General features: G+C 59.1%; 38 protein-coding genes. 28 read left to right on the top strand and 10 right to left on the bottom strand.

Annotated elements, in window-relative coordinates; genetic code table 11:
* Positions 1 to 250: 250 nt before the first annotated feature.
* Positions 251 to 1,102 carry a D-hexose-6-phosphate mutarotase gene (locus tag HMPREF2914_RS00875; protein ID WP_003112064.1) on the top strand — a complete coding sequence of 284 codons (852 nt, stop codon included), beginning with the start codon at positions 251 to 253 and terminating at the stop codon, positions 1,100 to 1,102.
* An 8-nt stretch (positions 1,103 to 1,110) separates the two neighbouring features.
* Here the strand turns inward: HMPREF2914_RS00875 and HMPREF2914_RS00880 are convergent, their stop codons facing one another.
* Positions 1,111 to 1,968 carry a MurR/RpiR family transcriptional regulator gene (locus HMPREF2914_RS00880; protein ID WP_003091466.1) on the bottom strand — a complete coding sequence of 286 codons (858 nt, stop codon included), beginning with the start codon at positions 1,966 to 1,968 and terminating at the stop codon, positions 1,111 to 1,113.
* 186 nt (positions 1,969 to 2,154) lie between these two features.
* Here HMPREF2914_RS00880 and zwf point away from each other — a divergent pair, with 186 nt between their 5' ends.
* From zwf to HMPREF2914_RS00895, 3 genes are read left to right on the top strand one after another with little or no spacing between them, the layout of a single operon-like run.
* Positions 2,155 to 3,624: a glucose-6-phosphate dehydrogenase gene (zwf, locus tag HMPREF2914_RS00885; protein ID WP_003091465.1), complete on the top strand. Its 1,470-nt coding sequence runs from the start codon at positions 2,155 to 2,157 to the stop codon at positions 3,622 to 3,624.
* On the top strand, positions 3,611 to 4,327 hold the full coding sequence (pgl, locus tag HMPREF2914_RS00890; protein ID WP_003130495.1) for a 6-phosphogluconolactonase: 717 nt from the start codon (positions 3,611 to 3,613) through the stop codon (positions 4,325 to 4,327). The genes zwf and pgl overlap by 14 nt, the downstream gene beginning before the upstream one ends.
* A 17-nt stretch (positions 4,328 to 4,344) precedes the next feature.
* Positions 4,345 to 5,007: a bifunctional 4-hydroxy-2-oxoglutarate aldolase/2-dehydro-3-deoxy-phosphogluconate aldolase gene (locus HMPREF2914_RS00895; protein ID WP_003138452.1), complete on the top strand. Its 663-nt coding sequence runs from the start codon at positions 4,345 to 4,347 to the stop codon at positions 5,005 to 5,007.
* Between the two features lie 89 nt (positions 5,008 to 5,096).
* Here HMPREF2914_RS00895 and HMPREF2914_RS00900 read toward each other — a convergent pair whose 3' ends face one another.
* Positions 5,097 to 5,534, bottom strand: a complete 438-nt coding sequence (locus HMPREF2914_RS00900; RefSeq protein WP_003107683.1) for an NUDIX hydrolase — start codon at positions 5,532 to 5,534, stop codon at positions 5,097 to 5,099.
* 147 nt (positions 5,535 to 5,681) lie between these two features.
* On the opposite strand from HMPREF2914_RS00900, the gene rluB reads away from it, so the two are divergent.
* Both rluB and HMPREF2914_RS00910 read left to right on the top strand, forming a co-directional pair.
* Positions 5,682 to 6,842, top strand: coding sequence for a 23S rRNA pseudouridine(2605) synthase RluB (gene rluB / locus HMPREF2914_RS00905; protein WP_003113439.1), 1,161 nt, complete (start codon positions 5,682 to 5,684; stop codon positions 6,840 to 6,842).
* Positions 6,843 to 6,934: 92 nt separating this feature from the next.
* The gene (locus HMPREF2914_RS00910; RefSeq protein WP_016263244.1) at positions 6,935 to 7,312 is read left to right on the top strand and encodes a hypothetical protein; all 378 of its coding nucleotides are present in this window, start codon (positions 6,935 to 6,937) and stop codon (positions 7,310 to 7,312) included.
* Between the two features lie 103 nt (positions 7,313 to 7,415).
* Here the strand turns inward: HMPREF2914_RS00910 and HMPREF2914_RS00915 are convergent, their stop codons facing one another.
* The 8 genes from HMPREF2914_RS00915 to HMPREF2914_RS00950 form a co-directional block, all read right to left on the bottom strand.
* Positions 7,416 to 8,339: a GGDEF domain-containing protein gene (locus HMPREF2914_RS00915; RefSeq protein WP_003105929.1), complete on the bottom strand. Its 924-nt coding sequence runs from the start codon at positions 8,337 to 8,339 to the stop codon at positions 7,416 to 7,418.
* Positions 8,340 to 8,567: 228 nt separating this feature from the next.
* A complete protein-coding gene (gltS, locus tag HMPREF2914_RS00920; protein WP_003163320.1) occupies positions 8,568 to 9,782 on the bottom strand; it encodes a sodium/glutamate symporter in 1,215 nt (404 codons plus the stop codon).
* 38 nt (positions 9,783 to 9,820) lie between these two features.
* Positions 9,821 to 10,756 carry a formimidoylglutamase gene (hutG, locus tag HMPREF2914_RS00925; protein WP_003105932.1) on the bottom strand — a complete coding sequence of 312 codons (936 nt, stop codon included), beginning with the start codon at positions 10,754 to 10,756 and terminating at the stop codon, positions 9,821 to 9,823.
* 15 nt (positions 10,757 to 10,771) lie between these two features.
* Positions 10,772 to 11,500: an IclR family transcriptional regulator gene (locus HMPREF2914_RS00930; protein WP_003160714.1), complete on the bottom strand. Its 729-nt coding sequence runs from the start codon at positions 11,498 to 11,500 to the stop codon at positions 10,772 to 10,774.
* A gap of 158 nt (positions 11,501 to 11,658) precedes the next feature.
* A complete protein-coding gene (locus HMPREF2914_RS00935; RefSeq protein ID WP_055319785.1) occupies positions 11,659 to 12,399 on the bottom strand; it encodes a YciK family oxidoreductase in 741 nt (246 codons plus the stop codon).
* A 64-nt stretch (positions 12,400 to 12,463) separates the two neighbouring features.
* Positions 12,464 to 13,144, bottom strand: a complete 681-nt coding sequence (mupP, locus tag HMPREF2914_RS00940; protein WP_078452304.1) for an N-acetylmuramic acid 6-phosphate phosphatase MupP — start codon at positions 13,142 to 13,144, stop codon at positions 12,464 to 12,466.
* Positions 13,141 to 13,839 (bottom strand): bifunctional 2-polyprenyl-6-hydroxyphenol methylase/3-demethylubiquinol 3-O-methyltransferase UbiG, encoded by a 699-nt coding sequence (gene ubiG / locus HMPREF2914_RS00945; RefSeq protein ID WP_003091451.1) that lies wholly within the window; start codon positions 13,837 to 13,839, stop codon positions 13,141 to 13,143. Before ubiG ends, mupP begins: the two co-directional genes overlap by 4 nt.
* 150 nt (positions 13,840 to 13,989) lie before the next feature.
* A complete protein-coding gene (locus HMPREF2914_RS00950) occupies positions 13,990 to 15,324 on the bottom strand; it encodes a TRZ/ATZ family hydrolase (protein WP_023091536.1) in 1,335 nt (444 codons plus the stop codon).
* Between the two features lie 109 nt (positions 15,325 to 15,433).
* Here HMPREF2914_RS00950 and mtnA point away from each other — a divergent pair, with 109 nt between their 5' ends.
* The 22 genes from mtnA to HMPREF2914_RS31035 form a co-directional block, all read left to right on the top strand.
* Positions 15,434 to 16,510 carry an S-methyl-5-thioribose-1-phosphate isomerase gene (gene mtnA / locus HMPREF2914_RS00955; protein ID WP_023091537.1) on the top strand — a complete coding sequence of 359 codons (1,077 nt, stop codon included), beginning with the start codon at positions 15,434 to 15,436 and terminating at the stop codon, positions 16,508 to 16,510.
* Between the two features lie 236 nt (positions 16,511 to 16,746).
* Positions 16,747 to 19,518, top strand: coding sequence for a DNA gyrase subunit A (gyrA, locus tag HMPREF2914_RS00960; RefSeq protein WP_003091448.1), 2,772 nt, complete (start codon positions 16,747 to 16,749; stop codon positions 19,516 to 19,518).
* Positions 19,519 to 19,605: 87 nt separating this feature from the next.
* Positions 19,606 to 20,691: a 3-phosphoserine/phosphohydroxythreonine transaminase gene (gene serC, locus HMPREF2914_RS00965; RefSeq protein ID WP_003111764.1), complete on the top strand. Its 1,086-nt coding sequence runs from the start codon at positions 19,606 to 19,608 to the stop codon at positions 20,689 to 20,691.
* Positions 20,691 to 21,788, top strand: a complete 1,098-nt coding sequence (gene pheA / locus HMPREF2914_RS00970) for a prephenate dehydratase (protein WP_003091446.1) — start codon at positions 20,691 to 20,693, stop codon at positions 21,786 to 21,788. Before serC ends, pheA begins: the two co-directional genes overlap by 1 nt.
* Positions 21,789 to 21,856: 68 nt before the next feature.
* The gene (hisC, locus tag HMPREF2914_RS00975) at positions 21,857 to 22,966 is read left to right on the top strand and encodes a histidinol-phosphate transaminase (protein WP_003115433.1); all 1,110 of its coding nucleotides are present in this window, start codon (positions 21,857 to 21,859) and stop codon (positions 22,964 to 22,966) included.
* Positions 22,959 to 25,199 carry a bifunctional prephenate dehydrogenase/3-phosphoshikimate 1-carboxyvinyltransferase gene (locus tag HMPREF2914_RS00980; protein ID WP_023091538.1) on the top strand — a complete coding sequence of 747 codons (2,241 nt, stop codon included), beginning with the start codon at positions 22,959 to 22,961 and terminating at the stop codon, positions 25,197 to 25,199. Before hisC ends, HMPREF2914_RS00980 begins: the two co-directional genes overlap by 8 nt.
* On the top strand, positions 25,199 to 25,888 hold the full coding sequence (cmk, locus tag HMPREF2914_RS00985) for a (d)CMP kinase (protein ID WP_003106707.1): 690 nt from the start codon (positions 25,199 to 25,201) through the stop codon (positions 25,886 to 25,888). The genes HMPREF2914_RS00980 and cmk overlap by 1 nt, the downstream gene beginning before the upstream one ends.
* A 267-nt stretch (positions 25,889 to 26,155) precedes the next feature.
* Complete coding sequence (gene rpsA, locus HMPREF2914_RS00990) at positions 26,156 to 27,835, top strand: 30S ribosomal protein S1 (RefSeq protein WP_003091442.1); 1,680 nt, start codon at positions 26,156 to 26,158, stop codon at positions 27,833 to 27,835.
* A 136-nt stretch (positions 27,836 to 27,971) separates the two neighbouring features.
* Complete coding sequence (ihfB, locus tag HMPREF2914_RS00995) at positions 27,972 to 28,256, top strand: integration host factor subunit beta (protein ID WP_003091441.1); 285 nt, start codon at positions 27,972 to 27,974, stop codon at positions 28,254 to 28,256.
* Positions 28,257 to 28,312: 56 nt separating this feature from the next.
* Positions 28,313 to 28,627, top strand: coding sequence for a lipopolysaccharide assembly protein LapA domain-containing protein (locus tag HMPREF2914_RS01000; RefSeq protein ID WP_049875598.1), 315 nt, complete (start codon positions 28,313 to 28,315; stop codon positions 28,625 to 28,627).
* A 387-nt stretch (positions 28,628 to 29,014) separates the two neighbouring features.
* A complete protein-coding gene (locus tag HMPREF2914_RS01005) occupies positions 29,015 to 30,052 on the top strand; it encodes an LPS O-antigen chain length determinant protein WzzB (RefSeq protein ID WP_023091539.1) in 1,038 nt (345 codons plus the stop codon).
* 659 nt (positions 30,053 to 30,711) lie between these two features.
* Entirely contained in the window at positions 30,712 to 32,025 is a 1,314-nt protein-coding gene (gene wbpA / locus HMPREF2914_RS01010; protein ID WP_004350989.1) for a UDP-N-acetyl-D-glucosamine 6-dehydrogenase, read from the top strand.
* Positions 32,026 to 32,083: 58 nt separating this feature from the next.
* The gene (locus HMPREF2914_RS01015) at positions 32,084 to 33,031 is read left to right on the top strand and encodes a Gfo/Idh/MocA family protein (RefSeq protein WP_004350987.1); all 948 of its coding nucleotides are present in this window, start codon (positions 32,084 to 32,086) and stop codon (positions 33,029 to 33,031) included.
* Positions 33,032 to 33,035: 4 nt separating this feature from the next.
* Positions 33,036 to 33,620, top strand: a complete 585-nt coding sequence (locus HMPREF2914_RS01020; RefSeq protein ID WP_031627545.1) for an acyltransferase — start codon at positions 33,036 to 33,038, stop codon at positions 33,618 to 33,620.
* On the top strand, positions 33,617 to 34,699 hold the full coding sequence (locus tag HMPREF2914_RS01025) for a DegT/DnrJ/EryC1/StrS family aminotransferase (RefSeq protein ID WP_016263248.1): 1,083 nt from the start codon (positions 33,617 to 33,619) through the stop codon (positions 34,697 to 34,699). Before HMPREF2914_RS01020 ends, HMPREF2914_RS01025 begins: the two co-directional genes overlap by 4 nt.
* Positions 34,696 to 35,928, top strand: coding sequence for a glycosyltransferase (locus HMPREF2914_RS31010; RefSeq protein WP_004350982.1), 1,233 nt, complete (start codon positions 34,696 to 34,698; stop codon positions 35,926 to 35,928). The genes HMPREF2914_RS01025 and HMPREF2914_RS31010 overlap by 4 nt, the downstream gene beginning before the upstream one ends.
* Positions 35,928 to 37,355, top strand: coding sequence for a lipopolysaccharide biosynthesis protein (locus HMPREF2914_RS31015; protein WP_009313760.1), 1,428 nt, complete (start codon positions 35,928 to 35,930; stop codon positions 37,353 to 37,355). The genes HMPREF2914_RS31010 and HMPREF2914_RS31015 overlap by 1 nt, the downstream gene beginning before the upstream one ends.
* A 75-nt stretch (positions 37,356 to 37,430) precedes the next feature.
* Positions 37,431 to 38,834 carry an O-antigen polysaccharide polymerase Wzy gene (gene wzy, locus HMPREF2914_RS31020; RefSeq protein ID WP_170869074.1) on the top strand — a complete coding sequence of 468 codons (1,404 nt, stop codon included), beginning with the start codon at positions 37,431 to 37,433 and terminating at the stop codon, positions 38,832 to 38,834.
* A 5-nt stretch (positions 38,835 to 38,839) separates the two neighbouring features.
* A complete protein-coding gene (locus tag HMPREF2914_RS31025; RefSeq protein WP_023091540.1) occupies positions 38,840 to 39,730 on the top strand; it encodes a glycosyltransferase family 2 protein in 891 nt (296 codons plus the stop codon).
* 358 nt (positions 39,731 to 40,088) lie between these two features.
* The gene (locus tag HMPREF2914_RS31030; protein ID WP_009313763.1) at positions 40,089 to 41,054 is read left to right on the top strand and encodes an NAD-dependent epimerase/dehydratase family protein; all 966 of its coding nucleotides are present in this window, start codon (positions 40,089 to 40,091) and stop codon (positions 41,052 to 41,054) included.
* A complete protein-coding gene (locus HMPREF2914_RS01040) occupies positions 41,051 to 42,232 on the top strand; it encodes a glycosyltransferase family 4 protein (RefSeq protein ID WP_009313764.1) in 1,182 nt (393 codons plus the stop codon). Before HMPREF2914_RS31030 ends, HMPREF2914_RS01040 begins: the two co-directional genes overlap by 4 nt.
* A partial coding sequence (locus HMPREF2914_RS31035) for an NAD-dependent epimerase/dehydratase family protein (RefSeq protein ID WP_139148194.1) occupies positions 42,229 to 42,826 on the top strand: 598 nt, incomplete at its 3' end. The genes HMPREF2914_RS01040 and HMPREF2914_RS31035, both read left to right, overlap by 4 nt.

Raw genomic sequence — 42,826 nt, forward strand, 5'->3', positions numbered from 1 at the left:
CTGGTGGCGGGGATCAAGATCCAGACGGTGTTCTGACCGTCGCGTTGCCTGCTCCGGTGTTGTGCCTGGGCCCGCCCGAGCGTTTCGGGCGGGCCGTTTTTTTCCGGCGACCGCTCTTCCCGGCTGCCTGTTACAAACCGACTACGCTTTTCCTGTGCCGATCATTTGGGGCTTGCGTGCGAAATGTAGTAAAACTACACGGATGCACGCCCGGGCTTTCCGGGAAGGGGAGAGGGTAGGACAATCGGACATGCTTGAGCATCCGCTGCAGCGTTTCTTTCATTCCATGCGGGCCAAGCGACCGTTCGACTGGGTACGCTTCCAACGTCGCGATCTGCTGTTGATCGACCATCCGCTGTGCCAGGCCGTATTCAGTCGGCAAGGGGCGCAGCTCCTGCATTTCCAGCCGCAGGGCGAACGCCCGTTGCTGTGGTGCGCCAGCGAATGGCCGGCCCTCAGCAGTGCGCCGGTGCGCGGCGGCATCCCGGTCTGCTGGCCGTGGTTCGGCAGCCATCCGAACGGCAGCGAATGGCCGCAGCAGGGCTGGGCGCGGCAACGCGAATGGCGCCTGCTGGATGCCTACGCCGACGAAAGCAAGGTGGTGGTGAGCTGGCAACTGGACCTGGAGGACTGGCACGTGCGCCTCGATGCGCGCCTTGGCCAGCGCCTGGAGCTGGAGCTGTGCAGCTACCATGAGGAAGACGACGATTGCCTGTTCAGCTTCGCCCTGCAGCCCTACTGGCGGGTCGGCGCGCTGAGCCGGGTGGTGGTGCACGGCATGGAGCTGGAGTCGGCTCGCGGCCAGCGCGGCGCTTCGCGGATTCCGGGAACCTGGATACCGCGCGGCGCGGTCAAGCAGGTGCTCTACCATCCCGGATCGCTGGTGTTGGAGGACGGCGGCTGGAACCGCCGCTTGCGGATCGACAAGAACGTCAGCGCCGGCAGCGTGATCTGGCACCCCGGCAGCCGCCCGGTGGAGCAGGTCGAGCCGGGCGAAGCGGAACGCTTCCTCTGTATCGGCGCTGCTGGCTACCGCCCGGGTGGGCTGATCCTGGCGCCCGGCGAACGCATGCGCCTGAGTCTCGCCGCCGGCCTGCAATAGGCGGGCGGTCAGTTGTCCTCGTCGAGGGGATAGCGGGTCGGCACCAGGCTTTCCTTGATCCGCCGCAGGTGCGGCTGGAAGTCCACGCCGCGGCGCAGGGTCACTCCGGTGGCCAGCACGTCGAGCACGGTGAGCTGGACGATCCGCGAAGTCATCGGCATGTAGATGTCGGTGTCTTCCGGCAACGGGATGTCCAGGCACAGGGTGCTGGCCCTGGCCAGCGGCGAGCCGGCGGCGGTCAGGCCGAGCACCGAGGCGCCGTTCTCCCGCGCCAGGTGCGCCACCTCCACCAGCTCGCGGGTGCGTCCGGTATAGGAAATCACCACGAACAGGTCGCCGGTGTGCGCCACCGAGGCGATCATCCGTTGCATCAGCACGTCGGCCTGGGCGCTCACCGCCAGGTTGAAGCGGAAGAACTTGTGCTGCGCGTCGAGCGCTACCGAGGCCGAGGCGCCGAGACCGAAGAAGTGGATCTGCCGGGCCTGGATCAACAGGTCCACGGCGCGGTCGATGACGCGTGGGTCGAGCAGCTTGTGGGCGCTGTCGAGGGAGGCGATGGTGTTGCTGAAGATCTTCCGTGTATAGGCTTCCGGCCCGTCGTCCTCGGCTACCGCCTGGGTCACGAAGGCAGCGCCGCTGGCCAGGCTCTGGGCCAGCTGGATCTTCAGTTCCGGATAGCCGCTCATGCCGAAGGAGCGACAGAAGCGGTTCACCGTCGGTTCGCTGACCGCTGCCGCCTGGGCCAGGGCGGCGATGCTGAAGCGGGTGGCCTGCTGCGGGTTCTGCAGGATGACCTCGGCGACTTTGCGCTCCGCCTTGTTCAGTTCGTCCAGGCGGCTCTGGATCTGCTCCAGCAGGTTTTTCATCCGGGTTCCTCGTGTTCTGTCGGCCCGGCGGGGAAGGGCCGGCGGCGGCGCCTATCCTAACGTCAGGCCGGCATGCGACCAACAGCGTGGCGGGCTGGGAAAAATATGTTGTTTAATTACTACATATTTGTCTTAATTGCGCAGTGGATGGCTCAATATCACTCAATATTTGGTTGGTAACAACAAATGCCTGATGTCCGCGTTCTGCCTTGCACGTTAGCGCTGTTCGGTGCGCTGGGCGATCTCGCCTTGCGCAAGCTGTTCCCGGCGCTCTACCAACTCGATCGCGAGAACCTGCTGCACCGCGATACCCGCGTCCTGGCCCTGGCCCGTGACGAAGGCGCTCCCGCCGAACACCTGGCGACGCTGGAGCAGCGCCTGCGCCTGGCGGTGCCGGCGAAGGAGTGGGACGACGCGGTCTGGCAGCGTTTCCGCGAACGCCTCGACTACCTGAGCATGGACTTCCTCGACCCGCAGGCCTATGTCGGCTTGCGCGAGGCGGTGGACGACGAACTGCCGCTGGTCGCCTACTTCGCCACGCCGGCCTCGGTGTTCGGCGGCATCTGCGAGAACCTCGCCGCCGCCGGTCTCGCCGAGCGCACCCGGGTGGTGCTGGAGAAGCCCATCGGTCATGACCTGGAGTCGTCCCGCGAGGTCAACGAGGCAGTCGCCCGGTTCTTCCCGGAAAGCCGCATCTACCGGATCGACCATTACCTGGGCAAGGAGACGGTGCAGAACCTGATCGCCCTGCGCTTCGCCAACAGCCTCTTCGAGACCCAGTGGAACCAGAACCACATCTCCCACGTGGAGATCACCGTGGCCGAGAAGGTCGGCATCGAAGGCCGCTGGGGCTACTTCGACCAGGCCGGGCAACTGCGCGACATGGTGCAGAACCACCTGCTGCAACTGCTTTGCCTGATCGCCATGGATCCGCCCAGCGACCTTTCGGCGGACAGCATTCGCGACGAGAAGGTCAAGGTGCTCCGCGCCCTCGAGCCGATTCCCGCCGAACAACTGGCTTCGCGCGTGGTGCGTGGGCAGTACACCGCCGGTTTCAGCGACGGCAAGGCAGTGCCGGGCTACCTGGAGGAGGAACATGCGAATCGCGATAGCGACGCGGAAACCTTCGTCGCCCTGCGCGTGGATATCCGCAACTGGCGCTGGTCGGGCGTGCCGTTCTACCTGCGCACCGGCAAGCGCATGCCGCAGAAGCTGTCGCAGATCGTCATCCACTTCAAGGAGCCGCCGCACTACATCTTCGCTCCCGAGCAGCGTTCGCTGATCAGCAACCGGCTGATCATCCGCCTGCAGCCGGACGAAGGTATCTCCCTGCAAGTGATGACCAAGGACCAGGGCCTGGGCAAGGGCATGCAATTGCGTACCGGCCCGCTGCAACTGAGTTTTTCCGAGACCTACCACGCGGCGCGGATTCCCGATGCCTACGAGCGTCTGCTGCTGGAGGTCACCCAGGGCAACCAGTACCTGTTCGTGCGCAAGGACGAGGTGGAGTTCGCCTGGAAGTGGTGCGACCAGCTGATCGCTGGCTGGGAACGCCTGAGCGAAGCGCCCAAGCCGTATCCGGCGGGGAGTTGGGGGCCGGTGGCCTCGGTGGCCCTGGTGGCCCGCGATGGGAGGAGTTGGTATGGCGATTTCTGAGTTGAAGCTGCCGGCCGGCGTCGGCCTGCAGGTCTGGGGCAGCGCCGCCGAGCAGGCCCGCGGCCTGGCCGCCGAGGTCGCCGGCCGGTTGCGCTCGGCGCTGGCCGAGCAGGGCCAGGCGCTGCTGGTGGTGTCCGGTGGGCGCAGTCCGGTGGCCTTCCTCGAAGCCTTGAGCGAGGAGCCGCTGGACTGGTCGCGGATCACCCTCAGCCTGGCCGACGAGCGCTGGGTGCCGGAGTCCCATGCCGATAGCAACGCCGGCCTGGTTCGCCGCCACCTGCTCCGTGGCGAGGCGGCGAAGGCGCGCTTCATCGGCCTCTACCAGCCGGCGGCGAGCCTGGAGGAAGCGGCCGAGCTGGCCGACCACCACCTGCACGAGCTGCCGTTGCCGATCGACGTGCTGGTCCTCGGCATGGGCGACGACGGCCATACCGCCTCGCTGTTCCCGAACAGCCCAGGCCTGGACCTGGCGATGGATCCCCAGGGCACGCGCCGTTGCCTGCCGATGTGGGCGCCGAGCGTGCCGCACCAGCGCCTGACCCTACCGCGCGCCGTGCTGGCGGCGGCGAAGGTGCAGCTGCTGGCGATCCAGGGCCAGTCCAAGCTGGCCACCCTGAACACCGCGCTGGCGGTCGAGGACGAACGGCGGATGCCGGTTCGCGCCTTCCTCCGCGCGCCGCTGACGATCCATTGGTACCCCTGAGTGGCGGAGCTGTAGCCATGCACAACCTTGAACAGAAGACCGCCCGCATCGACACGCTGTGCCGGGAGGCGCGCATCCTCCCGGTGATCACCATCGACCGCGAGGCGGACATCCTGCCGATGGCCGATGCCCTCGCCGCCGGCGGCCTGACCGCCCTGGAGATCACCCTGCGCACGGCGCACGGGCTGACCGCCATCCGTCGCCTCAGCGAGGAGCGCCCGCACCTGCGCATCGGCGCCGGCACCGTGCTCGACCCGCAGACCTTCGCCGCCGCGGAAAAGGCCGGGGCGAGCTTCGTGGTCACCCCGGGATGCACTGACGAGTTGCTGCGCTTCGCCCTGGACAGCGAAGTCCCGCTGTTGCCCGGCGTGGCCAGCGCTTCCGAGATCATGCTCGCCTATCGCCACGGCTACCGCCGCTTCAAGCTGTTCCCCGCCGAGGTCAGCGGCGGCCCGGCGGCGCTGAAGGCGTTCTCGGGGCCATTCCCCGATATCCGCTTCTGCCCCACCGGAGGCGTCAGCCTGAACAATCTCGCCGACTACCTGGCGGTACCCAACGTGATGTGCGTCGGCGGCACCTGGATGCTGCCCAAGGCCGTGGTCGACCGCGGCGACTGGGCCCAGGTCGAGCGCCTCAGCCGCGAAGCCCTGGAGCGCTTCGCCGAGCACCGCAGACACTGAGACTGCCCGCCTGGGCATGCCCGGCTTCGGCCGGGTTTTTTTATGCCGTCCGGATTATCCGGGGCATGGAACGGCTAACGTCATCGGCGTTATTCGCCGATGCGCCGGCGTTCCCGCAGATAGTCGCCGAGCCGGCTCTGCAGGTAGGGTACGGCCATGGCATGCGCGAGGTAGGCGTCCACCTCCATCAATCGCCAGTATTGTCCTTCGTCGCCGAAGCGGATGGCCTCGAACTCGCGGTCCTCCAGGCGCGCCACCAGGAAGTAGGCGAAGGGCGCGCTGCCGCTGGTGCTCGGATACTGTCGCTGCCATTCGATACGAGGTTCTTCCAGGCGGATGGAGAACTCTTCCTCGAGTTCGCGCAGGGCGCATTCGGCAGGCGTCTCCAGGCCCTCGCGGCCGCCGCCGGGAAAGTCCCAGTAGCCGGGGAAGGGAATGCCGGGTTTTTCGTCGCGTTTGTAGACGACCAGGTGGTCGCCATAGAACAGCGCCAGCTTGGCGCCGCTGAAGGGAGGGACATCGTGCACCGGGGCCTCCGGGTGGCGGGGTGGGTGAACCCGGCCTAGTCTAGCGGGATTGTCCGGGTTTCCGCCCGGGGACGGTGCTTTGTCCTGACGAAGCGCGTATGATGCGCGCCCTTCGATTCGTTGCCAGCCACACCGGGAGGTGCCCAGATGAACGATACCCCAGAGAATCCCCACGTACCGGTCGGGGAAAAATTGCAGAAAGTCCTCGCCCGTCTCGGCGTCGGTTCCCGGCGCGACGTAGAAGTGTGGATCGCCGAAGGCCGGGTCAACGTCAATGGTAGCGTGGCCAGCCTTGGCCAGCGGGTCGACAGCCACGATGCGATCACCGTCGATGGCCACCTGATCCGCCGCGAAGAGGCCGCCGAGAGTGTCCGTCGCGTGCTGATCTACAACAAGCCGGAAGGCGAGGTCTGCACCCGCGACGATCCGGAAGGCCGCCCGACCATCTTCGACCGCCTGCCGCGCCTGCGCACCGGTCGCTGGATCAATGTCGGTCGCCTGGACATCAATACCACCGGCCTGCTGCTGTTCACCACCGATGGCGAACTGGCCAACCGCCTGATGCATCCTTCCTATGAGATGGACCGTGAATACGCGGTACGGGTGCGCGGCGAGGTCACCGAAGAGATGATCGAGCGCCTGCTCAACGGCGTGATGCTCGAGGACGGCCCGGCCAAGTTCAGCGATATCCAGCAGGCGCCGGGCGGCGAAGGCTTCAACCACTGGTACCACTGCGTAGTGATGGAGGGCCGCAACCGCGAGGTGCGCCGGTTGTGGGAATCCCAGGGATTGGTGGTCAGCCGCCTGAAGCGAGTGCGTTTCGGCCCGGTGTTCCTGACCTCCGAGCTGACCATGGGCCGCTACCGCGAAATGGACCAGCGCGAAATCGACATCCTCAGCGAGGAAGTCGGCCTCAAGCCGGTGGCGCTGCCGGGCATGACCACCAAGGCGCGCGAGAAGGCCGAACGCCAGCAGCGCAAGCAGGCCCGTCCGCTGGCGCGCAGCGAGCGTCCGGAAGCCGGGCGCAAGCGTGCGCCAAGGCGCGAGGACGGCGAGAATGCCGCTCGTCGCGCGCCGGCTTCGCGTCCCGCGCGCGGTCCGCAGCCGAGCGCCGAGCGCAAGGGGCGCGAGCAGGGCACTCCGGTTGCCGAGCGGCCCCGCGAGAGCAACCGCAAGCCGCGCCCGAGCAAGCCGCGCGACGAGCGTCCGGCCAGCGCGCCGGGCGACAAGCCGGCGGCCCGCAAGCCGCAGGTCAAGCGGCGGCCGAAACCGGCCGGCGACGGTATGCGTCCGGGCTTCCGCCGCTGAGCGGAAAGCGCCCTGGAAAGGCCCCTTCGGGGGCCTTTTTCATGCCTGGGAATCGGTGTCTAATGGTCGCCCGCACACAAGGAGGTGGTGAAATGCACAGGATCTTGGCTATCGCGCTCTGCATGCTATGGAGCGTCGCCGGGCTGGCCGAGGATGCGGCGATGCCGGCGCAGAGCTGTGCAAGCCTTGGCGAGGCGACGGCCGGCCCCGAGGACAACTTCCGTCCGCCGCTGGAGGGCGAGGTGATCGACAAGGGGCGCGCCTATTTCCACAGCGCGCCGCGTGCCGACTGTGTCACCGGGGTCTTCGTGATTCCCGGCGACTTCGTCACTGTCTACAAGCCGAGCGGCGAGTGGCTGAACGTCATGTACCTGGCTCGAGACGGCAAGGAAACCAGCGGCTGGCTGCTGGAGAAACGCGTCCGCTTGCGCCAGGCCTATGGCGCCCCGGACGAGCCGGCGCAGCCATAAGCGGCAGGACCTTGGCGGAAACCGTGACTGCGCCGGTGAGAGCCGTCGCTACTGCCGTCGCCCGATGCGCCTGCTCCGCGCTTCGGGGGCGAGTCGGCAAGCCTCAGGCGCAGCGCAGGCGGTTGCGGCCGTCGCGCTTGGCTTCGTAGAGCGCCTCGTCGACCCGTCGCAGCAGGTCGTCGCTGCCTTCGCCGGGCCGCAGGTCGGCGCAACCGAGGCTGATCGACAGCTTCAGCGGTTCGCCGGCGTGCCGGTAGTCCAGTTCCTCCACCGCCTGGCGCAGGCGTTCGCCGACCATGCAGGCAGCCTGCAGCGGCGTGCTGGACAGCAGGACGAGGAATTCCTCGCCGCCGAAGCGGAACACCATGTCGACATTGCGCAGGTGGTCCTTGATGGTTTCCGCCACGGCCTTGAGGGCTTCGTCGCCGACGGCGTGACCGTAGTGGTCGTTGACCCGCTTGAAGTGGTCGATATCGAGCATCAGCACCGACAGCGGTTGCAGGTTGCGCCGGGCCAGTTCCAGTTCGCGGCCGAGCGCCTGGTCCATGGCGATGCGGTTGCCAGTGCCGGTCAGGGCGTCGCGCAGAGCGGTCTGGATCGCGGCGCGATAGAGCAGGGCGTTGCGCAGCGGGAACAGCAGGGTGCCGAGCAGGCTCTCCAGTTGCCGTTGTTCGTCTTCGCCGAGGCGCTGGCGGCGACGGAAGATCAGTTCGCCGAGGTAGTCGCTGTCATGGCTCAGGCGATAGCTCACCGAATGCTTGGCGCTGCTGCCGAACTCCAGGCGCAGGTCGGAGCCCGGATGGCGGTAGCCAAGGGCGTCCAGCGGGATCAGTTGGCGGACTTCCTCGAAGAACAGGCCGAGAATCCGCTCCGCCTCCAGGCTGCTCTGCAACTGTAGGGTCAGTTGCTGGCGCAACTCCGTCAGGTTGCTGGCGCGCGGCCCGCTGGCGTTGCCGCCGGGCTGGGGGCCGCGCTTCTGCTTGGCGGCGTCGAAATCGATGGTATTGGACTGCTTGGGAGGAGCCATGCGCGGAACCTCTGGCGCGAAAGACGGCGACAGTAGGGCTAAGGCGAGTTTCGTGCCAGCCAACTGAAGAACGGAGAAATCAGAGGCACAGACAGGTTTTCCTAGGAATGGTTTCCACATTCTGTAGGAATTTCGGAGAGATTTCGACGGAATAATGGCGTTTTGCTGGCGAGTGGCCGAGGCGCTCGTCGGAAAGCTGGCGCTCCGCTAGCGGAGCGCCGCCATGGTTCAACTGAAGGCGTTGATGAACCAGGTGATCGCCGGGATGGCGACGAGATCGATCAGTACCGCGCCGCAGAGGGGCACGATGATGAAGGCCTTGTGCGAGAACACCCGATAGTGCTCGCAGACCGCGCCCATGTTGGCCACCGCGTTGGGCGTGGCGCCCAGGCCGTGGCCGAGGAAGCCAGCGCAGAGCACCGCGGCGTCGTAGTTGCGGCCGAGCAGGCGGAACAGCACGAAGATCGTCAGCAGCAACAGCACCGCGACCTGGATGAACAGTACGCCGAGCAGCGGCAGGCCGAGGTTCTCCAGCTCCCAGAACTTCAGGCTCATCATCGCCATGGTCAGGAAGATGCCCAGGCAGACGTCGCCCAGGGTACCGACGGCGTGGTCCGGAATGCGCAGCCAGCCGAGCCGGTCGTCGAGGTTGCGCAGGACGATGGCGATGAACATCGCCCCGACATAACTGGGCAGCACCAGGCCCAGGCGTTCCTGGAGCGCGTCGCCGAGCCAGAAGCCGAGCACCATCACCAGCAGCACGCAGGTCAGCAGGCGCAGCAGGAGATTGCCGTCCAGCGTGGCCGCCGCATGCTGGCGTCGCTCCTGCTGGCCGAGGGCTTCCAGCCGGTTGTCGCTTTCCGCCTGCACCGGCAGGCGGTTGCGTTCGATCAGCCAGCGCGCCACCGGGCTGCCGAGCAGCCCGCCAGCGACCATGCCGAAGGTGGCCGAGGCCAGTGCCACGGTGGTCGCGCCCTGGGCGCCGAGCCCTTCCGCAACCGGGCCGAAGGCCGCCGCCGCGCCGAAACCGCCTTCCAGCGACACCGCGCCGGCCATGATCCCGAGCAGCGGGTCGAGGCCGAGCAGCCCGGCGCTGCCGACGCCGATCAGGTTCTGCAGTATCGCCAGCGCCCAGCAGGCCGACAGGTAGACCAGCAGGGTCTTGCCGCCCTTGCGCAGCAGGCCGAGGCTGCCACCGAGGCCGACGGTGGTGAAGAACGCCACCATCAGGGGCGTCTGCATGCTGGTGTCGAGGCCGATGTCGAGCCAGCCGCGATCCCTGAGCAGCCAGACCAGGAAGGCGAAGCCGAAGCCGGCGATCACCGGCGACGGTACGCACAGACGTGTCAGCCAGCGGCTGCGCTTCTTCAATTGGCTGCCGAGGGCGAGCAGGAGCAGGGCGAGGGCGGTGGTGGACAGGGCGTCCAGGTGCAATGTCGGCATGGCGGGGCTCTATTGTTGTTGTGTGGGCGAAAGGGCGATCAGTTGACCAGGCTGTCGACCAGGCGCGCGGCGATCCGGGCGGTGCGCTGGTCGCTATCGAGTTGCGGGTTGAGTTCGGCGATGTCGGCCAGGCGCAGCTTGCCGCTGGCCTTGGCGCGGCGGACCAGGTGCTCCACCACCGGCATCTCCACGCCGTGCGCCGAGGGCGCGCTGACGCCGGGCGCCTGGGCGGCCGGGAGCACGTCGAGGCAAACGGTCAGGTAGAGGTGGTCGACGGATTGCAGGAAGCTGTCGAGGAAGGCTTCGCTGCGTTCCAGGTTCCATGGCTGCAACTGACGGTCCAGCAGGTAGCGCACACCCAGGCGCTGGGCCTGGTCGAACAGGGCGGCGGTGTTGCTCAGGCGGCTGATGCCCAGGCAGCAGTAGGCGAACGGCCAGTCGCTGGCCTGGCAGAGTTCGGCGATCTGGCGGAACGGCGTGCCGGAGCTGGCCCGTTCGGCGTGGCGCAGGTCGAAATGCGCGTCGAAATTGAGGATACCGATGCGCGGCAGGCGCTCATGCCGACTCAAGTGGCGGGCGAGGCCGGCGAAGCTGGCGTAGGCGATTTCGTGGCCGCCGCCCAGGCCGACCACCCGGTGGCCGCGCGCGAGCAGGTCGGCGACGCGTTGCGCGTAGCATTCCTGGGCGGCTTCCAGATCGTCGCCGGCGACGATGTCGCCGGCATCGTAGATCGCTTGCTCGCCGTGCCAGGCCAGGTTGGCCAGCGCGCGACGCAAGGCTGGCGGTCCGTGGCGCGCGCCCTGGCGACCCTGGTTGCGGCGCACGCCTTCGTCGCTGGCGAAACCGAGCAGCACGCTGGCCGCTTCGGCGTCGTCTGCGTAGGGACGCATCCATTGGTGCCAGCGCCGCGCGTCGGCGCCTTCCTGGCTATCGATCCGGCCTTGCCAGAGGCTCATGTCGGGGGCGGGGTACATCGAAACTCCTGTTGGTCAGTCCAGCCGCGCGGAAAGTCGCGCGGCGGCGTCGAGGGTCCATTGCCGCAAGCGTTCGCTGCGCGACTGGGCGCGCAAGGCGGGGGCCATCAGGCTGAGGGCGCCGTGCAGGCGCTGGCGGCTGTCCAGCAGCGGTACGCTGATGCCCCAGACGCCTTCGTCGATCTCGCCCTGGCTGACGGCGTAGCCCTGTTCGCGGATCAGCCGGAGTTCCTGCTCCAGCTTGTCGATACGCTCGGCGGAGAGTTCCTGGGCGAGGTACAGCTCCTCGCGCCGTCCGTCCTCCAGGTGCGCCAGCAGGGCTTTGGCCGAGGCGCCATGCAACAGCGGCTGCGCCAGCCCTTTCTGGTAGCAGCAGCGCAGCGGCTGCGGACTGTCGAACAGTTCCAGGCAGATCGCCTGCTGGTTGCTGGCCACCATCAGCGCCACGCTCTCCTGGCTCAGGTCGGCCAGGCGCTTGAGTTCCGGTTTGGCGAGACCGATCAGCGAGGCCTCGCGATCGAATTTCTTCGCCAGTTGCAGGCAGGCCGGGCCGGGCAGGTAGCGGCCCTGGCCGGCCTGTTCTTCGGCCAGGCCCCAGCGCAACAGGGTCTTCAGGTGCCGGTAGGTGCTGCTCAGCGGCTGCTCCAGGGTCAGCGACAGCTCCTTGGCAGACAGGGCTTCGGGCGCCTGGCCGAGGGCAATGAGGATCTGCAGCAGGCGATCGGTGGGGGAATGCTTCGACATGGGAACTCCTTGACCCACAGGGTGAAGGCGATTTCCCGGAAAATGAAACCACTTTCCCATTCAGTGGGAAAAATATGCAAAAAGAATGGGAAGTTCCGGACGGGAAGAGGGAACGGAAGGACAGGGCAGCCTCGCCGGGCGGCGAGGCTGCCGGGGAATCACTGGGCGTCGAAGGCCTGGCCGTTGACGCCGGCGCTGTCCGGCCCCATGAGGTACAGGTAGACCGGCATGATCTCCTCGCCGGTGGGGTTGTTCAGCGGGTTTTCCCCAGGGTAGGCGAGGGCGCGCATGCTGGTGCGGGTGGCGCCGGGGTTGACGCTGTTGGCGCGGATCGCGCTGGTACCGTCGAGTTCGTCGGCAAGGGTCTGCATCAGGCCCTCGGTGGCGAACTTCGATACCGAATAGGCGCCCCAGTAGGCGCGGCCCTTCCGGCCCACGCTGCTCGAGGTGAAGATGATCGAGGCGTCGCTGGAGAGCTTCATCAGCGGCAGCATGGCGGTGGTCAGCATGAACATGGCATTGACGTTCACCTGCATCACGCGCATGAAGTTCTCCCCGGAAATCTGCTGCATCGGCGAGCGCGGACCGAGGATAGAAGCGTTGTGCAGCAGGCCGTCGATGCGGCCGAACTCGTTCTCCAGGGTTGCCGCCAGTTCCTCGAACTGGTGCGGCTGGGCGGTCTCCAGGTTGAACGGGATCACGGCGGCCTGCGGATGGCCGGCGGCCTCGATGGCGTCGTAGACCTCGTTCAGGTACTCCTCGGTCTTGCCCAGCAGCAGCACGGTGGCGCCGTGGGCGGCGAAGGTCTTGGCGGCGGCGGCGCCGATGCCGCGGCCGGCGCCGGTGACCAGGATCACGCGGTCTTTCAGCAGGTCGGGGCGGGCGGGGGACTGGAACATGTCGAATCCTTTGAATGCATGACCCGCCTGGCGGCGGGTCGTTGTCTGTCGGCGGCGCTGCGGATCAGCAGTCGCAGAGCGCGCGGTCGAGAACGTCGATGAGTTCGCGCGGGTGGTCGACGATCACGTCGGCGCCCCAGTGCGCGGGGTTGTCTTCGGGGTGGATGTAGCCGTAGCGCACCGCCGCGGTCTTGGTTCCGGCGTCGCGGCCGGATTCGATGTCGCGCAGGTCGTCGCCGATGAACAGCACCCTCGACGGATCGATGCCGAGCTGGCTACAGGCCAGTAGCAGCGGCTCGGGATCGGGCTTGCTGCGGGTCACGTGGTCCGGGCAGACCAGCACCCTGGAACGCTCGGCGTAGCCCAGGCGCTGCATGATCGGTTCGGCGAAGCGCACCGGCTTGTTGGTCACCACGCCCCAGATCAACCCGGCTTTCTCGATCGCCGCAAGCAGTTCGGGGATGCCGTCGTAGGGCCGGCTGAGAACCGCGCAATGCTCCTGGTAGTGGTCGAGGAACTCCTGGCGCAGGGGTTCCAGTTCCGGGCTGTCCAGCGACAGGCCGAAGGCCGCGGCAACCATCGCGCGCGCGCCGCCGGAGACCACGTCGCGCACCTGTTGCTCGTCCACCGGCGGCAGGCCGTGGGCGGCACGCATGGCCTGGGTGATGGCGATGAAGTCCGGCGCCGTGTCGAGCAAGGTGCCATCCATGTCGAACAGTACCGCTTTGAGCCGCATGCGCTTCACGCCTCCCGCTGGGTCTGGACCATGTAGTTGACGTCGACGTCGTTGGCCAGCTTGTAGTGCTTGGTCAGCGGGTTGTAGGTCAGGCCGATGATGTCCTTGACCTCGAGACCGGCCTCGCGCGACCAGGCGCCGAGTTCCGACGGACGGATGAACTTGCGGAAATCGTGGGTCCCGCGCGGCAGCAACTGGAGGATGTACTCCGCGCCGATCACCGCGAACAGGTAGGCCTTGGGATTGCGGTTGATGGTCGAGAGGAAAACCTGTCCGCCCGGCTTGACCAGGCGGTGGCAGGCGCGGATCACCGAGGCCGGGTCCGGCACGTGTTCGAGCATCTCCAGGCAGGTGACCACGTCGAATTGCCCGGGCATTTCCTCGGCCATCTGCTCGGCGGTGATCTGCCGGTAGTCGACGGCGACGCCGGATTCCAGTTGGTGCAGGCGCGCCACCGCGAGCGGCGCTTCGCCCATGTCGATGCCGGTGACGTTGGCGCCGCGCTGGGCCATGGCTTCGCTGAGGATGCCGCCGCCGCAACCGATGTCGAGCACCTTCTTGCCGGCCAGGCCGGCGCGCTCGTCGATCCAGTTGACGCGCAGCGGGTTGATGTCGTGGAGCGGCTTGAACTCGCTCTCGCGGTCCCACCAGCGATGGGCCAGTGCCTCGAATTTGGCGATCTCGGCGTGGTCGACGTTGCTCATAATCGTTCCCGTTGAAGAGTGAAGCCTTTGGGGGAAGGGCCGCGGCGGCGGAATCCAATCCTTCATGTTGCCAGCTTTGGCGGAGGGATGGGGCCGGCGGCGGTTCGCCTTCCTATGTCAGTTTGTCGCAGCGGGCCGGCCCGCCGCGGTTCAGGACCTGTCGCTGGCGGCGATCTTCGCCCCCCATTCGCGGGCCCTGGCGATCAGGCGCTGTTCGTCGTGACGGAGCAGGCGGCCGTCGTCGAGCAGTTGCCTGCCGCCGACCCAGACATGCCGCACGCAGTCGCGGTCGCTGGCATAGATAAGTTGCGAAACCGGGTCGTAGACCGGTTGCTGGGCCAGGCCGGACAGGTCGAAGGCCACCAGGTCGGCGGCCTTGCCGGCTTCCAGGGAGCCGATCAGGCGCTCCAGGCCAAGCGCGCGGGCGCCGTTCAGGGTGGCCATGCGCAGCGCGCGGTGGGCGTCGAGGGCGGTGGCCTGGCCGTACACGGCCTTGGCCAGCAGCGCCGCGGTGCGGGTCTCGCCGAGCAGGTCGAGATCGTTGTTGCTGGCCGCGCCGTCGGTGCCGATGGCCACGTTGACCCCGGCCTGCCAGAGCTTCTCCACCGGGCAGAAGCCGCTGGCCAGCTTGAGGTTGGATTCCGGGCAGTGGATCACCGAGCTGTTGGTTTCCACCAGCATCGCCAGGTCGTCGTCGTCCACCTGGGTCATGTGCACCGCCTGGAAGCGCGGGCCGAGCAGGCCGAGGCGGTGCAGACGGGCCAGCGGGCGCTCGCCGTTGCGCTCCATGGCCTGCTCCACCTCGAAGGCGGTCTCGTGGACATGCATCTGGATGCTGGCGTCGAGTTCCTCGGTGAGCACCAGGATCTGCTCCAGCTTGTCGTCGCTCACCGTATAAGGTGCGTGCGGGCCGAAGGCGATGCGGATGCGCGGGTGGTGCTTGAGGTCGTCGAACAGCGCCATGCCCTGGCGGATCGCCTCGGCGCTGTCGCGGGCGCCGGGGATCGGGAAGTCCAGCACCGGGATCGCCACCTGGGCGCGTACCCCGCTGTCATGGACCACGCCGCAGATGGCCTGTGGATAGAAGTACATGTCGGAGAAACAGGTGATGCCGCCCTTTACCTGTTCGGCGATGGCCAGCTCCGTGCCGTCGCGGATGAAATCCTCGCTGACCCATTGGCCTTCGGCCGGCCAGATGTGGTCCTGCAGCCAGGTCATCAGCGGCAGGTCGTCGGCGAGACCGCGGAACAGACTCATTGCCGAATGGCCGTGGGCGTTGACCAGGCCGGGGGCGAGCAGCATGCCGGGCAATTCGCGGATTTCCGTGGCGCCATGGCGCATGGCCTGCTCGCGCGGCGCGACCAGGGCGATCTGACCGTCGCGGATGCCCAGCGCGTGATCGCGCAGCACCACCCCGGCGGGCTCCACGGGGACGATCCAGGTCGGCAGCAGGAGGAGGTCGAAGGGGTTACGGACGTTGGGCATGGCGGCGCATCCTGGGCGCAGAGCGGGAAGCCGGAAGTATACCCGAGCGTCCGCGGCTGGGGCTCGTTATAATCCGCAGCTTTTCCGTGATTCAGCGAGAGGTGTGTGCATGCGAGAGCGACTGCTGGCGGCCGAGCGGGTCAAGGCGATCGAGTGGCGGGACGGTACGCTGCGGTTGCTGGATCAGCGCCTGCTGCCCCAGGAGGAGGTCTGGCTCGAACACGAGTCGGCGGCCGAGGTGGCCAAGGCCATTCGCGATATGGTCGTGCGCGGCGCGCCGGCCATCGGCATCAGCGCCGCCTACGGCATCGTCCTTGGCGCCCGCGCGCGCCTGGCGCAGGGCGGCGACTGGCGCGCCGCGCTGGAGGAGGACTTCCGCCTGCTGGCTGACTCGCGACCCACGGCGGTCAACCTGTTCTGGGCGCTGAACCGCATGTGCGACCGTCTGGAGCGAATGAAAGAGGGCGACCAGCCGCTGGCGGTGCTGGAAGCCGAGGCGATCTCCATCCATGAAAGCGACCGCGAGGCCAACCTGACCATGGCCCAGTTGGGCATGGAGCTGATCCGCAAGCAGCAGGGCAGCCCGCAGAACATCCTCACCCACTGCAATACCGGCGCCCTGGCGACCGGCGGGTTCGGCACCGCGCTGGGGGTGATCCGCGCCGCGCACCTGGAAGGCCTGGTCAATCGCATCTACGCCGACGAAACCCGGCCCTGGCTCCAGGGCTCGCGACTGACCGCCTGGGAACTGGCCAACGAAGGCATCCCGGTCAGCCTGAACGTGGATTCGGCCGCCGCGCACCTGATGAAGACCGAGAACATCACCTGGGTCATCGTCGGCGCCGACCGCATCACCGCCAATGGCGATGTCGCCAACAAGATCGGCACCTACCAGTTGGCAGTCAACGCCATGCACCACGGCGTGCGCTTCATGGTGGTGGCGCCGAGTTCGACCATCGACATGAACCTGGAGAGCGGCGAGGACATCCCGATCGAAGAGCGCGACGGTCGCGAACTGCTGGAAATCGGCGGGCGACGGGTGGCGGCCGAGGTCGATGCCTACAATCCGGTATTCGACGTGACCCCGGCGGACCTTATCGATGCCATCGTGACCGAGCGTGGCGTCGTCGAGCGTCCCGACGCCGAGCGCATGGCCGCCCTGATGAGCCGCAAGCGCCTGCATTGAACGAGGCGACTGGAGGTCGTCCCCGCCAGGGCCTTTGCCTTGGGCTGGGGCGTGGGCTGTGGTAAGCTCCGACGGTTATTCGAGCGCCCCGCGGAGGGGCCTCGAGAGTGCGCGAATCCTTGACTCAAGTCGTTGATTTGTAGTGAGTTGGCGCTGCTCGGGCATGCGCCGACCTACTTCGTTTGCCTCAGGATCGAGGCGGCGAAGTTCCACCAGAAAAAGGAACCAGGCTTCTCATGGGCGAACTGGCCAAAGAAATTCTCCCGGTCAATATCGAAGACGAGCTGAAACAGTCCTATCTCGACTACGCGATGAGCGTGATCGTCGGGCGGGCCCTGCCGGATGCACGTGACGGCCTGAAGCCGGTGCACCGCCGTGTGCTTTATGCCATGAGCGAGCTGGGCAACGACTGGAACAAGCCCTACAAGAAATCCGCCCGTGTGGTCGGCGACGTGATCGGTAAGTACCACCCGCACGGCGACACCGCGGTCTACGACACCATCGTGCGCATGGCGCAGCCGTTCTCGCTGCGCTACATGCTGGTAGACGGCCAGGGCAACTTCGGTTCGGTGGACGGCGACAACGCCGCAGCCATGCGATACACCGAAGTGCGCATGGCCAAGCTGGCCCACGAACTGCTGGCGGACCTGGAAAAGGAAACCGTCGACTGGGTGCCCAACTACGATGGCACCGAGCAGATCCCGGCGGTCATGCCGACCAAGATTCCCAACCTGCTGGTCAACGGTTCCAGCGGTATCGCCGTGGGCATGGCGACCAACATCCCGCCGCACAACCTCGGCGAAGTGATCGACGGCTGCCTGGCGCTGATGGACAACCCCGACCTGACCGTCGATGAGCTGATGCAGTACATCCCCGGTCCGGACTTCCCCACCGCCGGCATCATCAACGGCCGCGCCGGGATCATCGAGGCCTACCGCACCGGTCGCGGGCGCATCTACATCCGCGCCCGCGCCGTCGTCGAGGAGATGGAGAAGGGCGGCGGTCGCGAGCAGATCATCATCACCGAGCTACCGTACCAATTGAACAAGGCGCGGTTGATCGAGAAGATCGCCGAGCTGGTGAAAGAGAAGAAGATCGAGGGTATTTCCGAGCTGCGCGACGAGTCCGACAAGGACGGCATGCGCGTGGTCATCGAGCTGCGTCGCGGCGAGGTGGGCGAGGTGGTCCTCAACAACCTCTACGCCCAGACCCAGCTGCAGAGCGTGTTCGGCATCAACGTGGTGGCCCTGGTCGACGGCCAGCCGCGCACGCTGAACCTGAAGGACATGCTCGAAGTGTTCGTCCGCCACCGCCGCGAAGTGGTGACCCGGCGTACCGTCTACGAGCTGCGCAAGGCCCGCGAGCGCGGGCACATCCTGGAAGGCCAGGCGGTCGCCCTGTCGAACATCGATCCGGTGATCGAGCTGATCAAGAGTTCGCCGACCCCGGCCGAGGCCAAGGAACGCCTGATCGCCACTGCCTGGGAGTCCAGCGCGGTGGAAGCGATGGTCGAGCGTGCCGGCGCCGACGCCTGTCGTCCGGAAGATCTGGATCCGCAGTACGGCCTGCGCGACGGCAAGTACTACCTGTCGCCGGAACAGGCCCAGGCGATCCTCGAGCTGCGCCTGCATCGCCTGACCGGCCTGGAGCACGAGAAGCTGCTCTCCGAATACCAGGAAATCCTCAACCTGATCGGCGAGCTGATCCGCATCCTGACCAACCCGGCGCGCCTGATGGAGGTGATCCGTGAGGAACTGGAAGCGGTCAAGGCCGAATTCGGCGATGCTCGCCGCACCGAGATCGTGGCTTCCCAGGTCGACCTGACCATCGCCGACCTGATCACCGAGGAAGACCGCGTGGTGACCATTTCCCACGGCGGCTACGCCAAGTCCCAGCCGCTGGCCGCCTACCAGGCGCAGCGTCGCGGCGGCAAAGGCAAGTCCGCCACCGGGATGAAGGACGAGGACTACATCGAACACCTGCTGGTGGCCAACAGCCATGCAACCCTCCTGCTGTTCTCCAGCAAGGGCAAGGTCTACTGGCTGCGTACCTTCGAGATTCCGGAGGCCTCGCGTACCGCGCGTGGCCGGCCGCTGGTGAACCTGCTGCCGCTGGACGAGGGCGAGCGGATCACCGCGATGTTGCAGATCGACCTGGAGGCGCTGCAGCAGAACGGCGGCGCCGATGACGACCTCGACGAAGCCGAAGGCGCGGTGCTCGAGGGCGAGGTGGTCGAGGCCGCCGAGGTCGAGGAAGTCGAGGGCGAGACCGCCGAGCTGGTGGCCGAGCCGACCGGCGCCTACATCTTCATGGCCACCGCCTTCGGTACCGTGAAGAAGACCCCGCTGGTGCAGTTCAGCCGTCCGCGCAGCAGCGGCCTGATCGCGCTCAAGCTGGAGGAGGGCGACACCCTGATCGCCGCCGCGATCACCGATGGCGCCAAGGAAGTCATGCTGTTCTCCAGCGCCGGCAAGGTGATCCGCTTCGCCGAGAGCGTGGTGCGCATCATGGGCCGCAACGCCCGCGGCGTACGCGGCATGCGCCTGGGCAAGGGGCAGCAGCTGATCTCCATGCTGATTCCGGAGTCCGGGGCGCAGATCCTCACCGCCTCCGAGCGCGGCTTCGGCAAGCGTACCCCGCTGAGCAAGTTCCCGCGTCGCGGCCGTGGCGGCCAGGGGGTGATCGCCATGGTCACCAACGAGCGCAACGGCGCGCTGATCGCCGCGGTACAGGTCCAGGAAGGCGAGGAGATCATGCTGATTTCCGACCAGGGCACCCTGGTGCGGACGCGTGTCGACGAAGTCTCCCTGTCCGGCCGCAATACCCAGGGCGTAACCCTGATCAAGCTCGCCAGCGACGAGGTACTGGTCGGTCTGGAGCGTGTCCAGGAGCCGTCGGGCGGAGATGACGAGGACCTGCCCGAAGGGGAGGAAGCTGCCGAATCTCTGGGCGAGTCGGCCGAGTCCGAGTCCGAGCCCGCGGCGGAAGCGGAAGGCAACGAAGAGTAAGGCTCGGGGCGGGCGCCTGCGCCCGCCCGGCCGATGACCTCGGCGGATAACTCACGGCTATCCGCCCTACCTATAGCGAGAGTGGATGTGAGCAAGCGAGCCTTCAATTTCTGCGCCGGTCCCGCGGCGCTTCCCGACGCAGTTCTGCAACGTGCCCAGGCCGAGCTTCTCGACTGGCGGGGCAAGGGCCTTTCGGTCATGGAAATGAGCCACCGTAGTGATGACTACGTGGCCATCGCCAGCAAGGCCGAGCAGGACCTGCGCGACCTGCTCGACATTCCCTCGGACTACAAGGTGCTGTTCCTGCAGGGCGGCGCCAGCCAGCAGTTCGCCGAGATCCCGCTGAACCTGCTGCCCGAAGATGGCGTCGCCGACTATATCGATACCGGTATCTGGTCGAAGAAGGCCATCGAGGAGGCTCGTCGCTATGGCACCGTGAACGTCGCGGCCAGCGCCAAGGAGTACGACTACTTCGCCATTCCGGGTCAGAACGAGTGGACGCTGACCAAGGACGCGGCCTATGTGCACTACGCCTCCAACGAGACCATCGGCGGCCTCGAGTTCGACTGGATACCCGAGACCGGCGACGTGCCGCTGGTCACCGACATGTCCTCCGATATCCTCTCGCGCCCGCTCGACGTGTCCCGCTTCGGCCTGATCTATGCCGGGGCGCAGAAGAACATCGGCCCGTCCGGCCTGGTGGTGGTGATCGTTCGCGAAGACCTGCTCGGCCGCGCCCGCAGCGTCTGCCCGACCATGCTCAACTACAAGATCGCCGCGGACAACGGTTCCATGTACAACACCCCGGCGACCTACTCCTGGTACCTGTCCGGCCTGGTCTTCGAATGGCTGAAGGAGCAGGGCGGGGTGACCGCGATGGAGCAGCGCAACCGCGCCAAGAAGGACCTGCTGTACAAGACCATCGATGCCAGCGACTTCTACACCAACCCGATCCAGCCGAGCGCCCGCTCCTGGATGAACGTGCCGTTCCGCCTGGCCGACGAGCGTCTCGACAAGCCGTTCCTGGAAGGCGCCGAGGCGCGCGGGCTGCTCAACCTGAAAGGCCACCGCTCGGTCGGCGGCATGCGCGCTTCCATCTACAACGCCCTTGGCCTGGACGCGGTCGAGGCGCTGGTCGCATACATGGCGGAGTTCGAGAAGGAGCACGGCTGATGGCGGACCAGGACCAGCTCAAGGCCTTGCGCCTGCGCATCGACAGCCTCGACGAGAAGTTGCTCGAGCTGATCAGCGAGCGTGCCCGTTGCGCCCAGGACGTGGCGCGAGTGAAGACCCAGACCCTGGGCGAGGGCGAGGCGCCGGTGTTCTACCGTCCCGAGCGCGAAGCCTGGGTGCTCAAGCACATCATGCAATTGAACAAGGGGCCGCTGGACAACGAAGAGGTCGCGCGGCTGTTCCGCGAGATCATGTCGTCCTGCCTGGCGCTCGAGCAGCCGCTGAAAGTGGCCTATCTCGGACCCGAGGGCACCTTTACCCAGGCCGCGGCACTCAAGCATTTCGGCAATGCGGTGATCAGCACGCCGATGGCGGCGATCGACGAGGTGTTCCGCGAGGTCGCCGCCGGCGCAGTGAACTTCGGCGTGGTGCCTGTGGAAAACTCCACCGAGGGGGCGGTCAACCATACCCTCGACAGCTTCCTCGAGCACGACATGGTGATCTGCGGCGAAGTCGAGTTGCGTATCCACCATCACCTGCTGGTCGGCGAAACCACCAAGACCGACAACATCACCCGGATCTATTCCCATGCCCAATCCCTCGCGCAATGTCGCAAGTGGCTGGACTCGCACTACCCGAGCGTCGAGCGGGTGGCGGTGTCGAGCAACGCCGACGCGGCCAAGCGGGTGAAGAGCGAGTGGAATTCGGCGGCGATCGCCGGCGACATGGCGGCCAGCCTGTACGACCTGAGCAAGCTGCACGAGAAGATCGAGGACCGCCCGGACAACTCCACGCGCTTCCTGATCATCGGCAACCAGGAGGTTCCGCCGACCGGCGACGACAAGACCTCGATCATCGTTTCCATGCGCAACAAGCCGGGAGCCCTGCACGAGCTGCTGGTACCGTTCCACAACAACGGTATCGACCTGACCCGCATCGAAACCCGCCCGTCGCGCAGCGGCAAATGGACCTACGTGTTCTTCATCGATTTCGTCGGCCACCATAAAGAACCGCTGATCAAGGACGTCCTGGAGAAGATCGGCCAGGAAGCCGTCGCCCTGAAGGTCCTGGGCTCCTATCCGAAAGCGGTGCTCTGAGCGCGCTGTCATTCCGAAGAGACGGGTCATCGATGAATGCCCCGTCCCGCGTCGAGGCTGAACTATCCATGTCCGATTTCCTTGCCCTGGCCCAGCCGGGGGTGCAAAAGCTGTCGCCCTACGTCCCTGGCAAGCCGGTGGACGAACTGGCCCGCGAGCTGGGCATCGACCCTGCGGCGATCGTCAAGCTCGCCAGCAACGAGAACCCGCTGGGTGCGAGCCCAAAGGCGCTAGAGGCTATCCGCGCCGAACTGGCGGAACTGACCCGTTATCCTGACGGCAACGGTTTCGAACTCAAGCGCAAGCTGGCCGAGCGTTGCGCGGTGGATGCGGCGCAGGTGACCCTGGGCAACGGCTCCAACGACATTCTCGACCTGGTCGCCCGTGCCTACCTCGCGCCTGGTCTGAACGCCGTGTTCAGCGAACATGCCTTCGCCGTCTACCCGATCGCCACCCAGGCCGTGGGCGCCGAGGGGCGGGCGGTCAAGGCGCGCGCCTGGGGGCATGACCTGGAAGCGATGCTCGCCGCCATCGATGGGCAAACTCGCGTGGTGTTCGTCGCCAACCCGAACAACCCGACCGGGACCTGGTTCGGTGCGGACGCCCTGGAGCGGTTCCTCGCCCAGGTGCCGGCGGAGGTGCTGGTGGTGCTGGACGAGGCCTATATCGAATACGCCGAGGGCGACGAGCTGCCCGATGGCCTGGACTACCTGGCGCGCCATCCCAACCTGCTGGTCTCGCGGACCTTCTCCAAGGCCTATGGCCTGGCTTCGCTGCGGGTCGGCTACGCGCTTTCGAGCAAGGCGGTGGCCGATGTGCTCAACCGGGTGCGCCAGCCGTTCAATGTCAATAGCCTGGCCCTGGCGGCTGCCTGCGCGGCGCTGGATGACCATGACTACCTGGCGCAGAGTCGCCGCCTAAACGATTCCGGCATGGCGCAGCTGGAGGATGGCTTTCACGCGTTGGGCCTGTCCTGGATTCCCTCGAAGGGCAACTTCATCGCCGTGGATCTGGCTCGTGATGCCGGTCCGGTCTACCAGGCGCTGCTGCGCGAAGGCGTGATCGTGCGTCCGGTGGCTGGCTACGGGATGCCGACCTTCCTGCGCGTCTCCATCGGGCTGCCGGAAGAGAACGATCGTTTCCTCCAGGCGCTGGGCAAGGTGCTGGCGCATGACTGAGGTCACGCCGCTGCAACAGTCGACCCCTAAGCTGGGCCGCCTGGTGGTGGTGGGGCTGGGCCTGATCGGTGGTTCCTTCGCCAAGGGGTTGCGGAGCAAAGGGTTGTTCCGGGAAGTGGTCGGCGTGGATCGGGATGCCGAGTCTTGCCGCCTGGCGGTGGAGCTCGGCGTGGTTGACCGTTGCGAGGAGGATCTTGGTCGCGCCTGCGTCGGCGCCGACGTGATCCAGCTGGCGGTGCCGATCCTGGCGATGGAGCGGGTGCTGGCCGACCTGGCGAAGCTCGACCTGGGCAAGGCTGTATTGACCGACGTTGGCAGCGCCAAGGGCAATATCGTGCGTGCCGCGCGTGCCGCGTTCGGCGGGATGCCGCGGTACCTGGTACCGGGGCATCCGATCGCGGGTTCCGAGCAGAGCGGAGTGACCGCGGCGAAGGCGACCCTGTTCCGCCGGCACAAGGTGATTCTCACGCCCTCCGCGGAGACCGATGCCGACGCGCTGGCGCTGGTCGACAGCCTGTGGCGCGCGCTGGGCGCGGACGTCGAGCACATGGAGGTCGAGCATCACGACGAGGTTCTGGCGGCCACCAGCCACCTGCCTCACCTGCTGGCCTTCACCCTGGTCGACTCCCTGGCCAAGCGCAGCGAGAACCTGGAGATCTTCCGCTATGCCGCCGGCGGTTTCCGTGATTTCACACGGATCGCCGGCAGCGACCCGGTGATGTGGCACGACATCTTTCTCGCCAATCGCGAGGCGGTGCTGCGTACACTGGATGTTTTTCGTGACGACCTCGACGCGCTGCGCGAGGCCGTCGACACTGGGGACGGGCACCAGTTGTTGGGCGTTTTCACGCGCGCCCGGGTAGCCCGTGAGCATTTCAGCAAAATCCTGGCCCGTCGGGCCTATGTGGACGCCATGCACAACAACGACCTGATTTATCTGGCCCAGCCGGGCGGCAGCCTGTCCGGAACCATCCGGGTACCGGGCGACAAGTCGATCTCCCATCGCTCGATCATGCTCGGCTCCCTGGCCGAAGGCACCACCGAAGTGGAGGGCTTCCTCGAGGGCGAGGACGCACTGGCAACCATCCAGGCGTTCCGCGACATGGGAGTGGTGATCGAGGGGCCGCAGAACGGCCGCGTCACCGTCCATGGCGTTGGCCTGCACGGCCTCAAGGCGCCGCCTGGGCCGATCTACCTGGGTAACTCCGGTACTTCCATGCGTCTGCTCAGCGGTCTGCTGGCGGCCCAGCCGTTCGACAGCACCCTGACCGGCGACGCTTCCCTTTCCAAGCGGCCGATGAATCGCGTAGCCAAGCCGTTGCGCGAGATGGGCGCGGTAATCGAGACGGGGCCGGAAGGCCGTCCGCCGATGACCATTCGCGGCGGCCAGCGCCTCACCGGTATGCATTACGACATGCCGATGGCCAGCGCCCAGGTGAAGTCCTGCCTGTTGCTCGCCGGGCTCTACGCCGCGGGTGAGACCTCGGTCACCGAGCCGGCGCCGACCCGCGACCACACCGAGCGCATGCTGCGCGGCTTCGGCTATCCGGTGGAGGTCGAGGGCAGCACCGCCAAGGTCGAATCCGGGCACAAGTTGAGCGCCACCCATATCGAGGTCCCGGCCGACATTTCCTCGGCAGCCTTCTTCCTGGTTGCCGCCAGTATCGCCGAGGGTTCGGAACTGGTCCTGCAGCACGTCGGCATCAACCCGACGCGCGTCGGCGTCATCGAGATCCTGCGCCTGATGGGTGGTGACCTGAGCCTGGAAAATCAGCGCGAGGTCGGCGGCGAGCCGGTCGCCGACATCCGCGTGCGCTCCGCGCGGCTCAAGGGCATCGACATTCCCGAGGACCTGGTGCCACTGGCCATCGACGAGTTCCCGGTACTCTTCGTGGCTGCCGCCTGCGCCGAGGGGCGCACCGTCCTGCGTGGCGCCGAAGAGCTGCGGGTCAAGGAGTCGGACCGTATCCAGGTCATGGCCGACGGCCTGAAGGCCCTGGGCGTGAAGGCCGAGCCGACCCCGGATGGCATCGTCATCGAGGGTGGTGCGTTCGGTGGCGGCGAAGTCTGGGCGCACGGCGACCACCGTATCGCCATGTCCTTCAGCGTCGCTTCGCTGCGCGCCAGCGGGCCGATCCGCATCCACGATTGCGCCAACGTCGCCACCTCCTTCCCCAACTTCCTCGCCCTGTGTGCCCAGACCGGTATCCGGGTCGCCGTGGAGAACAATTGATGAACGGCGCTGTACCGATGCTCGCCATCGATGGCCCCAGTGGCGCCGGCAAGGGCACGGTCGCCGGGCTGCTCGCCCGGCGCCTGGGCTGGAACCTGCTGGATTCCGGGGCGCTTTATCGGCTGTTGGCGTTCGCCGCGGTCAACCATGGTGTCGACCTGACCAATGAAGAGGCGCTGAAGGTCCTGGCTGCGCACCTCGATGTGCAGTTCGTCGCCGCCGATGGCAGCCATGGGCAGCGCATCATTCTCGAAGGTGAGGAAGTGACCGATGTGATCCGTACCGAGCAGGTCGGTGCCGGCGCTTCCCAGGTCGCGGCGCTGCCGGCCGTGCGCGATGCGCTGCTGCAGCGCCAGCGGGCGTTTCGCGAGGCTCCGGGACTGGTGGCCGACGGCCGCGACATGGGCACCGTGGTATTTCCCGATGCGCCTCTGAAGATCTTCCTCACCGCCTCGGCGGAGGAGCGTGCGCGTCGACGCTACCTGCAGTTGAAGGCGAAGGGCGCGGATGTCGACCAGTCTGCCTTGCTGGAAGAAATCCGCGAGCGCGACGAGCGCGACAGCCAGCGCGCGGTCGCGCCGCTGAAACCGGCCGATGACGCGATCCTGCTGGACTCCACCGAAATGAGCATCGAGGCGGTGGTCGAGACGATCATCCGGCACTGCGAGCGGCAGGGCTGGGACGTCTGAGGTTTCGGCGCGGGAATTGACGATACAGGGCCTGGTTGCTAATATTCCAGACCTTATGTTGTGGCGTTTTGCAGGTGCGGCGAGGGTTGCCTCCCGACTTGCCTGGCGCCATCGCAGAACAACCCAACTGGGCATTCCCATTCGGGAGTGCAATCAGAAGCTAGCAGGAAACCAGCAAATTGTCCTGCGGCTTCATTTAATGACTTGACCGCATTGGCTGGTGATGCGGAATCGGGCCCTTCCGGGCCTTTGACTACAGGTATGAACATGAGCGAAAGCTTCGCAGAACTCTTTGAAGAAAGTCTGAAATCCCTCGACATGCAGCCGGGTGCCATCATCACCGGCATCGTGGTCGACATCGATGGTGACTGGGTCACCGTCCATGCCGGTCTGAAATCCGAGGGCGTCATCCCGGTCGAGCAGTTCTACAACGAACAGGGCGAACTGACCATCAAGGTGGGTGACGAAGTCCACGTCGCACTGGACGCGGTAGAAGACGGCTTTGGCGAGACCAAGCTGTCCCGCGAGAAAGCCAAGCGCGCCGAGAGCTGGATTGTTCTGGAAGCGGCTTTCGCTGCCGACGAAGTGGTCAAGGGCGTCATCAACGGCAAGGTCAAGGGCGGTTTCACCGTCGACGTCAACGGCATCCGCGCGTTCCTGCCGGGTTCGCTGGTCGACGTGCGTCCGGTTCGCGACACCACCCACCTGGAAGGCAAAGAGCTCGAGTTCAAGGTCATCAAGCTCGACCAGAAGCGCAACAACGTTGTCGTTTCCCGCCGCAGCGTCCTGGAAGCCGAGAACAGCGCCGAGCGTGAAGCTCTGCTGGAATCGCTGCAGGAAGGCCAGCAGGTCAAGGGTATCGTCAAGAACCTCACCGACTACGGCGCATTCGTGGACCTGGGCGGCGTAGACGGCCTGCTGCACATCACCGACATGGCCTGGAAGCGCATCAAGCATCCGTCCGAGATCGTCAACGTTGGCGACGAGATCGACGTCAAGGTCCTGAAGTTCGACCGCGAGCGCAACCGTGTATCCCTGGGCCTGAAGCAACTGGGCGAAGACCCGTGGGTTGCCATCAAGGCGCGTTACCCGGAAGGCACCCGCGTCATGGCCCGCGTCACCAACCTCACCGACTACGGCTGCTTCGCCGAGCTGGAAGAGGGCGTGGAAGGCCTGGTACACGTCTCCGAAATGGACTGGACCAACAAGAACATCCATCCGTCGAAAGTCGTCCAGGTTGGCGACGAAGTGGAAGTTCAGGTTCTGGACATCGACGAAGAGCGTCGTCGTATCTCCCTGGGTATCAAGCAGTGCAAATCCAACCCGTGGGAAGACTTCTCCAGCCAGTTCAACAAGGGTGACCGTATCTCCGGTACCATCAAGTCGATCACCGACTTCGGTATCTTCATCGGTCTGGACGGCGGCATCGACGGCCTGGTCCACCTGTCCGACATCTCCTGGAACGAAGTCGGCGAAGAAGCCGTACGTCGCTTCAAGAAGGGCGACGAGCTGGAAACCGTCATCCTGTCGGTCGACCCGGAGCGCGAGCGCATCTCCCTGGGCATCAAGCAGCTGGAAGACGATCCGTTCTCCAACTACGCGTCCCTGCACGAGAAAGGCAGCATCGTCCGCGGTACCGTGAAGGAAGTCGACGCCAAAGGCGCTGTCATCAGCCTGGGCGACGACATCGAAGGTATCCTGAAGGCTTCCGAAATCAGCCGTGACCGCGTCGAAGACGCGCGCAACGTCCTGAAGGAAGGCGAGGAAGTCGAAGCCAAGATCATCAGCATCGACCGCAAGAGCCGCGTCATCAGCCTCTCCGTCAAGTCCAAGGACGTCGACGACGAGAAGGACGCAATGAAAGAACTGCGTAAGCAGGAAGTAGAAAGCGCTGGTCCGACCACCATCGGTGATCTGATCCGTGCTCAGATGGAGAATCAGGGCTAAGTCTCTGATCCATCATGAAAAAGGGCGGCCTAGGCCGCCCTTTTTCGTTTTCCCCTTCTTGGACCTGTTCAAAGACTGATCAGCATGCTAAAAGAGACCTGAGCTGATCTAGCCGCTTGAAAAAGAAGGGAAAACCATGACCAAGTCGGAGTTGATCGAACGGATCGTTACCCATCAGGGGCAACTGTCCGCGAAGGATGTCGAGTTGGCAATCAAGACCATGCTGGAGCAAATGTCCCAGGCCCTGGCGACCGGGGACCGGATCGAGATCCGTGGCTTCGGCAGCTTTTCCTTGCACTACCGCGCCCCGCGCGTCGGTCGCAACCCCAAGACCGGGGAGTCGGTACGCCTCGACGGCAAGTTCGTGCCGCACTTCAAGCCGGGCAAGGAGTTGCGGGATCGGGTCAACGAGCCGGAGTGATATCGGTCCATTCGGATATTGGAGTCTTCATGCTTTGGATAAGGCGCATACTGCTGATGGGTGGAGTGCTGTTTATCGCTCTTCTCGTAGTAGTTATGGTATTGGAAAACCGGCAGGTTACTCATTTCGAACTGTTCGGTTTGCTTACCCCCGAGCTGCCCGTTGTTCTCTATGTTGCCTTGGTGTTCATCTTGGGTGGTTTCATTGGCCTATTGGCCGGTTCGTCACTTTTAGCGCGAGCTAATATACGTATCAAGGCAATCGAGAAGGATCTTGCCAAGGCTCGGAAAGAGAGAGATTCCTTACTTGCTCGGCTTTCTTCATCGAGTGATGGGGATTCTGACAATGGCCTGAGGCGCAAGGACTCATAGCGGATCGACTGGTTAGAGTGGCCTTCCATCTTGATTGCGTTCTGCCATCATTTTACTTGTTACCTCCGGGCTTTTTCTTTGAAGCTGTTCCGCGATTTGAATCGTATGCTCAGCTGTACTGAGCGAGCAATCAGTCTTCAGAAAACTAAAATACTTCTTACGGAACTGAGGCGTGTTCTTGGCTGTCTATCGTAGAATTCCTTGTACAGATAATCTCTGGCACAGGGTGTGCTACTTGAGGAGGCGTCGAGATATGTTCATGTTTTTTATATGCACTCTCTTTGTCTTGGTGATAATGCACATCGGTGGAGTTGTAGCTTCTCGTTTCGAATAGCTTTAGTTCGGGGCTTGCGTGAGCTATAGAAGACAGATTATGGAGTTCCGACAATGGTAGCGTTGAAAGAAGAAAAAAACGGTGGCGGTGAAATTGATCTCGTGAGTCTTTTTCAGACTCTATGGAAGGGAAAGTGGATTATCCTGGTCGTAGCTCTTATATTTGGCATTGTTGCTGCTATATATGCCTATACAAGTAAGCCAGTTTATGAAGCCAGTATCGCCGTGTTGCCGCCCTCGCTGAGCAATGTTGCCGGTTTTAACCAGGGGCGCACCAAGGAGTCGGGTCTTCAGGCATTTAAGGTTCAGGATGTCTATTCCGTGTTCTTGCGCAATCTTCAAGCTGATGAGACTCGGCACCGCTTCTTCGAGAATGTCTACTTGCCGTCGCTAGGAGGTGAGAGGCCGGCGTCGCGCGATAGTCTCTATAGGTTATTTAATGAAAAGATCAGTATTACTCTGCCAGACAAGACCCAGCCGAGTCGCTATCGGCTAACAGTAGAACAGGAAGATCCTGAGCTGGCCGCTGAGTGGATCCGTCGCTATCTTGCCGATACGGCCGAACATTCCGTCCAAGAAATGGTTAAGAATGCGCACCGTGAGATAGAGGTCAAGGCTCGGGATGTCGATCAGCGGATCCAAACGCTACGTGAAACTGCTAAGTTACGCCGTGAAGATAGAATTGTGCAACTTAGAGAGGCTCTAAAAGTCGCGGATGCTGTGGGGTTGGAAAAGCCTCCGATGATAAGTGGGCAGGTATCTGAGCAGCTTTCGGCTATCATGAACGGTAGCTTGATGTACATGCGGGGCAGCAAGGCGCTTAGAGGAGAGATCGAGGCTTTGGAAAGTCGTGTGTCAGATGATCCTTTCATCCCTGCTTTACGAACTCTGCAGGAGCAGGAAAAACTCTATAGTAGTTTACGGGTAAACACCGACGAGGTTGCTGTGTTCCGTCAGGATGGTTCGGTTGAGACGCCCGATTCTCCCGTGAAGCCGAAGAAGCTTTTACTCGTCATGATGGGGTTGTTGCTCGGTGGTGCGGTGGGTGTCGTGACTGTCGTGTTTAATTCGCTCTATCGCAATAAGCGGTAATTATGGTTGGAATGGGCAGGGACGCCCTATCCGGCTGTGCCTCTCATAAAATAAGCCATATCATTCGATATTTTCCCTTTATTTTCTTCGAGCCCATGGCCTTTTCTGGAAAATGTAAGCACTCCTTTTGTTAAGTAGGTGGAGAAGCTGGAACACTTTTCTATTGAAGGGGATGAGCAGTGATCCTGCATTCATTTTCGCTCCGGATAACGTTGTTGAATGGATGGTAGCGCCTCTAGCGTCCAACGGGGAACGCTGCGGTCTAGTCAATTTTTTGACTATTTCTGCGGTCAGTAGCCAGCAAGGCTGGGGCTCGATCATGGGATTCTTCCAGAGTCAAGCAGCTTATCGAAGGAAGAGACTGTATATAATCGAACGGATTGGCGGTATGGCTCGTGTTGCCAGTGATGCTAGCTGTGACAAGGCAGGTAGGTTACCCTTTGCCTAGCGGGGCGAGCCTTGTACTTCAAAGGGCTAGCCTTGGAGTACAAGGCGCAAGCAGATATCTTGCTAGCCAGGTCAAAGATACCTGCATCCTGTCAAATGCGCTGTAAGGGAAACAGGGAGTGTCGGGTGGGTTTGGCTAGCGACTCCCTGTTCTGTAGTCATGATAACAGGTGGTTCATATAGGTCCTGTTACTACTTGCTGAGATGGAAATATGGAAAACCTGAGAGAAAAAGTTACTAGAAAGTTCAAGGATAAAGAGGCTCTTGTCGGGATCGTGGGGTTGGGCTATGTCGGACTCCCGCTTATGTTGCGTTATAATTCGATCGGTTTTAGAGTGCTTGGCATTGATATCGACGCCGAAAAAGTTAGAAGGCTGAATTCCGGTGAAAGCTATATTGAGCATATATCCGCGGAAAGCATTTCTCACGCTTGCTCTTCTGGTTTTGAAGCTACGACCGATTTCTCTCGGGCAAAAGAGTGCGACGCACTTATTCTTTGTGTTCCGACCCCGCTGAATAAATATCGCGAGCCGGATATGAGTTTTGTGGTTAATACGACGGAAGCTATTAAGCCGTATCTGCGTGAAGGACAAGTCGTCTCTCTTGAAAGCACAACCTATCCAGGTACCACTGAGGAGGAGCTGCTACCCAGGGTTCAGTCCGATGGGCTGGTCGTTGGGAAAAGTATATTTCTAGTCTATTCGCCAGAGCGTGAAGATCCAGGTAATCCGAATTTTGAAACCCGCACTATTCCAAAGGTAATTGGGGGGCATACCCCGGAATGCCTGGAAGTTGGAGTCGCTCTTTACGAACAGGCTATAGATAAAGTAGTTCCAGTGAGCTCTACCAAAGCTGCGGAAATGACCAAATTGCTGGAAAATATTCATCGCGCGGTGAATATCGGCCTGGTCAATGAGATGAAAGTAGTCGCGGACCGAATGGGTATCGATATTTTTGAAGTGGTAGATGCTGCAGCGACCAAACCTTTTGGATTTACCCCTTATTATCCAGGGCCTGGTTTGGGAGGGCACTGTATTCCCATCGATCCTTTCTACCTGACCTGGAAAGCACGCGAATATGGCCTGCATACTCGCTTCATCGAACTTTCTGGTGAAGTCAACAAGGCTATGCCGGAGTATGTAGTCAGTAAGCTAATGGATGGGCTGAATGAAAGAGGCAAGGCTCTTAAAGGCAGTCGCGTCTTGGTGCTGGGTATTGCCTATAAGAAAAACGTAGATGATATGCGTGAGTCTCCTTCGGTTGAGATCATGGAACTGATTCAGGCCAAAGGAGGCATTGTCTCTTATAGCGATCCCCATGTTCCCAGTTTCCCCAAAATGCGTGAGCATCACTTTGATCTTGCTAGTGAGCCTCTGACTGCCGAAAGGCTTTCTCGTTTCGATGCGGTTGTGTTAGCAACTGATCATGATCGGTTTGATTACGATCTTATCCATGCTCACGCCAGCCTGGTTGTAGATAGTCGTGGAAAATATCGGGCGCCATCGCAGAAGGTAATCAAAGCCTGATCCCACAGTAGTCAAGTAGCTACTTGGCTGCGGACATTGACTTCGTCAGAGATATTTCATGAAACGTTTTGCTCTCATTGGTGCTGCTGGTTACATTGCCCCCAGGCATATGCGCGCTATCAAAGATACCGGAAATGTATTGACATGTGCCTATGATATCAATGATTCCGTTGGGATAATCGATAGTATCTCTCCGCAAAGTGAGTTCTTTACGGAGTTTGAGCGATTTTATGACTATGCTTGGCGATTAAAGCGTAGGCCTGAGCAAGCTTTAGACTTTGTCTCTGTCTGCTCGCCTAATTACTTGCATCATTCCCATATCACAGCAGGTCTCCGTTTGGGTTGCGACGTGATCTGTGAAAAGCCTTTGGTTCCTAGTTCTGAATTGCTCGATGATCTTGCCATTGTCGAGCATGAAACCGGTCGTCGGCTTTGGAATATTCTCCAATTACGTCATCATACAGCAATTCTTGATCTGAAGAAGAAGGTGGAAAATGGCACCAAAACCCACAAGCATGAGGTTGACCTGACCTATATAACTAGCCGCGGCAAGTGGTATATGGAAAGCTGGAAAGGCGATCCCAGAAAATCCTTTGGAGTGGCCACGAATATTGGTGTGCATTTCTACGATATGTTGCATTTCATATTCGGTAGGTTGCAAAGAAATGTTGTTCACTACTCAAATGAATCTAAGGCAACAGGTTACCTTGAGTATGAAAATGCGCGAGTGCGCTGGTTCCTTTCCATCGATGCCAATGATCTTCCCGCCTCTGTGAAGGGTAAAAAACCTACTTATCGCTCGATTACTTGTGATGGCGTAGAAGTCGAGTTTTCAGAAGGTTTTACCGATCTGCATACGCTCAGTTATGAGTCGATTCTTGTTGGGGGAGGCTTCGGAATCGAGGAGGCACGTCATTGCGTAGAGACAGTGGAAACCATTCGCTCCCTCAAAGCAGTAAAAGCTGAAAATGAAGAAGGTCACCCATTCTTGGCTAAATTGGTGTGATGTTATGGGGTTTTATCAGCACGATAGCGCAATTGTTGACGAAGGGGCTCAAATTGGAGACGGTTCTCGAATTTGGCACTTCGTGCATGTGTGTGCAGGGGCTAGAATTGGCAAGGAAGTTTCTCTAGGCCAAAATGTGTTTGTTGGAAATAAAGTATCCATTGGTGATCGATGTAAAATTCAGAACAACGTATCTGTCTATGACAATGTTACTCTAGAGGAAGGGGTCTTTTGTGGACCGAGTATGGTATTTACAAATGTCCATAATCCACGTTCGCTAATTGAGCGAAAAAGTGAGTACCTGAATACACTGGTGAAACGTGGCGCTACCTTGGGAGCCAACTGCACCATTGTCTGTGGGGTAACTATCGGTTCCTTTGCTTTTATTGGGGCTGGAGCTGTAGTCACGTCAGATGTGCCATCATATGCGTTGATGGTAGGTGTTCCCGCACGACAAGTTGGTTGGATGAGCGAGTACGGTGAAAGACTTGATTTGCCGGTGAATGGAAAAGGTAAGGCTACTTGTCCACATACTGGGGATACGTATCGACTGTCTGCAGATGGACTGGTGAAGGAGTTGGTGGCGTGATTGACTTTATTGACCTGCGGGCGCAGCAGGCACGTATTAAAGATAAGCTCGACCTCGCAATTGCCCGGGTACTTGAGCATGGACAATATATACTTGGTCCCGAGGTGGCTGAGTTAGAGCAAAAGCTGGCCGATTATGTCGGGGTTCGGCACTGTATCAGTGTAGCTAACGGGACAGATGCCCTGCAGATTGCGCTGATGGCATTGAATGTAGGGGCTGGCGATGAAGTTATTACCCCGGGATTCAATTATATAGCCACTGCGGAAACAGCTGCATTACTAGGGGCAACACCGGTTTATGTCGATGTTGACCCTCGCTCATATAATCTAGATCCAAAGCTGCTGAAAGCAGCTATCACAGCAAGAACTAAAGCGATTATTCCTGTATCGTTGTATGGGCAGTGTGCCGATTTTGACGAGATTAATGAGATTGCAGCGGAGTATGGTATCCCTGTTATTGAGGATGCTGCTCAGAGTTTTGGTGCAATCTATAAAGGAAGGCGCTCCTGTAGTTTGACTAAAATTGCATGCACCAGCTTTTTCCCTAGTAAACCATTGGGTTGTTACGGTGATGGTGGAGCAATTTTCACGGAAGATGACGGCTTGGCCGAGGTCATGCGCCAAATAGCTCGACATGGCCAAGACCGTCGCTATCATCATATCCGGGTGGGAGTAAATAGCCGCCTTGATACCTTGCAGGCAGCTATCCTTCTTTCAAAGATGGAAGTTTTTGATGAGGAAATGCAGTTACGCCAAAGAGTAGCACAACGTTACAGTTCTTTATTGCAGGCTGCAGGGCTTGACTCTATGCCCTACATTGAGCCGTATAATGTTAGTGCTTGGGCTCAATATACTATTCGTGTGAATGAACGGTATAATGTTCAGAGCTATCTTAAAGATGCAGGTATCCCAACTGCTGTTCATTATCCTATCCCCCTGAATAAACAGCCGGCGGTTTCTAACGACAAAGCATATCTGCCAGTTGGGGATATGGTTGCAGAAGAGGTATTGAGTCTTCCAATGCACCCTTATCTCACTGACGAAGCAATTGAGACTATTGTTAAGGCTCTCGTCAAATGAGCAGTATTCTCATACTTACAAATGCTTTCCCTTATTATCCTGGGGAGCAATTTATTGAAGATGAGATAGCATTTTGGGCTGAGAGCTCATTTTCCGAGGTGTATATTTTGCCCGCCACTTGCGGAAAAGATAGAAGATGGCTGCCTGAGAATATAACGCTCTCAACCCCGATTCAAGAAAAATCGAGATTGAATTTGATTTTTAGAGCGCTTATTTCCGCTGTCTTCATAAAAGAGATTCGATGTTTGATAAAAGCAAGGGAGTTCAGCTTTTTAAAATTATATTATGCATTAAAAGCGTCGGCATTGACCAAGTCATCTGAGTTGGCGTTGCGCCAATTCGTATCCAATAATGGAAAAATCGATGTCGTTTATTGTTATTGGAATGATGTACAAGCTTACGCTTCTTGTTTGCTGAAGCAGGAAGGGTTAATCGGTAAAGTAATCTCTAGAGCTCATGGGTTCGATCTTTACGAAGAGCGACGCGCGCATGGCTATATGCCTCTGAAGCGACAGTTTGTTGATTGTTTTGATGCCGTATTTCTTCTTTCCGAACAAGGCAGAAATTATTATCAAGAGCGCTATTCTGCAGCCGATGAAAAACTCAAGATTTCTAAGTTAGGTGTACCCATTCCCAAAGGTGGTTCAAAAGTAAGTGAGGAGGGACTCCATCTGGTCTCTCTTTCTTCATGTATTCCTATAAAAAGAATTGACAAAATCATTTCCACTGTGAGGCTTCTTGCCCTTGAACACCGCTCCATTAAAATAAAGTGGACCCACTTGGGAGGAGGAGCTTTGAAGCTTGATCTCGAGTCTCTAGCCAGGACGGAACTAGGAGAGCTTGAGAATGTAAGTTTTCACTTTATGGGAGAAGTCGAAAATAAAGAAGCGAAAGCTTTTTTCCTAAATAATGCTGTTGATTTCTTTATTAATGCAAGCGAGTCGGAAGGTGTGCCGGTTTCCATTATGGAAGCGATGAGTGCTGGCGTTCCTGCAATTGCTCCTTGTGTAGGTGGAATCAGATCTCTGATAGATAATAGTTGTGGGCGGTTGCTTTCTGAAAACCCTACTCCCGAAGAGTACTGTAGCTCAATTTCCAAACTCTATCTGGGAGGAGACAGGAAAACAATGCGGGAAACGGCACGTAAAAAAATAGAGAAAGATTTTAGTTCTGAGCAGAACTATAGGTCTTTTATAAAAGAAGTAGAATATTTAGTAGAAGAAAAATAATGGTTTCTCGGAAGATAGCGGTTTTTGCTATAGGCTCTATCGGGTCGGCTGTTCTTGGTCTGATAACGCTCCCTATAATTACTTGGTTTTATTCCGCTGAAGATGTTGGCCGGATTGCAATGCTTCAAGTTGCCTCAAACTTCTGTGTTCTCCTTTTTTGTCTAGGGTTGGATCAAGCCTATGTGCGTGAATATCACGAAGAAAAAAATCGCTCGGCATTATTGAAATCTTGTCTTTTCCCCGGGTTGTTTTTTTTGCTTTTGTCTTGTTCTTTTTTGTTTTTTTATGATGCATCGATACTTTCTGATTTTATGTACGAGAAAAGCGATGGTCTACTTGCCTATCTGACAATGCTTTGTTTTGTTTTTGCATTGGTTTCTCGCTTCCTCTCCCTGATTCTGAGAATGCAGGAAAGAGCTCTTGCGTTCTCTTTGACTCAGATATCGCCTAAAATTCTTTTTTTGATCGTCATTGCGTCATTTTTTGTTTTTTCCATACCGGCCTCTTTTGTAAGTTTATTAGTGGCGCAAGCAATATCTATGTTTACGATCATGTCTATTTTTGCTTGGAATACCCGTGGTGAATGGAGACCATGGAATGCCTATACGTTGTACAAGACACAGTTTCATGAGTTGTTGCGTTTCGGTCTACCATTAGTTGTGGGCGGAGTGGCGGCATGGGGACTGTATGTCATGGATAGACTCTTTTTGCGTGCCTTCTCTACCTTTTCAGAGTTGGGGATATATTCAGTAGCGGTGAGTATCGCAGCAGGTGCTGGTATTCTTGGAAACATTTTTACGACCATATGGTCTCCAACGGTCTTCAAATGGGCTGCCGAGGGGGTTGATGAAAAGAAAATTGATGAAATATCGGAGCATGTACTGGCGTGCGTTTTCTATATATTTATAATAAGTGGGCTGTTCTCTTGGATGGTTCCACTTTTTTTACCTGAAGCATATGCGCCCATACAGTACATGATAACAGTATGTGTGGCCTCTCCCTTACTTTATGCTCTCTCAGAGGCAACGGCGATCGGCATCAGCATTTCTCGCCGAACCGGTCTTTCTATGCTGTCTTCTATTTTAGCTGCGTTAACTAGCTTCGGTGGTAATTATCTGTTGGTTCCTCTCTATGGAGCAGCTGGTGCAGCGGTAGCTACTGCTGTTGCGTTTTGGGTTTTTCTATTCTGCCGAACTGAGTTTTCGTGTTCGGTGTGGCGTAAGATACCTAGGCTTAAGCTTTATATGGTTACCTCTTTCTGCACTTTGACAAGCTCATTGATTTTGCTCTCCGAAGAAAAAAATCAGGCTCTTATCTTGGTTTTCTGGGCATTACTTGGATTGAAAGGAGCTTTCCTTTTCCGAAAATCTATTGGGCTTCTTCTTTCGGTGCTTATTTCTCACTATAGGAAAAGAAAAACATGTTGAGCAGAGGGCTGGTGATTTTATTCTGCTCTATGATGTTTAAAGAGGGTTCACTTTATGGTTAATCAAGGGGGCGTTGTGATCAAGAGCTCTAAAACTTTGCTCTTTGGCTTCTTGATTCTTGTTTTCCTTTTTGTCTGTTACTTTTTTAGTTTTGATGTAAGCTCCTATGTTGATGAGCTTTCGATAGCTTTTATAGTGCTTGCGCTTTTTGTTTATATTTTTCTCTCATTCCTTTCTTTAGGGTTTAAGCCCACCTCTTTGACAGTTCTTTTTTTTGTATCGACGGCTGTGTTCATTTTTGGGCGGTTTTTTTCAAAAATATTGAATCCCGATGTTGATATTTTTGCAATAGACTTTTTTGCTACATATAAACTAGCTCCTTATGATGGGGTGAGGCTTGGCTTTTTATCGATGATATTCCTGTTTTCAATGTATATGGGAGCTGTGCTGGGGCGGGATATCAAGTTTAAGCTAGGTAGTTCTGGCGGTGTAGAGGAAGGAGGGGGGCATTTCTCTCCCATGCTTCGCATGGTTATCTTTTTCTTGGTTGTCATTATCTGCTCGATAAATCTGTATGTAGAATACAGGAATTATGTGATTTCGTCATCTGATGGTTATCTGTCCCTATATTCTTTTCAGGGCGAGGCTTATGCCGGTGGTAAGTTTTTTAAAAGCCTCTTCTATATTGCACTTGGTTTGAGCTACTCATTTTGTCTAGAGCGTGAGAAGAAAATAATAATACTCTCGTTGTTTGTCATGGGGCTTTTGTCTTTGCTCGCAGGACAGCGAGGAGGGTTTGTTATTTCTCTATTCATGCTGCTCTGGGCATATGGAATAAACCATAAGGTCAGTTGGTTTGGCGTACTGGCTGCCTTTTCTTTGTTTTTTCTCAGCCTGGTTTTGTTTGGCTCTTTAAGTGCAAGGAGTTTGGCCGTTAATTTAGATAGTGGTTGGTTAGGGTTTGTCTCCAAGTTTCTATATGATCAGGGGATATCCTTGATGGTCTTTGATGTTTCTACTAAGGTTTCTGACTATCCTCTGGTGGCTACGATTCAGAATTTTGTCCCTGGTGCGTCTAGGCTTGCATCAATCTTCTATGACTTGCGCATGCAAGACGTGAGTTATGCAGACTATCTTGCATATCACCTCGATCCTGTTACATATCTCGGAGGGCTAGGTTTGGGATGGAGCCTACCTAGTACGTTTTATATATGGTCGTTCGAGCAGGTTTTTCTATTTTCTGCCTTTTCAGCATGCTTTGGTTTCTTGTTGAAAACCCTAGATAACAAGACCCTTTCCAGTTCATTTTTTCTGGGCCTGGCGGCTTGCCTGGTTTCGGTGATTATCATTCTTCCTAGAAGCCAGTTCTCTAATGTTATTCCTCTGGCGATATATTTTTGTGTATTTTTTCCCGTTTTTTCGGCTTTCGCAAAAAAGTCAAAATATATTATGAGTAGCCCGGTTAGCGATAGAGGATAAAGGACATGGGTGTAGATGTTTCAATTTTGATGCCGGTCTATAATGAAGTTTTGCATCTTGAAGAGGCTCTCCAAAGTATTTCTGAGCAGGGTGAAAAGCTTTCTATTGAGGTCGTCTGTGTTGATGATTTTTCTACGGATGGGACGTGGCAGTTGATGGAGCAGCTGCGGAATAAATATAGTTTTCTCAAGTGCTATAAGAATGAAAAAAAAGGTAAGAACAATGCCTTCAATTTTGCCTATGAGAGGTCTAGTGGAGGTGTTGTGGTGTTGTTGGCTGGTGACGATAAACTTGTACCTAACACCTTGAGAGCGCGAGTAGATCCAGTACTGGATCAAGATGAGAACTTTATTACTCTCTGTAAATATAGAACTTTTTCAAAAACTAAGTACCTAGATGGAATGGTTTTTCCTAAGGATAGAGAGTTAGGTTCTCTTTCGGGGGGGACAATAGCTTTCAATAGAAGATTTGCTGAGAGAGTCTTTCCTATTCCGCCTGTTCTTGGAAATGAGGATATGTGGATTAAGTGTCACGCCACCTATGCTGAAGACGTGAATGTTATCCATGTTCCAGTTGTTTCTCTGTTATATCGTTTGCATGATAATAATTCTTTAAAGAGAGATGTTGGGTTTTCTAAAAAAAACGAAATGATTTCGAAGAGATCCATTGTTTATAGTGTTTATCTAGAGAGATACAGGGGAGAGCTCTCGGTAGCGGTCTCCGCTTCGTTGGCTAAGCTCGCTGCTTTAGAAACTCTTCGTGCAAATCGATCCATTCTCAGCATTCTCTTCTTCAAGAATATTCCTCTTGTCGATAAGCTTCGAGCTATTGTTTATGCTTCGCCGTTGCTCCATTGGATTCATATTAGGCTGTTAAGATGGACCTCAAGAACTTGATTTGATTAAGTTAAAATCATACATCTGAGGCTTTTGTAGGAGCTTGCGATATAACAAGGATGGAGTGATTTTGAAGATCACATATATCTTGAATCGTTCGGACTTCATGGGAGATGCCAATGTACACTTGCTTGACCTCGCTCATGGGGCTCGGCGGGCTGGCCATGACGTTACAATTCTTGTAGGCAGGGATGGGGTCTTCTTTAAAAGTTTGAGAGAAAGAGGGATTTCTTGCTTTCCTTTGAAACATATAAAGAGAGACATTGAACTAGTATCTGATCCATTCGAGACTTGGCTGCCCAAGGGTTATTGGGATAGTTGGGGCCGAGGCGAGTTGAGATAGTCATTGGGATATAACATGAACATTTTGGTTACTGGTGGTGCCGGCTTCATTGGAAGCAAGGTGGTTTCGGAGCTGCGGAAGCGGGGTATGAATGTCCGAATCTCCTCAAGGAAGATGCAATCCATCGTTGGGGTTGATTGTGTGAAAGTCGACCTCCTCAACAGTGAGGTCGATCTCGACTTCCTGGTGTCCGACTGTACGGTTATTCTCAACTGCCTCGGAGAGCTTCAGGATGAGAGCAAGATGCATGCTCTTCACGTCGAGGCAACAGAACGGCTGATCATTGCTGCGAAAAGAAGTGCTCGCCAATCTGGTATGCCAGTGCATTGGGTCCAACTAAGCAGTGTGGGTGCATACGGTCCTGTTCTGGAAAAGGCCAACTCCGAGCGTATTGTCACGGAGGAAACCGCTTCTGCTCCGGTAGGAGTTTATGAATGCACCAAGACGATTGCCGATGAACTGGTGATGTCTTCCGTCGAAAATGGTGTTTTCAGCTATTCTATTTTGCGGCCGTCCAATGTATATGGTTCAGGAATGCCAAACGGGTCGTTGCGTCAATGGGCGCGATTGATCAAGGCGCACTGTTTTTTCTATGTGGGGCCCCCAGGATCAGTTTCTACCTATGTACATGTTGACGATGTTGTCGAGGCACTTCTGCTCTGCGCATTTGAGGAAAGAGCGAAGAATCAGATATTCAATATTTCCAATGATTGCACACAAGAGAGCCTAGTGGAGGCGATGGCAGGATTGCAGGGAGTCTCTCCACCTTTTTTGCGCTTCCCAGAAGCGTTGGCGAGAATGATCGCCTTCGTTTTTTCGGGGATAAAGATGTTTCCTCTGACATCATCTCGTATAGATTCCTTGGTGGCGCGCACTCATTACTCATGCAATAAGTTGAACCATATATTAGGTTATGTGCCTAGTCGTGATATAACAAAAGAAATATCTGAAGTTATTCTCGATAAGGAAGGCCGGCGTTGAGCTATTTCAATTCAAAGGGGGTTGAGGGCGTGCGCATTGCCAGGGTCTCTACTGTGACTTTTTTTGTTGAGACCCAATTGAGAGCTCAAATTTCCGCACTTGCCCATGCGGGGGCCGAGATCACGATTGTTGCTAGTGAAAAAGAGCTTTCTAAAAATATTGATAATTGCCGTTATGCTTCTATTGTAATTCCAAGAAAAATTTCTCCGCTTAGCGATCTCCTGGCTTTGTATAAACTCTGGCGATTTTTTCGAAAAGAGCGGTTTGACATCGTTCACTCTACCACTCCAAAGGCAGGTTTGTTATGTGCGCTAGCAGGAAAGCTTGCCTTCGTGCCCATCCGTTTGCATACTTTTACGGGGCAGCCTTGGGTGGGTTTAAAAGGTTTGAAATATCTTCTTTCCAAGGGCAGTGACAAGCTTATAGCGCTTCTCAATACTCATTGCTATGCGGATAGTATTTCGCAGCGCAAATTCATCATCGATAGCGGTGTTGCAGATGATGACGATATCTCGGTTATTGGTGAAGGGTCGCTTGCCGGAATTGATCTGAAACGTTTCGCGGCTTCGCGTTATAGCTTGAATGAAAGAGTTTCTCTGAAAGCTTCCCTGGGTATCGGAAGAGCCTCGAAGACTCTGCTTTTTGTTGGCCGTCTTACTCAAGACAAGGGTGTTTTGGAGTTATTGGCGGCTTTTGAGAGCTTAGTCGGAAATCATGATGTTTTTCTTATGCTCCTTGGGCCGCATGAGATGAGCGAAGAAGAGCTTTTGGCCGGTTTTTCTAGTGATCTCAAGGAGCGACTTATTCTTTTGGGGTTTTCTGATGAGCCGGAAAAGTTCATGGCTATAGCGGATATGCTGCTCCTGCCTAGCTACAGGGAGGGTTTCGGTACTGTGGTGATCGAGGCCGCGGCCATGGGGGTGCCGACTATCGGTTCGGATATCTATGGTCTGAGCGATGCCATTGTCAATGGTGAGACAGGCCTGCTTGTGCCAGTGAAAAACTCTCAAGCGTTGGCTGCGGCAATCGATCAGCTATTAGGTGATGAGCGACTCTGCAAGGAACTGGGGGAAAAGGCTCGGATTCGAGTGGAGAAAGAATTTTCCAGTCAACGTATTAGCAATCTTTTGATTGGAGAATATACACGGTTGCTGGAGAAAGACAGGGGAGACTCATGAGCAGAATCCTGGTGACAGGGGCCTCAGGTTTTGTTGGAAGGGCTTTGTCGGAGCAGTTGCAGCGTCTGGGGCATGGAGTCGTTGCCGCTGCACGAAGCACATCCTCTCGCATTCCTTCTTCTGTACGGTCTGTATTGACTGGTGACCTGTGTCCCGATACTGACTGGTCCGAGGCCTTGCAGGCGGTAGATATCGTTATTCATGCCGCGGCGCGCGTCCATGTGATGAATGAAACGCTTGCCGATCCACTTCAGGAGTTCCGCAAGGTGAATGTGGAGGCAACCTTGAACTTGGCGCGACAGGCTGCGAGCAAGGGGGTACGGCGCTTCATATTTATCAGTTCAATAAAGGTCAATGGAGAAGCTACAGAGGATGGGCGTCCATACAGAGCCGATGACGAACCCCGGCCGATTGACCCCTATGGCCTGTCTAAGCTAGAGGCGGAGAGAGGTCTTCTGGATCTGGCAGCAAGAACTGGAATCGAGGTGGTTATAATTCGCCCGGTCTTGGTTTATGGTCCAGGCGTCAAAGCCAATTTTCTCAACATGATGAAGGTTATTAAGGGTATCCGGAATTTCTGGTTGATAAAATGCC

Origin of the sequence: Pseudomonas sp. HMSC067G02 (assembly GCF_001813485.1) — a bacterium.
GTDB classification, from domain to species: Bacteria; Pseudomonadota; Gammaproteobacteria; order Pseudomonadales; family Pseudomonadaceae; genus Pseudomonas; species Pseudomonas aeruginosa.

Coding starts and splice junctions, on each gene's coding strand:
- gltS (WP_003163320.1), bottom strand. CDS start 9,782: ATGCCGACATTGCACCTGGACGCCCTGTCCACCACCGCCCTCGCCCTG.
- pgl (WP_003130495.1), top strand. CDS start 3,611: ATGGCGATTTCTGAGTTGAAGCTGCCGGCCGGCGTCGGCCTGCAGGTC.
- hutG (WP_003105932.1), bottom strand. CDS start 10,756: ATGTACCCCGCCCCCGACATGAGCCTCTGGCAAGGCCGGATCGATAGC.
- cmk (WP_003106707.1), top strand. CDS start 25,199: ATGAACGGCGCTGTACCGATGCTCGCCATCGATGGCCCCAGTGGCGCC.
- HMPREF2914_RS31015 (WP_009313760.1), top strand. CDS start 35,928: ATGGTTTCTCGGAAGATAGCGGTTTTTGCTATAGGCTCTATCGGGTCG.
- HMPREF2914_RS00880 (WP_003091466.1), bottom strand. CDS start 1,968: ATGAAAAACCTGCTGGAGCAGATCCAGAGCCGCCTGGACGAACTGAAC.
- rluB (WP_003113439.1), top strand. CDS start 5,682: ATGAACGATACCCCAGAGAATCCCCACGTACCGGTCGGGGAAAAATTG.
- ihfB (WP_003091441.1), top strand. CDS start 27,972: ATGACCAAGTCGGAGTTGATCGAACGGATCGTTACCCATCAGGGGCAA.
- HMPREF2914_RS00895 (WP_003138452.1), top strand. CDS start 4,345: ATGCACAACCTTGAACAGAAGACCGCCCGCATCGACACGCTGTGCCGG.
- HMPREF2914_RS00875 (WP_003112064.1), top strand. CDS start 251: ATGCTTGAGCATCCGCTGCAGCGTTTCTTTCATTCCATGCGGGCCAAG.
- rpsA (WP_003091442.1), top strand. CDS start 26,156: ATGAGCGAAAGCTTCGCAGAACTCTTTGAAGAAAGTCTGAAATCCCTC.
- HMPREF2914_RS00910 (WP_016263244.1), top strand. CDS start 6,935: ATGCACAGGATCTTGGCTATCGCGCTCTGCATGCTATGGAGCGTCGCC.
- HMPREF2914_RS00935 (WP_055319785.1), bottom strand. CDS start 12,399: ATGTTCCAGTCCCCCGCCCGCCCCGACCTGCTGAAAGACCGCGTGATC.
- wbpA (WP_004350989.1), top strand. CDS start 30,712: ATGGAAAACCTGAGAGAAAAAGTTACTAGAAAGTTCAAGGATAAAGAG.
- HMPREF2914_RS01015 (WP_004350987.1), top strand. CDS start 32,084: ATGAAACGTTTTGCTCTCATTGGTGCTGCTGGTTACATTGCCCCCAGG.
- HMPREF2914_RS00930 (WP_003160714.1), bottom strand. CDS start 11,500: ATGTCGAAGCATTCCCCCACCGATCGCCTGCTGCAGATCCTCATTGCC.
- HMPREF2914_RS31025 (WP_023091540.1), top strand. CDS start 38,840: ATGGGTGTAGATGTTTCAATTTTGATGCCGGTCTATAATGAAGTTTTG.
- mtnA (WP_023091537.1), top strand. CDS start 15,434: ATGCGAGAGCGACTGCTGGCGGCCGAGCGGGTCAAGGCGATCGAGTGG.
- HMPREF2914_RS01005 (WP_023091539.1), top strand. CDS start 29,015: ATGGTAGCGTTGAAAGAAGAAAAAAACGGTGGCGGTGAAATTGATCTC.
- HMPREF2914_RS00980 (WP_023091538.1), top strand. CDS start 22,959: ATGACTGAGGTCACGCCGCTGCAACAGTCGACCCCTAAGCTGGGCCGC.
- HMPREF2914_RS31010 (WP_004350982.1), top strand. CDS start 34,696: ATGAGCAGTATTCTCATACTTACAAATGCTTTCCCTTATTATCCTGGG.
- HMPREF2914_RS31030 (WP_009313763.1), top strand. CDS start 40,089: ATGAACATTTTGGTTACTGGTGGTGCCGGCTTCATTGGAAGCAAGGTG.
- HMPREF2914_RS00915 (WP_003105929.1), bottom strand. CDS start 8,339: ATGGCTCCTCCCAAGCAGTCCAATACCATCGATTTCGACGCCGCCAAG.
- zwf (WP_003091465.1), top strand. CDS start 2,155: ATGCCTGATGTCCGCGTTCTGCCTTGCACGTTAGCGCTGTTCGGTGCG.
- HMPREF2914_RS01020 (WP_031627545.1), top strand. CDS start 33,036: ATGGGGTTTTATCAGCACGATAGCGCAATTGTTGACGAAGGGGCTCAA.
- HMPREF2914_RS01000 (WP_049875598.1), top strand. CDS start 28,313: ATGGGTGGAGTGCTGTTTATCGCTCTTCTCGTAGTAGTTATGGTATTG.
- gyrA (WP_003091448.1), top strand. CDS start 16,747: ATGGGCGAACTGGCCAAAGAAATTCTCCCGGTCAATATCGAAGACGAG.
- ubiG (WP_003091451.1), bottom strand. CDS start 13,839: ATGAGCAACGTCGACCACGCCGAGATCGCCAAATTCGAGGCACTGGCC.
- HMPREF2914_RS00950 (WP_023091536.1), bottom strand. CDS start 15,324: ATGCCCAACGTCCGTAACCCCTTCGACCTCCTCCTGCTGCCGACCTGG.
- hisC (WP_003115433.1), top strand. CDS start 21,857: ATGTCCGATTTCCTTGCCCTGGCCCAGCCGGGGGTGCAAAAGCTGTCG.
- pheA (WP_003091446.1), top strand. CDS start 20,691: ATGGCGGACCAGGACCAGCTCAAGGCCTTGCGCCTGCGCATCGACAGC.